The following is a 57,671-nucleotide window of genomic DNA, read 5'->3' as shown; positions in this document are numbered from 1 at the left end:
CATGCACCTGAATGCACAAGACGGCAGTTTGCGGGCTGATCTTCAATTTCACTATGGGGATGAGATGATCAATCCTTTTACCGGAGGAAGACAAGATTCTGAACAACTCATCTCACGAAATATGAAGAAAGAACGCCAGATTATGAACCTGGTAGAACAGGCGAATTTCCATTGGAACGGTTCTGTTCTATCTCTATCCGGAAGCCAAAACTTGGGCCGCTTTTTCTATCGCATTTTACCCGAGTTAGAAAAGCGCGCTGACGTGTATAAAGACCCTGAAGTGGATGAAATGTACAGCAGTCTTCCAGAAGAAGTCCCTGTCTCGCTCGATGTGGATGAGAATTACGGCTGGTTCGAAGTTCGCTTCCCGACCGATGACCTTTCTGATGCTGACATTCAGTCCTTGTTCCAGTCATTAAAAGCAAAAGAAGACTATCATCAGTTGAGCAACGGGAAAATATTATCCCTCGAAGACGACGCATGGGATCAAACCCGGAACCTTTTCGAGGATCTTGACCTCGATGGAAATGATGTGCACGACGGCGTTATGCATTTGCCTAAATACCGTGCACTTCAGGTGGACACTTCCACTGGCGTTAAACAGAGTGAAGCCTTTAAGAAACTAATTGAAGCTGTCAAAAGTCCGGAAACCTTAAGCGAAACACCTCCGGACAAACTACAGGCAAACCTTCGCGACTACCAGATACGAGGCTTCCAGTGGCTTCGAGCGTTATCAAGGCACGGGTTCGGGGGCGTTCTTGCGGATGAAATGGGTCTTGGGAAGACGCTGCAAGGATTGGCTTACATTTTAGCAGGACGAGAAGAGCGCCCTGACGCCCATCCGTTCCTAGTTGTCGCACCGGCTTCTCTCATTTATAACTGGGAGCAAGAGGCGAAGAAGTTCACACCAGAACTGAACATTCGCGTTGTAGCCGGTTCGAAACAAGAGCGAAATGCTGTCATTGAAGACTTGAGCGGCGTAGACTTAATCATTACGTCTTACTCAATGATCCGAAGAGATGTCGAGCAGTATAAGCCGTACTATTTCCAAGGAATGCTTCTCGATGAAGCGCAATCGTTCAAGAACCACACGTCACTAACCTATAAAGCGATACAAGGGGTACGCGCGGAGACGGCGTTCGCCTTAACAGGTACACCTGTTGAGAACCGAGCGGAAGAATTGTGGTCCCTCTTCTCTGTCGTCATGCCAGGATTGCTGTACGACCGCAAGTCGTTCAAGAACCTTCCACAAGGCGTCGTGCAGAAGAAAATCACGCCATTTGTGCTCAGAAGGACGAAGAAGGAAGTTCTGACCGAGCTCCCTGATAAGATCCAGACGGTCCGCTATACCGAATTGACAAAAGAACAACGCCAACTCTATGTAGGCTACTTAAATGAAGTACAACGCCAAACGAAATCCCAGCTCCAGGGCGAAGGGTTCCAGGCGAACCGCATGCAAATCTTGAGTAACTTAACACGGTTGCGCCAGATCTGCTGTCACCCTTCCTTGTTTATGGAAAACTATCAGGGTGATTCCGGGAAGCTCGAAGAACTACGAACGTTCATTCAAGAGGCTCATGCCAATGGTCAGCGCATGCTGATCTTCTCTCAATTCACATCCATGCTTGGTTTAATTGCCAAGGTTGTCGAAGAAGAGAAGCTTACCTACTTTTACCTGGACGGCTCAACCCCGGCTCAGGAGCGTGTTCAAATGGCTACTCGCTTCAATGAAGGTGAACATGATGTCTTCTTAATCTCCTTAAAAGCAGGCGGTACCGGTCTTAACCTGACAGGTGCTGACACGGTTATTCTGTACGACCTATGGTGGAATCCGGCCGTTGAACAACAAGCTGCCGATCGTGCTCACCGCATCGGACAGAAAAATTCTGTTCAGGTTGTAAAAATGATTGCTCAAGGGACGATCGAAGAGAAAATTCAATCCCTTCAAGAAAAGAAACAAGACCTATTCGACACGCTGATCAAATCCGGAGAAGGCAACCTAACCGCCCTCTCCGAAGACGACATCCGCGAAATCCTATCCATCTAGGTCGCTTTATCACTCTAAAGCAACACAAGGTGTCTGACACGCTTCAACACTCTAATGCAACGTAGGGTGTCAGACACCCTTTAGTGCGGTGATATAGAAAAGGCCTGTTCTTCTCAAGGATGAGAGGAACAGGCCTTTTGTTATTTTTTGTAGAAGTATTCGTCTAGCCATTCTTTGAAGTATTGGAAGTCATCTTGGACGCGGTTTTTATAGAACTCTGACCAGATGTTGAGTTCTTTGGCGAAGCCATCAAAGTCTTCTCCAATGGCATCAAGTATGGCTTTTTCACTGTGATAATCTAGTATTCCATGCTCAAGGTCGGTATCTGCCCGGGCATGAATTTTGGCTGAAATTTTGCCCATCATTTTCACGGTTCTTTTCACCTGTTTATGTTCCTGCAAGTGCTTCTCCTTAAGATCCTTCTCATAAGGGGAGCGCTCGCGAACATAAAAGTCATGATTTTGCATCGTGAAGTATCCTAAATAAGGGTCTGACATGTGGTGCATAGCTTGTTGAGTTGTAATCACTCGCTTACCTTGATGCTTATTAGTTTGCCAGAATCCTTCATCGTACGGGAAGAAATAGGCTGGGATCGGTGCACGAGCTTCTTTGGCCTCTAAAATAATATCATCATGGTCTTCCTCATCTTGTTGACCTTCAATAAGGATATAGAAACGTTTCAGACCAGTGGAGCCAATTCCTGCCCCTTTTTTCTTCACAATATCCTTAATCTCATAGTGCTCGTCGGAGTGGAAACTCTCCTCTGCTAAGCTTTCCAAGTACATATCCCAAATCTTCAGGATTTCCTTATATTCGTTATTGGATACAGAAGCAAGCTTCGTTTTCTCACGGTCAAAGACGCGATTCCCTTCGTCATCCACTTTTGTTTGCTTATCTAGTTCGTGAGTAGCCTGGCGCTCTTCTAGTTTCTTCAGCGCCTTTTTAATCGGTCCTTTCGTATCATCAACGGTGAAGCGAGTTGTAACCGGATCTTCTTCACCCTTCACAAACTTTTTCATCTGTTTATAGTAAGCCTTAAGATATTTTTCTACGAAATCATCTTGTGCTTCTTGATCATATCCTTGTTGCTCAGCAAATAAACGAATGCTGACCACCATACGCAATACATCATAGAGGTAAGATCCCAGATAACCTTCATCGAAATCATCCACATCAAACACAATTTCCCCGCTCTCATTTTGGAAAGCACTGAAATTGTCAAAATGTAGATCCCCCATAATCCAAGTAGGCTTGTCATCAGGGGTGTGATAGCTAAACGGTATGTTCGTTACGTCATAGAAGAACAAATACGCACTACCTCTGAAAAAGCTGTAAGGATCCTGTTTCATCTTATTGTACTTCGCCTTACGATCCGTTTTGCTTAAGTTCATTAAATAACCATCAAACTGTTCTAAAATTGTATGCAACGTCTGTTTCCGCAGATACTTCTTCGTATCCTGAATACGTTCACCTGCATTTTGAACCATACCACTACCTCCTTTATAACCTATTCTGAAACATTCCCCGCACCTCTTAAACCAAAACAGCCAAAACCTGGTTCCCTTTACCACTGTTAAGCACAGAAGCGTGTCAGACACCCTTTCATGCTGTGAAGCAACGCAGGGTGCCTGGCACGCTTTCATACTTTAAAGCAACACAGGGTGTCTGGCACGCTTTCGCGCGGTGATGGATAAAAGATAAGGAGTTTGATCTAAACGGAGGTCGTTTTTGTATAATTATGGTACAATATAGTCCGATATTATTATGATTTGGTGGGAAATGTATGAGAAAGAAAATTTTTAAGGGGACTTTTATATTACTTGCATGCTTAATATGTAGTGTGATAGATTCAAGCTTTTTACATGCAGAGGAAGTACAAGTATCTCCGAGTAAGACGTGGAAGGTGTCGTTTCAAACTAGTATCGATCAGAACTCTATCAACCAGGATAGCGTATATATTTTAAATGATCAGTCTCAAAAAATAGACTCCCTTCACTTAGAGCTAGATGAAACAGGGAAAACGTTGGCGATTGAAAACACAGAGGACTATCCCGCCAGCAAGCATTACTCCCTACATATCACAAAGGATATTGAATCAGAAGATGGTGTTGCAGCGGAGGAAGAAGTGGTGCTTCCCTTTGAGGTGACAGTTACCAATTCAACTGCAAAGACACGCACGTTCACTCCAGAATCTAAGCTATTTGTCTATGATTCTTCTCTGGACAGCAACTCGATTATTGGCATTCTCTACAAAGGTCATACCTATACGATCTTGGATGAATCGACGGATTATTATTTTATTCAATACGGAAATGGGCGAGGGAAAATAGAGAAAACAGAAATCCCTGAAACGAAAGAAATAAGCCTGACCCCGCTCCAACAAGCTGCAACCTATACGAACAAGATGATGGTAACAACGAAGCGAGCCAACGTATATACAGCACCAAATGGAGACAGCGACGTTATGGCGTCTATTTCCTACAATATGCGCTACCCTGTTACGTCTCATCAGGGACAATGGTACGAAGTCCATGTAGGCAATCAAACTGGGTATATTAAACAAGATGCTGTCGCCGATGACCCTGGTATACCAATTTTGCTTTACCATCACATTATGGATGAACCTATTGAAGATGGTTATGGCAATAATAAAATGATTGTGCGAACAGATGCGTTTCAGTCTCAGGCAACATACATAAGTGAAGAGAATTATGAGACGATTACGCTCAGGCAGATTGAAGATTACCTTTATCACAAACAGAACCTTCCACGAAAAGTTGTGGCGATTACGTTTGATGATGGAATTGTCTCTACTATGACAAAAGCCTACCCTGCTCTTGAAAACTATGGTCTGAAAGCGACTCAATTTAACATTGCCGGTCGAACGTTTGATGACCTAAGTTCAGCAGGCTTTGGCACAATTGGATTTCAGGAAATGAATGAAATGGATGATGTGTACAACTATCAATCTCACAGCTATAGCGCCCATTATCGTCTGAGCGAAGACCACACTCCGGCTTTAGTAGACATGAATTATTCTGAAGTTCTTAATGACACGATAAAAAGCCGTGAAAAAATAAGCCAAGGATTAAATGAAGAAGACTACAAGGACGTACGCTATTACGCCTACCCCTATGGTCAATACGATGAGGAAGTGCTTCAAGCCTTCCCGAAAACGGGCATTACGCTCGCGGTGACGACACGCCCTGGTTATGTCCATATGGGAGATGACCCTCTTTTACTGAACAGACAGTATGTCTATCCATCCCATACGATGAAGGAATTTGCTCAAAAATTAGAGGCAACATACTAAAAAGAAGGACAGGCCAACATAGGCCTGTCCTTTGTTTTATAAAGGAGCTTTGTACTTCTCTTGCGTGACATATTGTCGATAGGTTAAGTGTGGAGTGTTAAAATATTGGAGCGTTTTCGAAGTGTTAATGTGATAGGGGTTCGACCGGGTAACATAAGCATTGTAGCTACTCCAGCGATAGTCTTCAGGGGACCGTACGAGGTTGGCCTCTACAGGATTCATGTGAATATAGCGACTACAAAACAAAAAATAAAAGATTGAATCGATAAACTCCGCGCCATATCTTCCTTGAAACAAATGTCCGCTTACATCGTGTCGATTGTTAAAATAACGGGCATACCGACTTTGAATCGACTTCATGATCACACTCGGTGAATCATCAATCATTTCAATTAAAAGATGAACATGATTACCCATTAAACAATAAGCATACAAATGAAACGGGTAAACCTGACGTGCAGCCGTTACATATTGCATATATTTCTTAAGGTCCCGCTCATCTCTAAAAATCTCCTGCTTCCGGTTCCCCCTTGCCGTAATATGATACATCCCTCCAGGGAACCAAGAGCGATTGTTACGTCCCATTCCTCTCACCTCCCTTCTCTCATACCTAACTACATTAGCCACCCCCACCCACAAATCCTCCCTCCCACTTAAAATAAACCTACCACCTTATTTCACTAGCGTACTAAAGGGTGTCAGACACCCTTTAGCGCGCTAGTGAAAAGAAGCGTGTCTGACACCCTTTACCGTGATGAAGCATTTGTGACTATTTTGTTAATCATCATCATTTTGTCACATTTTTTATCATTTGATTGGTTGTATTTAATGAAGTTGAGTTCTATTATTTAATGTAGATGTTAAAGAGAGGTGAATCGCTATGCTACCGGTAGACCGAAGGAAAAAGATTCAGGAGTGGCTTGAGAAAGAGGAGTCCCTTCGTGTTAGCGATATTAGCAAGAGACTTGGAGTTTCTGAAATGACGATCTATCGTGATCTAAAACCTTTGCTCAATCGAAAGCTAATTGTAAAAACCTCAAACGGGGTAGCTCTTGCCCCTCATACAAACGGGCATGAGAACCTGAACGAGTGTTCTTTTTGCCATAAACATAACGGTCAGCAAATGGTGGTCCAATTAATTATGAAGGATCACTCTATGGAGAAAGCTTGCTGCATGCATTGTGGACTTCTAAGATATGAACAAACAAAAGGTCATGTCGTACAAATTCTATGTAAGGACACGTTGCTACACACGACCATAAGCGCCATTAAGGCAACTTACATTTTCGATTCTGAGTTACCACTACACTGCTGTAAGCCTCAAGTATTACCATTTGAAACAGAAGAACACGCTTTAAAGTTCCAAAAAGGATTTGGAGGCGAGCTCTATTCATTTGAGGAAGCTCTTCAAGCCATCCAAGTTAAAATGGGCAGTTGCCATTAATCTATCTAATTTAATTAAGGAGTTGTATACACATGAAACGACGTCATTTTGCGTTTATCTTTCTAACCCTCACCCTTATGCTTCTTGCTGCATGTGGCAGTCAAAGCAACGAGAGCGATGATAGCCAATCCGCTTCTAATGAGGAAGAAGAAGTGAAAATGTTAAATGTTGATTTAACATCAAACCCTGAAAGCGAAAGCATCGAACCAGGTGAGCCATTCACGATTCAAGCTGCCGTCACTTATGGTGAGGAAGAAGTAAACGATGCAAACGAAGTGAAATTCGAGTTCTGGAAAAAAGGCGAAGAGCACGAGAAGGTTGATGGGGAATTTACGGAAAACGGCATTTATACACTAGAAAAAACCGTTGAAGAACCCGGTATTTATTACGTGATTTCTCACGTTACCGCTCGTGGCATGCACAACATGCCACAAATCAAATTGGTTGTCGGAGACGTAGATCAAGAAGGAGCAGAGGAAACTTCAGAGGATGAACACTCCCACTCAGAAGATGGGCACGACGAGGATGGTCATGGAGATTCAACAGAACACGCCCATGGCACAAACATCATGGCCCATATCATGCTTCCTGAAAACGTGAAATCAGGCGAAGAAGTAACCTTAACTGGGCATTTACAACATGATGAAGCACCATTCAAAGGTGCCGAGGTTCAATTTGAAATTTGGAAAGACGGAACCGATAAGCACAACTACGTCGAAGCTACAGAACCAAAAGATGGTGAATATCAAGCGACATACACATTTGATGAAGCAGCTAACTATCATGTGAAACTGCATTTCAAAAAAGAAGATCTACACGATCACAAAGAAACAACACTAACCGTACAATAAATGCATCAAAAGGCAAGCCACTCCCGGCTTGCCTTTTAAAATTCCCTTTTTCTTTACCACTGTAAAGCGAAGCAGGGTGTCTGACACCCAGTGTTCCTTTACATCACTAAACGGTGTCTGACACCCTTTCACTCTGTAAAATACTAAAGGAACACGTTTCCATTTGGTACTGTAGTACGCGAAAGGGGTGACAGAAGGGGTTCAAATCACTTATAATGGTGTTTTGGTATGACGGAAATATAGGAAATATTCATCGGAGGTATACATCATGAAAATTAATCGAAATGACCCATGTACGTGTGGAAGTGGGAAAAAATATAAAAAGTGTTGTGGAAATCAAAATGCTACGGAGTTAAATGCGAATTTAATCCGCCAAGAATTAAATACAGTTCAAAACCAAATCATGCAATTCTCTGTGGATCGCTTTTCATCCGAATTGCAGATTCTAATGGCAGACTTCCAAGCTGAAATGGAAGATGTGGAGGACTTAAAAGAAACCCTTACGAACCTTTATTTATCATGGGTAATGGTCTATTCTCCAATCAAAGAGGAAAAGACTGCACTTCAATGGTATGTAGAGAAAAATGGCGGCAAGCTAAAACGTGAGAAAACGCGTGAATTATTGAACACATGGGGGCAAAACCCACCTTCTGTCTTTAAAGTTGGCGAACCTGTTACGAGTGAAGTTAGTTCAGTAACAGACGTCTTCACAAACGAAACGTATAACGTATTATTTGAAGAAGACAGCACACCTGATGAAGGTAGTCTTGTATTAGGCCTTCCGATTCAGACAGGTGATTACTATGAATTCTTCCTTGTGACATTCATTGTCCAACCTCAGCTTGAGGAAAAATTCATGGCAGAAGTAGATGCAGAGAAGTACCAAGCGAATCCTGAATTATTAAAAGAAGCCTTCCCAGAAGTCATTAAACTAACGGCAGGCTTATACAATTCATTCGACGCTTCAGAGCGTATTAGCTGGCAGGATGATAAACAAAAAGAAGTTCTAGACCTTTTCCTTAAATCTGAGGGGATGAAAGAACTTACAGAAGAAGAGGAAGAAACAGCAACGTTCTTCTGGTACCTGTACTGCAAACGCCAAGAACCAACAATCCGTAAACCAGAAATTTATGCAGGGGCACTTGAGTACACATTGCGTTCTCACCTAGACGAGTGGACTCCAATTTCTCAAAAAGACGCAGCAGCACAATACGGTACATCCGGTACAAGCATTTCAGCCAAATACCGTGATATGACGACCACACTCGCAGACGTTATTGACGAAGCCCACGAAACCCTACAACAAGAAGCTTAAATAGTTTTATTGCTTTACAGCGCTAGACGGTGCCAGCCACCCTTTAGCACTGTAAAGACTTACATAGTGTCTGACACCCTTTAGTCTCCTAAAGGGTGTCAGTTTTTTTATTTCACCTGATTTTCTAGTTTTCCGATCCCTTCAATTTCAATGACCATCCGGTCCCCTGATTTAAGGTATTGCGGCGGTTTCATCCCTTTTCCAACACCACTAGGCGATCCGGTCGTAATAACATCACCAGGTTCCAAAGTCATTCCAGCAGAAATAATTTCGATGAGTTCAGCCACTGTAAATATCATATCTTTCGTTGTACCATCTTGACGTTTCTCTCCATTAATATACGTTGTAATAGATAAGTCTTGCGGGTCATCAATCTCTGATTTCGAAACGATAACCGGTCCAAATGGTGCTGTCGTATCAAGCGACTTCCCTTTAAAGAATTGACTGTGTTTCTTCTGCAAATCACGCGCTGTCAGATCATTCAAGATAGAATAACCGAATATGTAGTCGTGTGCTTGTTCACGTGTAATATCGCGGCCACGCTTCCCAATAATTACAGCAAGCTCTCCCTCATAATCAAGCTGACTCGTAATCTCTTCATGAGATTCTACCAACTCCCCATTCGCTATCACAGCGGTCGCTGGCTTTGTAAATAAAACAGGATCTTTCGGGATCGATTCCGAATCTTTCTCCCTCATCTCTAAAGCATGGTCCTCATAGTTCTTCCCTGCACAAATAATATTTTTGAGTGGTAAAAAAGGCGCCTTTACTTGAACATCCTCTTTCTTGACTTCTCCCCACTGTGCAACCTCTTCCTCATCAACTGTCACTTCAGAAGTAATAAGATCTAGTAACTTCGGATACTTCTCTGTCCATTCAACTGAATGATAGAAACGATCCTTCACTTCTACCCCCCAAAACTCTTGATCCCCTGATTGAAACGTAACATACTTCATTCCCATTCCCCTTCCATAATCTAATATTTTATCCATTCTACCATTTCTCACCTAAATATAGGTACCCTTTAAAACGCTAACAAAACAATAGCTAGCGACGCACTGCACCTCGGTAAAGCGCTAAACGGTGTCTGACACCCTTTACTCTACTAAAATAACAAAATTTTAAGAAAAGAAAGAATAAAAGGTTCCGCTTTTAGGTCCTGGGGTGTAGAATTCCCTTAATATCAACTTGTGAGGAGTGAAACGGATGAAAACATTAGAAAAAATCAGTAACTTTATGGGGAGTTCATTTGCGATTTGGGTTTTATTATTTGCGGTCTTATCATTTATTTTTCCTGGAGGATTTACCTGGATTGCTCCTTACATCGTGCCCCTTCTTGGGATCATCATGTTCGGTATGGGTTTAACACTATCAAAATCGGATTTCTCAGAAGTGCTTAAGAGACCAAAAGACGTAGCAGCAGGGGTAGTAGCCCAATTTACGATCATGCCATTACTTGCATTCGCTTTAGCGACACTCTTACCGGTATCACCGGAAGTAGCTGCTGGTGTCATCCTTGTGGGATGCTGTCCCGGAGGCACCTCTTCTAACGTAATGACCTACTTATCTAAAGGGGATACGGCACTATCAGTAGCCATCACAGCGGTTTCCACACTTTTAGCACCGTTGTTAACCCCTGTTCTTGTTCTATTGTTCGCAAGTCAGTGGCTCCCCGTTTCAGCAGGGTCCTTATTCCTATCAATCGTCAAAATTGTAATCGTACCTATCGTGCTCGGCCTCATTGTAAAAGCGGCCCTCGGTCAAAAGAGCGAAGCTGGTATCAAGGCAATGCCGCTTGTGTCAGTGGTCGCGATCGTCGCCATTGTAGCAGCCGTTGTAAGTGTGAATCAGGCGAAAATCGCAGAAACAGGAGCGCTGATCTTCGCAATCGTGGTCTTACATAACCTACTCGGTTACGCTGTCGGCTACGGATTAGCTAAGATGATGGGCATGGATCTTTCCAAGAAACGAGCTGTTTCTATTGAAGTCGGCATGCAAAACTCAGGCTTAGGAGCCTCTCTCGCAGCCGTACACTTTAGCCCACTAGCAGCCGTTCCAAGCGCGATCTTCAGCGTATGGCACAACATCTCTGGACCAATTATCGCCACCCTTTACAGAAAGCAAAAAGAAAAAAGCTCATCCAATCAAAAACTAACAAAATCCGCCTAACCCAAAGCGCCCTCTTTTAAAAAGAGGGCGCTTTTTTACTTCACAGCACTAATGGGTGTCTGACACCCTGCACTCCTTCACCGCACTAACGCGTGTCTGACACCCTGCACTCCTTCACCGCACTGACGCGTGCCTGACACCCTTCACTCCTTTAAAGCATGACCATTTCCTCATTGTTAGTGTTTGCTTGCCTTTTTTGCTAAATATTGATAAAATTATACGAAAATTTATAAAATTCTTAAATCGAAATCACTAGAGGGGGATTACATCTATGAAGCTCTACCTATCTGTTGATATGGAAGGGATCACGGGCTTGCCGAACATTACGTACATTGACTCGGCGAAGCATAATTATGAGCGCGGACGAAAGATTATGACGCAGGAGACCAACTACGTTATTCAATCAGCGTTCAATAACCACGCAAGTGAAGTACTTGTAAATGACAGTCACTCCAAAATGGACAACCTTCTCATTGAAGAACTCCACCCTGAAGCACAGCTCATCACAGGTGATGTGAAGCCTTTTTCGATGATGCAGGGGCTTGATGATTCATATGAAGGAGCAATGTTCGTCGGTTACCATGCAAGGGCTGCGCAAAAGGGCGTTATGTCCCATTCCATGATTTTTGGCGTACGAAATTTCTACATAAACGATGTCGCTGTAGGTGAACTTGGTTTAAACGCTTATCTGGCAGGCTATTACGGGGTCCCTGTACTGATGGTAGCAGGCGATGATCAAGCTGCAAAAGAAGCTGAAGCCCTTATTCCAAACATCACCACAGCCCCAGTGAAAGAAACGATTTCCCGCTCGTCAGTAAAGAGCTTAACACCTAAGAAAGCCGGAGAATTACTTCAACAAAAAACAGCAGAAGCACTTCAAAACCGTCACAACGTCGAACCACTTGTTCCACCAAAACAGCCTACATTCCGAATTGAGTTCACCAATTACGGGGAAGCCGAATGGGCAAACCTTATGCCTGGCACTGAACTCGAACCAAATTCTACGACCGTAAAATTTCAGGCTAAAGATATGCTCGAAGCCTATCAAGCGATGCTTGTTATGACTGAGTTAGCCATGCAAACCAAATTCCGCTAGGAGGAAAAACTATGCTCAAGTACATTGTGAAACGTTTTTTCCTCATGATTCTAACGATCTTTATCATTGCAACTCTAACTTTCTTTCTCATGAATGCCATACCAGGATCACCTTTCAATGAAGAAAAAACAAGCAATGCCGTCGTTCAACAGAACTTAGAGAAACACTTCAACTTAGATAAACCACTTCCAGTTCAATACGTACTCTACTTAAAATCTATCATTACCTTTGATTTCGGACCATCTATTAAACAACCTACTGAAACTGTAAACTCCCTACTCAGCCGGGGCTTTCCGATCTCAGCTGAACTAGGCATCTGGACGATCATTGTAGCGCTAATTTCAGGCATCACGCTCGGTGTCCTTGCAGCACTAAGGCATAACAAACTAATCGATTACACCGCCATGACGATTGCGGTGCTCGGAATATCTATACCGAACTTTGTTCTCGCAACCCTACTTATTCAGGTTATCGCTGTCGATTTTAAACTGCTGCCGGCCGCTACATGGAACAGTCCTCAGCACATGATCTTGCCAATTGTTGCGCTCGCAACTGGCCCTATGGCAATCATTGCAAGGCTAACCCGTTCTAGTATGCTTGAAACGCTCACGCAGGATTACATAAAAACAGCTCGTGCCAAAGGATTATCACCATTTAAAATCGTCGTTAAACACGCCCTACGCAACGCACTTATGCCGGTCGTGACGATTCTTGGAACGCTTCTGGCTGGGATCCTGACTGGTACATTCGTTATTGAAAAAATCTTCGCCATTCCAGGAATGGGAAAATATTTCGTACAGGGCATTAACCAACGAGATTACCCCGTCATTATGGGAACTACCGTCTTTTACAGCACGTTTCTCGTTCTGATGCTGTTCTTAGTTGATATTATGTACGGCATTTTAGACCCACGTATTAAATTGCATAAAGAAGGAGGAGAATAGGGTGCTTACTGAAACGAAAGAAACCAAAGAAGGGCACACTCCCGCTACCTCTTCGGATATACCTGATGATTGGTTTAGACCGAAAGAGAAAGATGCTGAAAGTGCCGAGACTGTTGTACGCCCCTCTCTTTCCTATTGGCAGGACGCTTGGCGACGCCTTAGAGGAAATACACTCGCTATGGGAGGTCTCTTATTTTTAATAGTGCTAGGGCTTATGGCCATATTTGGGCCAGTCCTATCTCCTTATTCCGTAGACCAAGGAGTTTTACAAGATCAAAACCAGCCCCCATCGGCTGACCATTGGTTCGGCACTGATAACCTTGGGCGAGACGTCTTTACAAGAACATGGTACGGGGCCAGAATCTCCCTTTTCGTTGGGTTAATGGCAGCGCTCATTGATTTCTTTATAGGCGTTACATACGGAGGCATCGCAGGTTATAAAGGCGGTCGCACTGATAACGTGATGATGCGTATTATCGAAATCTTATACGGTCTTCCGTACCTACTAGTTGTTATTTTGCTTCTTGTTGTTCTTGGTCCAAGTTTATTCACCATTATCGTTGCCCTTACCGTTACAGGCTGGGTCGGTATGGCCCGGATTGTCCGGGGACAAGTCCTACAAATTAAACAAAATGAATTCGTCCTCGCCTCCCAATCATTTGGGACAAAGACAGGGCGGATTATTCGAAAGAATTTACTCCCTAATACAATGGGACCGATCATCGTTCAAATGACGCTAACCGTCCCCACGGCTATATTCGCAGAAGCATTCCTTAGCTTCTTAGGTCTCGGGATTCAATCTCCATTCGCAAGCTGGGGCGTGATGGCGAACGATGCCCTTGGTGTTATTCTTTCAGGAGATTGGTGGCGCCTCTTCTTCCCGGCGTTCTTTATTTCAGCGACTATGTTCGCATTTAACGTACTAGGCGACGGGCTGCAAGACGCACTTGATCCGAAGTTAAGGAGGTAACCTCAAATGGAAAAAATACTCGATATCAAAGACCTCCACGTCTCGTTCAAAACCTATGGAGGCGAAGTGCAAGCTGTTCGCGGGGTGAACCTCGAGCTTCATAAAGGCGAAACGCTCGCCATAGTAGGAGAATCAGGGTGCGGCAAAAGTGTAACTGCTAATAGCATTATGAAGCTGATCCCCTCTCCTCCAGGCAAAATCACACAAGGATCGATTCATTTTAAAGATCAGAATCTGACGGAGATGTCCAGCAAAGAAATCAGAAAAATTCGCGGAGTCGACATCTCAATGATTTTCCAGGACCCTATGACAGCACTGAACCCGACCCTAACAGTCGGGGATCAGTTAACAGAGGGATTGAAGCAACATAAAAAGATCTCATCACAGGACGCAAATGAACAGGCCATCGAAATGCTAAATCTAGTAGGCATTCCGAATCCGAAAGAACGCATGAAACAGCACCCTCACCAGTTTAGTGGTGGGATGAGACAGCGTATCGTCATTGCCATGGCCCTTATTTGTGAACCAGAACTTTTAATTGCGGATGAACCGACAACCGCTCTCGACGTGACGATTCAAGCCCAGATTCTCCAGTTGTTTAATCGCATTCAGGAGCAAACGGGCGTTTCCATTATATTAATTACCCACGACCTCGGTGTGGTAGCCAAAATTGCGGACCGTATTGCCGTTATGTACGCAGGCAAGGTCATTGAAGTCGGTACAAGAAGAGAAATCTTTTATAACCCGCAACACCCGTACACAAGGGGATTACTCAATTCCGTACCACGTCTGGATCAGCGGGGAGACCAACTGATACCAATTAACGGGACGCCGCCTGACTTGTTCTCTCCACCGAAAGGCTGTCCATTTACAGCCCGGTGTCCAAAAGCAATGGAAGTTTGTGAAAATGTGTATCCCGTTCATACGAAGCTAAGCGACACACAAGAAGTGGATTGCTGGCTGCAGGATGAACGAGCCAAAAAATATATGGCTACATAAAATTTGAAAGGGGAAATTAGTATGAAGAAATGGTTAATGCTTCTTCTCACCGTCTTGTTCGCTTTTAGCCTTGCTGCTTGTACTGCTACAGACAGCTCTGGTGAAGGAGATTCAGACGACACAGAGACCGAAGACAACAGCAACGACACAAATGATGAAGCAAGCGGAGATGATGTTACAACGCTCAACTTAAACAACGGGCAAAACCCAACATCTCTAGACCCTCCAAAAGGGTTCGACTCTGCATCATGGAACGTATTAAACAACTTAATGGAAGGTCTTACTCGTCTTGGAAAGGACCACAGTCCTCAAGCAGCAACAGCTGAAGATTGGAAGGTTTCTGAAGACGGTACAGTTTACACCTTTATGATTCGTGACAATGCAAAATGGTCAAACGGTGACGATGTTACAGCAGGTGATTTCGTGTATGCATGGAAACGCCTATTAGACCCAGAAACAGCCTCTCCTGCAGCCTTCCTGGGCTACTTCATTAAAGGTGGAGAAGCCTTTAATAACGGAGAAGGTTCCAAAGAAGATGTCATGGTTGAAGCAGTGAGTGACAAAGAATTAAAAGTAACCCTTGAAGCACCAACTGGTTTCTTTACTCACGTTATTTCGAACCCGGCCTTCTTCCCTATTAACGAAAGTGTAGCCAAAGAGAATGAAGAATGGTTCGCTGAAGCTGACACGTTCGTAGGAAACGGTCCATTTAATCTTGCTGAGTATAAAAAAGATAATGATATGCTTCTGAAAAAGAACGAAAACTATTGGGACGCTGAAACGGTCACATTAGACCAAGTTCATTTTGCCATGGTTGATGACCCGAACACAGAATATCAAATGTATGACACAGGCGACCTTGATGTCTCTGAAATTCCTTCTGAACTGGCAGACGATCTGATCGATAGTGATGCGGTATCCATTACAGAACAAGCGGGTACGTATTTCTACCGCTTCAACGTAACAGAAGAACCATTCCAGAACGAGAAGATCCGTAAAGCATTCGCACTTGCTGTTGACCAGCAGGAAATCGTGGAATTTATTACGAAGAATAAAGAAAAACCAGCTTATGGATTCGTTTCTTATGGATTCACAGATCCATCTGGTAACGACTTCCGTGAGCAAAATGGAAATCTCCTTGAGCCAGACCCAGAGAAAGCAAAGCAACTACTTGAAGAAGGAATGAAAGAAGAAGGCTATGACCAGCTTCCATCTGTAACCCTTACGTACAATACAAGTGAGTCTCATAAAGCAATCGCCGAAGCGCTTCAACAGAAATTCAAATCTGTTCTAGGCGTTGAAATTGAACTTGAGAACACAGAATGGAACGTATTCCTTCAAGACCAGAAAGACTTAAAGCATCAACTATCTCGTAGTTCATTCCTTGCTGACTACGGCGATCCTATTAACTTCCTAGAGAGCTTCACATCAGACTCTGTCATGAACCGTACAGGCTGGTCTAGTGAAAAATATGACCAACTGATCGCTGATGCAAAAGCAGAGTCAGATGACGAGAAACGTTTTGAGCTTATGTATGAAGCCGAGAAAGTTTTATTTGAAGAAATGCCAATCTTCCCGGTTCACTTCTACAACCACGTGTACCTTAACAAAGACAATGTTTCCGATATTGTCCGCCACCCAGTTGGCTATTTAGAACTGAAGTGGGCTTCGAAAGAATAATGCACATAAACAAGAATATAATTTGATCGAAAAGAGGCTCCCTTTCCGGGCAAGCCTCTTTTCATCCTACATATGGAAGGAAGAACGCCCGTGCTTATCCCAAAACGTTTAAAAAAGGGCGACACGATTGGTGTCATTGCACCAGCAAGCCCTCCCGACTTAGATAACGTCAAGAAAGCCATTCCTTTTTTTGAAAAGAAAGGGCTCCACGTCCGATTAGGTCAACATGTGGCTAACACATACGGACATTTAGCAGGAACAGATGAAGAACGACTACAGGACCTTCATAATTTCTTCAAAGATCCTGAGATAGATGGGATCATCTGCGCAGGCGGCGGATACGGAACAGCTCGTATTGCTGATGCGATTGACTACGACATAATAAAAAACAATCCCAAAATATTTTGGGGATATAGCGACATCACTTTTTTACATACATCGATTCGTCAACAAACCGGACTCGTTACGTTTCACGGTCCTATGCTTGGATCAGATATTGGAAAAGATACGTTCGATGATCAATCAAGAGCCATGTTCGACCAACTCTTCTCACCAGAAACCCTTGTGTACGATGAGAACTTCTCCCCTCTTTCGGTCATTTCAAAAGGAGAAGCTACAGGAGAAATTGTCGGCGGAAACCTTTCTTTACTCGTCACCTCAATCGGGACTCCGTTTGAGATTGATACAAAAGGGAATTTGTTACTTATCGAGGACATTGGAGAAGAACCTTATCGCATTGACTCGTTTTTAAATCAATTACGGCAAGCTGGGAAGTTTGACGATGCAGCCGGGATTATTGTAGGTGATTTCTCAGAATCAGATCCGAAGAAAGAAGCCTCCCTCTCCCTTGAAGAAGTGTTGCGTTTTTATTTCGCCCGTCTCAACAAGCCCGTCTTATCAGGATTTAAAATCGGACACTGCCTCCCCCATTTCGCGATTCCACTTGGGACAAAGGGCAGTCTGTCGGCTTCTGACAAAAAACTTACCATTGAACCAGGAGTCGAATAACACTTCGAGAGGATGAGCCACATGCAGATCCAATCAATTGAAACCTATCCAGTTGCAGAACCACTGAAGAAACCATTCAAGACAGCTCTGCGCACCGTTACAGTTGCTGAGAGTATATATGTAAAAGTCACGTGCGATAACGGGATTACCGGCTGGGGTGAAGCACCTCCAACGCACGTGATTACTGGCGAAAGCATTGCAAGCATCGAATATGCGATCACTTATATACTAAAACCTCTCCTCCTTGAGAAATCACTAACGAACAGGGAGGCCCTGTTTGAGGCGCTCCATAGTGCAATGGTCGGAAATACGAGTGCGAAAGCGGCTGTTGATATGGCCCTGCACGATTGCTTTGCACAAAGCTGCAATCTCCCTCTTTATCAATTACTCGGAGGCTACAAATCAGAGCTTGAAACAGATTATACGGTGAGCGTTAATGACCCAGAAGAAATGGCTAAAGACGCAGCTCAGTATATTCAAGACGGATTTAATGTACTGAAAGTGAAAGTAGGGAAAGATGAAATCGAAACAGATATTGAACGCATTCGCCAAATCCGCGAAAAAGTTGGAGATGAGCCTACGATTCGACTAGATGCGAATCAGGGATGGACCGTTAAAGAAGCCATTAGTGCTATCCGACAAATGGAAGAATTAGATTTAAGAATTGAACTTGTGGAACAACCCGTGAAAGCTCACGATATCGAAGGACTTAAAAACGTGACAGATCAAACCGAAACCCGTATTATGGCTGATGAGAGCGTTTTCTCTCCTCAACAGGCCAAACAAGTATTAGAGACAAGAAGCGCAGATCTTATCAATATAAAACTCATGAAATCAGGCGGCATTCACCAAGCCCTGCAGATTAATAAATTAGCAGAGAGTTACGGCGTTCCTTGTATGGTTGGTAGCATGATCGAAACGAAGATTGGGATTACAGCCGCAGCTCATTTTGCAGCCAGCCAGAAAAATGTCCACTTCGTTGACTTTGATGCACCACTCATGCTTTTGAACGATTCGATTGAAGGCGGCGTCATTTACAACGGCCGTCATATCACATTCTCAGAAGGCGCTGGTCTTGGCATCACATCTGTACACCTTGATCAAGTTCTTTCCTAACCCATAAGGAGGCAAACCCAAATGACTCAAGACACCGTAACGAGTACGACCTGGGTCGTCCAAGTACCTGTAGCAACCGTTTGGACGTCACCAGAATCCCCACGTGAAATTGATGCGCCAGGCATTTCAAATCCGCTAGACTTACAGCAATGGCATACGAGTTTAACGTATGAACCAAGACTTGCTTTAAGCGATGATAACTTAATCCAATCTCAGCTTTTATATGGAGAAGAAGTTCTCTTAGTCGATATCCAAGGGGAATGGGCACACGTCATTGTTCCCACTCAACCATCAAGGAAGGACGAACGCGGCTATCCAGGTTGGGTCCCTCTCACCCAATTAAAAGAACTGCCTAGTGAGGCATGGACAGGAAATGGCGTTGCCGTTGTGAAGACAAAGAAAGCAACTCTTTATGATCCTTACAAAAAACCATTTCTAGAAGTAAGTTATTTAACCACTCTCCCTGTACAAACGAAGGAAGACGACTACGTAGGCGTATTAAGCCCGCATGGTGGAGGCTATTTCTCTACGGATGAAATTGCCGTATACCCTTCCCTTGAAGACATTCCAAAAGGGACAGGTGAAGATATTTTAAAATCTGGCGAAGCGTTTGTGGACCTTCCTTACTTCTGGGGTGGCATGAGCTCGTTTGGCTATGACTGCTCTGGATTCACGTACAACATGCACAAGGCACAAGGGTACGAAATCCCGCGTGATGCTCACGACCAGGCTGAAAGCGGCGAGAAGGTAGACCTTGACCACTTACAGCCAGGTGACTTGTTGTTCTTCGCTTATGAGGAAGGCAAAGGAAAACTTCACCACGTCGGCCTTTACTACGGCAATGGTAAAATGATTCACTCGCCTAACACCGGTAAAAATGTTGAGATTATTGACTTAAAAGACACGATCTATGAAAAAGAACTGTGCAGCGCCAGACGCTATTGGGAGGAGAAAACCGAGTAGATATGAAGAACAATGCACTCTTACAAGTAAAAGATATCAAAAAGCATTTTGAGCTTGGGCGTGGCCAGATCCTGAAAGCGGTAGATGGCATTAGTTTTGAAATCTACAGCGGGGAAACGTTCGGTCTGGTTGGTGAATCGGGCTGTGGAAAATCAACAGCCGGGCGCACGATCATGGGCCTCTACAATCGCACAGGCGGAGAAGTGCTCTACAACGGGGAAAATGTACACGAGTTAGAAGGTAAAGCGCAGTTTGAGTTAAAACGGAATATGCAAATGATTTTCCAAGATCCTTATGCATCGCTCAATCCGAGATCCACCGTTGCAGAAATCATTGCAGAGCCATTAGAGGTACATGGGATCTATAAGAATCAAAAAGAAAAGATGAAAAGAATTTATGAACTCCTTGAAGAAGTGGGCTTAACACGGGATCACGCCAACCGTTACCCCCACGAATTCAGTGGTGGACAAAGACAGCGTATTGGGATTGCCAGAGCCCTGGCCTTAGATCCTGAAATCATCATAGCCGATGAGCCCATCTCGGCCCTTGATGTATCCGTCCAAGCCCAGGTCGTCAATCTATTAGAAAAGCTGCAAAAAGAGAAAGGTCTCACGTACCTTTTCATCGCACACGACCTATCCATGGTTCAGCATATTTCAGACCGTATTGGGGTTATGTATCTTGGCAATATGGTCGAACTAACGGATGCAGAAGAGTTATATAAGAACCCTCTTCACCCTTACACCAAAGCTCTTCTCTCCGCTGTCCCTATTCCAGACCCGGATATTGAGGACGAGCGAGAGCAGATCGTTATTGAAGGGGAACTACCAAGCCCCATTAATCCACCAAGCGGCTGTGTGTTCCGCACACGCTGCCCAATGGCCATGGAAGCTTGCGCAGAAATCGTACCAGAATGGCAGCAAGTGACGAAGAATCACTACGTCGCCTGCCACCTATACAACGAAGACATCGAAGACAAAACCCCAATCAACGACAACAAAGGCGGCATGAAAGTCAACATCCGCTAACCCCAAAAACCGGCTCTCTCAAAAGAGCCGGTTTTTTTGCGCCCTTATACTTTATCGAGATAAAGCGTGTCAGACACCCTCTCTTGCTGTAAAGCAGTGAAGGGTGTCTGACACGCTTTACTTCTTTACTATAGTGACGCACATCTCCTCCCCTTCTATTTCTATGAATTCTAAAATTTTTACTAAAAGTTTCTTTTAATATACCGATAAACAGAAAGTCGGTCATTATTCCTACTCAATTTACTATACTGGCACTTCTCTTCTTGCTCATACTTTACGAAAAACCGCCTTAGATAGTGTGAAGAGGAAGCTTAAACATCCTATATTACATAAACAGGAGGACAACATTGAAGAACACAAAGAAGCGCAAACTATTCAAACTCAATACCGTTAAATCAAAAATGATTCTCGTTATGGCCCTTTTAGCCATCGTACCTTTACTGACATTAGGCCTTGTATCAGTAACAAAGACAGAATCCATCATCAAGAATGAGGTAAAAGAATCTTCATTCCAAGTCGTCAATGAAGTAGACAATGGACTGACCAACCTTTTTGAAGGAATGGAAAGTCAGATGGAGCTACTGGCCAACAACATTAATTTCACAGACTACTACAGCAATGAGAATAATCGTACTTATGCTAGTTATCTATTAAAGGGCACAAGGGATACTCGTGAAAATTATAAGCACGTTTACTTTGCTACGGATCAAGGCGAGTTGCTCATGGCACCTGAAGCCGCTGCATCCTCCCTATCGGATGACTTTGATCCTACAAGTCGCCCCTGGTACAAAGCAGCAGCCAAACAGCAAGGGAAGCTTGTCATCGGTGAACCTTACAAGGATAAATCTTCAGGCAATTCAATCGTAACACTATCCAAATCTGTCGAGAGCAACGGGCAACTTGTTGGGGTAATTGGGGTCGATATGAACCTTAGCGATCTCGCTAATATGACAAATGACATTGTGATAGGAAATGCAGGCTACGTCGTTCTCGTTGATAATAACGGGAATCTAATCACACACCCTGACTCCTCTTTAATCGGATCGGATACATTAAAAGAGGTCGGCGTGTGGGATCACCTCAGCCAGAATGAAGAGGGAACAAAAGAATACACGTATCAAGAGGAAGAGAAAACGTCTGTCTTCACCACGAACGACATGACCGGATGGAAAGTTCTGTCGACTCTTGAAAGCAGTGAATTCGCCGAAAGAACGAGTAGCATAAAAACAATCACCTTAGTGATGTGTATTGCGTTTGTCATCGTTGCACTTCTAACAGCTTGGATCGTTAGTCGAAAAATTTCAGGAAACATTAACAAAGTGCGTCGATCTTTCAAAGAAGCAGCCCAGGGGGATTTAACAACTCGCGTATCCCTGAAAGCAAATGATGAATTCAAAGAACTAGAAAATAGCTTCAATGAGATGATGGAAGACTTATCAGGTGCATTGAGTGCCGTAGAAAACTCAGCCAATACAACGCTTGAGACAGCCACCTATCTTTCTACTATAACCACGGAGACCTCAACATCTATCACTCAAGTAGCTTCAGCTATAGGCGATGTAGCAGAAGGGGCTTCCTCTCAAGCCGAAAACACTCAAAAAGGCTCAGAAGAAATGAGTGACTTATCTAATCAGCTCGACCAAATTGTCGGTGCCACTGAACAAATGAACCAGGTAAGCACACAATCAGCAGATCTTGGCCGTGACGGGTTACAGCAAGTTGAGATCTTAACTCAAAAATCTCAGGAAACAAAAGACTCCTCCCAGCAAGTAGGAACCATTGTTCAAGAGATTAATGACAACATGCAGGAGATCAACGCCTTTGTGACAACCATTTCAAACATTACAGAACAAACCAACTTACTCGCATTAAACGCTTCGATTGAAGCCGCAAGAGCAGGGGAACACGGGAAAGGATTCGCTGTGGTAGCTGAAGAAGTACGCAAACTAGCGGAAGAGTCAAAAGCCTCGGCAAGTCAGGTAACAGGCATCATCGAGAAGATTCAAACGGTAGTCGATCAAGCTGTCCAAGCCGTCGGAGATACAAATGGAACGGTTCAAGAACAAGAAGAAGCCGTTCAGCAGACCAAATCCATATTCTCTGAAATCTTATCTGCCTTAAACGGAGTAGCCGAGCAAGCCCAAACGGTAAAAGAGGCCGTCTCTAGCAGTCAGGAAAATAAGGATGCGGTCCTTGGAGAAATTCAGAATATCTCTGCTCTTTCGGAGCAAACTGCCTCTTCTTCTGAAGAAGTATCGGCCTCCTCAGAAGAAATATCAGCCACAATGGAAGAGTTCGCTAAGCACTCCTCCGGCTTACAAGATATCTCAGAGCAGCTCAACCAAGAAATGAAAAAATTTAAATTCAACTAACCCCAAAAAGGATCGCCTTTACTAAAAGGCGATCCTTTATTGCTGTAAAGAACTCCAGGGTGTCAGACACCCTTCACCTCTCTACCAATTAAAAGCGCCTCTATTAGGTAAATAGTATTAGGATTTTTAGATCTATCCTTTTTCCATAATATGTTCTGTCTAAAAAAACCTTATAAAGAAAGTAAAAACAATTCTTTATAGACCCTCAACAAATTCTTTATATCATCGTAATATATAGATGCATGCAATTAACTCCCTAAAGTTTCTGGAAATACTCACCGTCAAAACAGATCTTTGGTTGAATAGTCAGAGTGCCCTGACTAAAAGAGTTTTAATTGCTAATGCTGTTGCTAAAGCCGACCTTTTATAACTTTAGGTCGGCTTCCTCTTTACTTAATTACTTTATCGCTTTAAAACATAAAAACTCCCTCTTTTTTACAAGAAGGAGTTTTTCAATTACAAATCGCACTACTCAACCTAATCGACGATCCTTAAGCATCAATAGCTTTCCTTATCAACTTCAAGATGCTGTTGTAAGGTTTGGATATGCTCTTGAAGTTCTTGTTCATCAGGGAAGTAATACCATAGGTCACCTACAAAACCTCCATCCCCTTCTTCAAATCTCATCTGATCAATATTATGCCGCATATCTTTATATCGCTTCTGAAGATTTACGATTTCCTCAAACGTTAAGTTTGTTTTAATCGTCTCCCCAACTGCGTTAAACAAGCTATTGTAGTTCCACATGGATTGCACACGGGCTCCTTTATCAATCACAGCTTGTATGATTTGCTTCTGCCGATCTTGGCGCCCAAAGTCACCACGAGGGTCCTCATAACGAATGCGTGTATAAACTAAAGCCTTCTTCCCATCTAGCGTAATTTCCCCTTTTGGAAAATCATAACCGCCATGTGAAAGGGCTAAATCATTCTTGACCGTGACTCCACCCACTGCATTTACAATCTTCTCAAAGCCTTGCATATTAACCTTCACATAATAATCAATAGGAATTTGCAAAAAGTCTTCAACTGTTTCCACAGACATTTGGACACCTCCATACGCATAGGCATGGTTAATTTTCTCTACCGTCCCGTGTCCAATAATATCTGTACGCGTATCGCGGGGGATGCTTAGCATTTTTATAGTTTCTTCTGAAGGGTTCACAGTCAGAACAATCATCGTATCCGACCGTCCTACATCGTCCTCTCTTTCATCTACACCAAGTAGTAAAACCGAAAACGGCGGAGCATCAATTTGGTCTTTCTTCGTGACCATATCCACTCGTTTATCCGTATCCCGTTTGAGTGGTTCATAGACTTGATCCATCGTATTTTGAAAGGATTGATAAACTGAGAAGCCATAAACCAATCCCCCTACAACTAACACAGCCATCACTATGAGACCAATCCGGTAAAATCTACTCTTCTTTTTCCCTTTAAATCTTCTTCTAGCAGCCAATCTCGCTCGCTCCTTTTTCTATCTAACAACCTCTCCTCATTTTATCACCTAACCTCACATTTAAGCGAATCCCATGAGAAATATTTACAGCTAGCAATTTACTACATTAAAGCGATAAATGGTGTCAGACACCCTTTACTCTTATACAGCAATGATGCGTGTCAGACACCCTTCATTGCTGTGCAGTGAAAAAGCGCATCTAAACAAGGTTTGATTACAAAAAAACCGCTGCTACAAGTGTAACAGCGGTTTTCTACAGAAAGATCTAGCGCATTAGAAGTCCCATCTTAGCGTATTCCCACATTACGCCTCGATCTAATGTTCTCACATCCGTCAGATCTATACGCTTGGCTTGAAGCGAGGTGAGGAAAGTTGTCCCTTCTCGGAACTCTTCATCTGGTTCATCAGCTACCCAATCTTCAATGGTTAGCCCTTTTTGAACTTGCTGGAGATTGTATTCATCCATTCCAAGTTCCAATGGACGCTTCTCCACTACACCTAAATCGTTCATTACCCAAGCATATGGCCCTTCTACGTATGCTTTAGCGTCTTCAGGGCTTTCAACTTCTTCATCTGGCCCTTCCTCTTGGACCTCTTCACTTTCTTCTTCGAGCGCTTCTTCTTCCACAACCCGATCGGATACAAAGTCTTCCATGCCATTGATCGGAAGGTGAATCCAGTTTTGATAAACCGTCAGCACGTTTTGTACTTCTTCAACTGTGAGGTACACCGTACTATGGTACCCAGGCAAGGCGCGATCAATATCCTCATTTAACTCAACGACGAACGGATAAGCGCTATCTCCAAGTTCACTCGAACCTTCAATAGGGAAATCATCCGCAGAGCCCACTTGCCCTTCCCATGACTCTTCTAGCTTCTCAACCGTACCTCGAGCCTTCATTCCTTCTTCAACGTCAACACGGTTCTGCTCATCCACATTTCCAGTAACGATTAAACGATCAGACCTGGCAATTGTGACGGCCGGATCTTCAAGGTTGTGGTCCAACTCTTTAATTGTACCGTCAAACAAACTAGAGACTTCTACAACCTGGCCCCTGTCTTCAACTTGATCTAGCTGATCCTCTAGCGCTTCAAGTTGAGCTTCTTTTAGCGCCAACTCTTTCTCAGCTTCTGCTTCAGACTGCTCCTGATTCACTTCAGCCTCAGCAAATGGACGGTCGTCATCTTCTTCAGGTTCTGGGACGTCGATGTCCTCTACATCATCCACATAGTCCTCAAGGGCATCTACCTCTTCTTCAAGGCCTGAGATCTGGCCCTCAAGCTGATTCACCGTCCCCCAGTAATCCCTGACCACATATTCAAAAAGGGGATCCCCTAGCTGCACTTCATCCCCTTCTTCTACAACGAACTGCTGAAAACTACCTAAATCCTTATCAAAATACACGTACTCCTCAGTAGATGGCTGAAACACACCTTCTGCTGCAATCGCATTTTCTAAATCCGCCGTGAAAGGCGTATCCCATTTGGATATGTAGGATTTTCGTTCAACTTCATCTTCTGACAAGACAACCAGAATAATGTTAGCCACCACCAACAACGTCGTGGTCAGAACGACAATCCAACGTTTTCTGTTCTTCTTCATGTCAAAACCTCGCGATTCCTATGTTATAAAAAATATACATCAACGTGCGCTAGTGCGGCTGCGGCTGCCCAGTATAGGATATGTAGTAAAATAACGAGAAGCCACGCTTGCCATCTTTTCCATTCTGTAAAATAATGAACGGTTTTGATCTTAAACCATACGATCCAAAGCTGAACCACTGAAATCGCACCAAAGAAATAAATAATCCATGGGATATCTGTTATGTAAGATGCGATAATCCCAAACGAAATGGGTGACACATACCAATCAAGTCCAGTGTTTACTAAAAGTACAACCCAAAAGATTCGCTCCAACAATAAAATCGTTAGTATAGGAAGATGGAGCGCCATAAGCTTACGATAAGGAATACCCGTAAACATCCAGATTAGAAATGGACTGCCAAACAATATTAAAATAGCAAAAATCAACCCAAACAAGGCTCGACCAAACAAGAAAAATAGTTTTCGAACTTCATAGTCTTCAAATGAAAGAGAAGTCGCCCGGGTTGAGATTGTATCCATTCCTAGCCCAAACCAGGCACTACCTATGTAGACGAATATACTAAGAAACATCAGAAGAAAGACGCGGCGCCAAAGATTGTCTACTTTCTCTGCTTGATACATGCGAGAAAAGGCATTTTCCCGCCTGAAGAATAACGGTGCCACACGAACTTGATACATCAACCTCATCCTTTTTTCGAATTCGATGATACATTTTTTGAAAAATATTATGTAAAAAATGGCATACATCATCATGTACCACATTTTATCATAAATAAAACTCATATTTATATAAGACGTACGAATATATTTTAAGTTTCAACAATTTTCGATATAATCGTTATTTCTTCATAAAAATTTCCTCGGAAATACTCATATTTCCGAGGACCCATTACTCCATAAATCCATCCTTCAAGTTATCAATATGAATTTCATCAGGCAATTCTTTTGAGGCATCTGGAATATCCCGCGGTTTCACATCTACACCGTTTGCAGAATAAATCGCGATCCGAAGCGTTCCTCCCACAACATTCGATCGGATTAAGACAGGCTCATTGTAGTTGTTCTTAAAAGTAAAGTCAGGCCCCCACCAACTGACCGTTGCATCTCTACCAGGCGGAACGTAAGGTACCTGTTTACTATGAGAATAACGCTCTACAATTTTAATTCGAGCATGATCAACTGCATTAAAGAGCGTAGAGGAGACCTGGCATATTCCTCCGCCGATCCCTTCAGTCACTTCCCCTTTCACAATGACAGGGGCAGGCTTATACCCTTTTTCTTTCGTTCGTTTTCCGACTACCTCATTAAACGAAAAGACCTCATTTGGAAACACGACATGGTTATCAATCGCATCAGAGGATAATTGAATGTTATGAGTACGTTCTTCATTCCTTGAGTTAAAGTACGTAACATACTGCCCAATTTGTTGCGTCCGAATATGTGCAATTAACTCACTGTCCACTTTGGGGTGAACAGTCATTAAAGGAACAGTCATCGATTGCTTACTTGGTTCATAAAGCGTCTGAATGAATTTCGTTTGAAATTTCTCTTCGTACACTTTAAACCCCGGCTCACCCGATAGGATCTCTCCCGACTTCCCAATCTTCGCATTCACGGGTTCCTGAACGAGCTGTTCACTAAGTTCTCGACTCAGTTTACCCACACGTTCTAAATCCACAAAAGGCTCACCCACTTCATGCGTGAACGGTATTACCTCAACTTTTTTCACTTCATCCCCGTCGTGAAGTATTGAGATCTGTTCTTTCTCAGCAACTGGCGCAGCTACACCTGCACCTCCAACTAAAATAGATAAACCCAATAAGACCATTTTCATCATCCATACCCTCCTAAACGTAGTATGGATATACAACCAACCTTTCATGTACAAAACGTTTCAAGCAACCCACCCTTTATCACGGTAAAGCACTGCATGGTGCCAGACACCCTTTACCCTACTAAAGCATAAAATCCCAAAAGAAACGAAGAGCCTTTACAGCTCTTCGTTTTTCTGGTTTATCGGATTTCGAATGATAGGGATGCGTCTTTGTTTGCTCCTGCAATTGATAAACTGTAAGTGCCTGGTTGCACACTTTCCCATCCAGGGATCACAATTTTATTTCCATTCACTTTAAGATCAACGGGCACTACATGCCCATTCTCATCTAAAAGCTCTAAGGATTGAGTTTCAATTAGTTTCTTTTTCCCTTTTGATTTGCCATGTTTCTTCGCCCAATTTTTATCATCACCAAAGGCAATTAGAACCGTTTGCTTCGACTTCTTACCTTCTTCATCTGTAAGTGTCACTCTGGTTACTCCATGGCTTCTTGTACCTAATTTACCATTTGAGGATACATGACCAACTGGCTTTTTCATCACGCGCCATTGTTGGGTCATCGTTGCTTCCTCAGCTTCTCTAAGGTCCAACTGCACCAATACTGGATCATGATCACTTACTCGGCCCTGTACTTCTGTAAAGTCAGCATTCAAGTGCACAACATCAACGGCTGTTTGATCTCTCAAATGGTTGGCCACTAAGATATGATCGAGAGCCTGGGAATTCCCCTGGTAATTGTACGTATATCGCTCATTCTCAGGAAGCTCTTTAATCATATTCGACAGAACGTCTCCTTCAAGAGCTTCAAGAGGAGCTGAGTATTCAAAGTCATTCAAGTCACCTAAGACAACAACATTGGCGTCTCCATCTTTCTCTAACACGTCATCGACAAAACCGTTTACCACTTTTGCTTGAGCGATTCGCTGTTGTTCGCTTCCTAATTCAGCAGGTTGAATTCCGCCAAACGGAGCATCATCTCCACCTTTTGAATTAAAGTGGTTGGCTACTACAATAACGTCCTCCCCATTAAACTCAAACTGCGCAGCAAGTGGCTTTCGGGAATCATCAAACGCTTCATTAGTCGGATCGATTCGCCCTGGATTAAGCGTTAGTCCTCCATCTTCAGTAACGTCAACATCTGTCGTTGCATCACCTTTAGGCTGCTCCGCCAACGAAACGCGGTCTGGATTATAAATAAATCCTACACGAATGTTGCCATCAGGTTCCCCGCCGTCTTCATTATTGGCTGGGGCAATGTCCGTATACTGATAGGTCGGGCCTCCGTTTTCTTCGATTGCCTCAATAATGGCCTGATAGTTCTCACTTGCATCTGTCTCGCCTTCACCTGCCCCATTGTTATCCTGCACTTCTACAAGCCCAACAATATCCGGTGCATCTAAGCGGTTCACAATACTTTTTGCAATTTCATCCGTTTTCTCTGGGTTTTCAGTATCTGTGGCGTAGTAATTTTCCATGTTATAACTTGCTACCGATAGTTTCTCTTCGTCCTTTTGAAGAGTTGTCGTTTCCCGTTCAAAATCACTCTCTACCACTTCCGGAAGTCCATCGACTTCAAGCTTATAATTACTGAACTCATATCCAAGGACACCTGTTACTGGCTGTTTAAACGTAGCTCCCACTGTAATCGGCTCCATATCCTGACTATAATCATCAATCAGAATACGTTCAGGATTCAGGCTAGGTTCAACGATAATTCCACCTGCAGGCGTTCGCGTTTTAGAAGAACCATTCGGAACGGTCACGGCTGTTTCGTCGTAATTCGTATACTCCGCTCGTGGCATCACAACGGTCGCAGTTGGCGCTGCCACACGCATTCCCTCTAGACTTTCGTAAAAATCAATCGCGTCCTCTTCAGGATCAAATAGCGAGAATGCATCATTATCAATCACTTTATACGGAATTTGACGCCCATCTTCACCTAAAACCACCGCTTCCGGCAACTCAACGTCACTTTCTTCAACACTAACACTTGCTCCTGCGATTTGCGTTAACGTGAGATCATCTGAGAAATCGAACCAAAGAAAGTTGGATTGAGTATATTCTGTTACTTCGCCGGCTACTTGGACCCGGTCGCCAACCTGCACATCTAATCCATTCTTGTTGTAAACGTAAATCCCTTCTGACGTAGCAGGATCCTCATCCATTTGACCCGAAAGCTCCTGCATATAAAAGCCATTATCACCAGTCGTTCTCGTCACGATTCCTTCTATCCCCGAAACCGTCATACCTTCATATAAAGAAGTATGTGTCGCACCTTGAATGTCGTGAATACGGAGCTCATCATTTGCTTTTAACACCTGATATTCAAACGTTACAACTGAAGACGTCCCCTCGTATCCTGCTTGGATCGCTTTGATTGTGGTGTCTTCTGTTATTGTAATTGGTTCTGTATATTTCAAGCTGTCTACCGTTGGTTCAGACCCATCTGTCGTATAGTAGATGTCCCCTTCTTCAAAAGATGACAACGAGACGGTCGAACCTGCTTGCACCCCACCAGAACCAGGGTTCGCCTGAATCGCATCCGCTGTACCTGTTGAAACAAACTCAATATCCGCTTCACCTCGAGGCATTACTTGATCCGTTCCGTTAAACTCAGTAGAAATCCCCGTGATGTCCACAATCATCCCATCCGTGTATAGGAAATCTTCATACGAAAGCCCTGTCCGATTGTCTACACGAACGGTTACGCTTTCCCCATCTTTCGTCGCAACGAACTCAAACGTCCCGAAATCGTTCACCTTCTCAAGCCCACTTATGGATACCGATTCAAGAGAAACGAGACTCCCTTCATTCTCCTCTGTCACTCCAGATGGCGATACTACAAGTGGTTCAGGCAACTCGCCTGTTCCATTCTTTTCTAGATCGGAGACATTTACAAGCTCAAGGACCCCGTTGTACTCGGTCGTGTCACCTGTCAGCTGAATCACATCACCCTTCTGGATCTCGTCACCATATGTATCTTGATACACATAGATCCCAGCGGTACCATCCTGAAGATAGAACGCTTTGCCGCCAAAAGCGCCCAGATCCGTTGTCACAACACCTTCAACAGCCACATCCGTTTGACCCGCTCCTCCTGCACGAACGTCAGCAATCGATGTAACCTCAACCGGTGTGGTTGTCTCATCATCTGAGTCACCATCGCCAGAATCGACTCCTTCCATCGTGTGACTTCCAAGATACTGAGACGTGTCTTTCGCATACGCCTCCCACTCTTCAGACGGATCAAATGCATCATCTGCATTCACATCTCCTGTTGTAACAGAAGATTGTCGCACAAGCGTTACGTCCTTAGCAAAATCAGATCCTTCTCCGATTTGACCAAACGAATCTACAATATCCCCGTTGTAATAGAGAACATAACCATCATTCCCATTGTGGTTAATGCCTCCGCTCGTTTGATCGGCAAGGTTGATAAATTCACTACTCGCTTGATTATTGACGATTGTATACGTCTCCCCAGGCGCTACTTCACCCGTAAGGCTGACTGATTCTCCCGTGGTATTTCCATTAAAAAATAGCTTTAAGTCAAACTGACTAAGATCAAGCGTTTGACCTGTCCCATTAAACAGTTCAATCGCTTTGTTATAACCGCCGCCTTCTACATATTCAGAAATGATCAGCCCGTCCGTACTACTAACATCAGCACTCACCACAGCTGCCGGTGTCAAACCACCCACAGATAACGCCAAAGCCGATGCCAAACTTAACCCCTTCTTCATACTACGATTCTTCACATCCCCAACTCCCTTGTAAAAAAGTAGATTTCAATTCATATCCTAGCAAATAAACATAAATTTCACGTTAAGATTCCAATAAAATCTCCCTAAACTGACAAAAACAGTCATATATGCATAAGACAAAAGCCACAAAATCCCTTTCACACTCTAAAGCAACAGCGCGTGCCAGACACCCAGCACTACACTAAAGCACTACAGCGTGCCAGACACCCTTCACCTCTCTAAAGCGCAGCCGCGTGTCTGACACCCTTCACTCTTTCACCGCATTAAAAAAACGGACTCGCATTACACGAGTCCGTTTTAAAGTTTAGTAGACGCCTACGCTGTTCCATGCGGAAGCGACGGAATTAGCTGTTGTGGAGCCGTATAAATCTTGTGCAGATTGAACAAGTGCCTGACGAGCGTCAGAGAATGTACTACTTGGTGTTAAGTACACGGTTAAAGCACGGTAGTAAATACCTTCTGCTTTCGATTGTCCAATAGCGTTGATTGTGTTATAAGCAGCTTTGTTCGGGATACCACTATTCGTGTGGACGCCGCCCCAGTCCCCTTGCTCTGTATTAGGCAGATTCTGATAATTGTCCATATGAGCTGGTTGACCATACTGAGTTGGGTTACTCATACTACGTAACGCATCCCCCGGTACTCCCGGTGTATAAACATCTTCACCCATCAACCAATCTTCGTTATCAACGAAATAACCGAATACATCTGAGAAGGATTCATTTAATGCTCCGGACTGATTCTCGTAAACTAGCTCAGCCGTTGTGTCTGTCACAGCGTGCGTTAGTTCGTGCGCTACAATATCATCTGCACCTGATAGATACGTAAACGTAGACCCATCACCATCACCGTAGATCATTTGATTTCCGACCCACGCTGCGTTGTTATAGTTGTTACCAAAGTGTACAGAAGACACAATATCAGATCCATTATCGTCGTAACTTTCGCGACCGAAATTGTCATAATAGAAATCAAACACTTCGCCGGCATAGTAGTGCGCATCAACAGCAGCTTTTTGACGCTCGCTGTAGAACGTGTTGCCAGAATCGGTTACATAATAACCAGGCAAGCTATACTGACCACCATTATTGTTGTCGTAAGTAGCAATAACCCCACTCATCGGCTTCGTTACATCATATAAATAATACGTATTGTTTGCATAATAAGTATTTACTGACTTCTGATCTCCTAAGACGCCTGTTCCTGTACCCGTTGCTTCATGCACTTTGTTCACAGACTTCTCAATAGAACCATCCTCTGCGTTCACCCAGATCTGCCAGTTCCCTGGGGTTGGTTCAGCAAATTGAAGCTGTACATGATAAGCAAGGGTATATTCTCCGTCTTGCGGAAGAACGACAAGCTCTGATTTTTCCGTTAGGTTCTTAACGGTTTTCCCATCAACGGATTGTTTCTTCAAATCCGCTTCTGCTCGTTCTACATCGATCGACGACCACGCAGCATCTAGTGCCTGCTTTTTATTCAGTTCACGCTGCTGTTTAATTTTCTGAGGGGCATCCGGATGGAATTCCCCGTTAATCGATGCAATCTCCCCGTCCTCTTTCACATGTACTAGAACGCGAGATTGGTCAATTGGGACATTGTGAACCACAGGCTGATACACATAGTGCGTCATGCCAAGCTCATCCGTTTGGACATCTTTAAGCTCAAGCTGAGACTTTGGATTTTTCTTAAATACATCTATATTTTCCTTAAAGAATTTATCAACATCTTGCTTACTATTAATTTTTTGGGATGATAGTTTACCAGAAATAAAAGACGGCCCGGTTACTTGATCCTTTTGAATGCTTGCTTCAGGCTTTAATTTCCACGCCGTATCGGCTGCTGCACTCACTGAAGCACCGCTTCCAAGTAACAATCCAGCACTTAATGTAACCGCCCCGGCAACCGTTTTCCAATTTTGTTTCTTCATTGTTTCCCTCATCTCCCTTTTCTATAAAATCTACCTTTATTGTATCGGATGATTCTATTAAAATCTTTGAGAAAACAAGAAAGGGAAAGAGGGATTCAGTTGACTTATACGGAACATATTTTCGCAAAAAGGACGAAAGTCCCAGACAATAATCGACCATTTTCAATCTTGAGGAAAACAGTTGGGTTTATTCATCAAAAAAGCTTAAGAGAAATCCTTTTATTTCGAAATAAAAAAAGCGAGCCCCCTTTACTGGACTCGCTTCTGATTATTATTCTCTTCCTTCTTTAATAAAAGCCGGCACGCGCAAGGAATCCAGAACATTCATTTTCGGATCCCAGGACTGGAACTGACCAATGACGTGCCCCTTTTGCACAACTTTGCACTCTAATATGTATAAGGACTGATCCCCTTTGGTTTCCAACAAAAGATCCGTATCCCCAAGGCGCAGGTGGTAATCATGCAGGACAACTCCAATGTATTCATGGCGCATGTGAGATGTCCCTTCATGGTTAAGCACCATTTTCGCAAGGTCCTCCACTTTCATCTTGCTGTAAGCCGCGTGATCTTCAAGCCTTTGTTTCACTTTACCAGCTGTATCTTTTGCCCAATTCTTTATACTATCCGTAAATGCGTTCATCCGCTTCATCTCCTTCCCATTTGGTATCTATCTTTCCCCATTCCTAAGATTTTTACCCCCATCTCCTGCTTTATACAGAAAATGGATTCACTGTCCATACTTTTTTCACAATTTCTCGTGTCGATTTATGTTATGGTTAAAAGAAGTCGTACAAAAATATAAAAAATTTATAAAAATAAATCATTATACAATTTAAAGATAAACAGCAAAGGAGCCCAAACAACATGAATATCTTATTAACCGGAGCGACTGGATTCTTAGGAAAGCAGCTTACGCTTCGATTACTCCATGAAGGCCATCACGTCTATGCCATTGCACGAAACAGGCGTAAAGCTGAGAACCTCTTAGAGTCCGTTTCAGAAGATATACAAGCTCGCCTCTCTATTGTCGAAGGAGATCTGATGGAAGAAAAAGCAGGCATCTCATCAAATGACCTGGCCATGTTAACCGATCAAATCGATACCATCTATCACAGCGCAGCCTACCTATCCTTTGATGAGAGCGAGAGGGATAAAACATTTCATATAAATGTAAGCGGAACCAAAAATATGCTCGAATTGGCAAAAGTCATTAACGCGAGACACTTCTACTATATTAGCACCGCCTATACACTAGGCACGAAACGATATGCAGAAGAAAAGCTTCACCCCGTAGATCAGGAATTCGTAAACCCGTACGAGGAAAGCAAATGCCATGCTGAACACCTGGTGTGGGCGTATAAAGATACACTTGATGTGAACATTTTCCGCCCATCGATTATTATAGGTGACTCAAAAACAGGCGAAGCCGACACAAGTTTTGCCTTATACGGTGTCATTCGTGGACTTGAGATCTTGAAAAAGCGAACCGATCGGAAGCAAGAACTTCAGGATAAAGTCTATAAATTCCTGTGCACCGAAGAGACATCCCAGAACTTTATCCCTGTCGATTACGTCCTCGATGTACTAACCGCCGCGTTGGCTACACATGAACCAAATCGAATTTACCATATTACGAATCCAAATCCGCCAACCAATCGATTGCTCTTTGACATGGTAAAAGAAAAGCTCGATTTCCCGAATATTGAAATGGTGCCATCCGATTACGCGGGAGAACTTTCGAAGGAAGAGCAAAAGTTTAACGAACCGATGAAAGTGTTCCGCCCTTATTGGAATAAGAAATTAACATTTGATGATACGAATACGAAACAATTGTTGCGTAAAAACGGGATGGACCACCTAGATATGAACATCGACATGATTGAACGCATCCTTTACGGAAATAGATCCTAGAAACGAGGACCTTATGAAAAGTATTCACCATTCGAGTTTACACTATAAAATGTACTTCTCAGACCCTTCAAAGGAATGGGTCGTGTTCCTGCACGGCTTAGGCGGGAATTGGAACATCTTCCACAAACAAATCGACTACTTTAAAGAAAACTTCAATCTACTCTTTATCGACCTGCCCGGACACGGAAAAAGCCCTTTTATAAGACAGAAACAAAACCTATTAACACATACGGGCCAGCAAGTAATTGACCTTTTAAATAAGCTATCCATTTCTTCTGCGCACTTCCTCGGTGTGTCCCTTGGAACAATCGTGATGCAATCGATCGCAATGGAACACCCCCACCGAATGAAGTCGATGACCTTAGCAGGAGCAGCAGGCAAATGGCTGAAATGGGGTGAACTATTAGGGAAACTCACCATTTCATTCCCTATGAGTCACATACTCCCCTACATGGTCCCGTTTAAAGCTTTTGCATATATCGTCTTGCCAAAGCCTAATCACAGCAAGTCTCGAAACATTTTCATACGGGAGGCCACCAAGCTTGGTCGATACGCCTACCTCGGTTGGGCCAACATCATTCGGGACTCTTATAAGATCTATGAACAACTTGATAAGAAAACCAACCACATCCCTAAACTCTATATAACAGGATCAGAAGACCATATGTTCATAAAAGGCATTAAAAATCACGTGCAAACAGAAGCCAGATCCAAAATGCACATCATTCAAAAGTGCGGCCATGTCTGTAACTTAGAGAAAGCAGCTGAATTTAACAGAATTGCCTTTGAGTTCATCAGCCACCACTCCCTTCTAAACAAGTCCATTTCAGATATTTCATAAGAAAAGGTAGAGGTGCACCTTAGCATCTCTACCCTTCTTATACATAAGTATGTATTGATCAAACGTTTGATCAATCACCTTACTCCGTTACAACAGAAGACTGTAAACGCTGTTTCATCAGGTCAATAATGTCCTGAGCACTCGTTTCAGCGGACCCTTCCGTGTGCTGAATCACTTCTCTCATTAATTCAACCCATTGTTTTTGCTCATCCACTTGAAAAACTCCTCACGCACTTACATAATATGTATAATATAACACAGTTTTCGACGAAAACGCTAGAAAATAGTAATGCTGAAGCACATTGTCTTCTATTTTGTCGAACCCTTGAAAACCCACTTTCCGATTGAACTCCTAGATCATGAAAAATCATCTAAATTCCCCATTTCTCCCCTTCCCTAAATTTGCTCATAGATTTTTGCAGTTGGAATCTATACACTAGAGGGAAAGAAAACACTAGAATAAATCATAGATTGGATTTGAATAGCAATGCGTAACAAAAAGATTCTATCCATCTCTTTTATCCGGATGTTTGCCATGCTCTGTGTTGTCCTTGTCCACGTATCCGGGACCTACTACAGCACGCTACCGGCCGGTGGAGATGCTTTTCAGAAATACCATTTCCTTAATCGAATTGTACGTATTGAAGCGAGCTTATTTATCTTCATGACAGGCCTTGTCTTTTTCTACCGCTATTATGCACAGGAAATGACAAAGTCCTTACTAAAACGCTTCTATAAAAAACGTGTCACCTATATCCTTGTCCCTTACCTCGTATGGGCTGTATTTTACGAAGGTTATGCTGTCTTTACAGGATTCCGATCGTTCGAACCTGCCGAGGCCATCATTCGCATATTAGAAGGGGACTCCTATTACCAGCTTCATTTTATCTTTCTTATCGTCCAATTTTATCTGATCCTCCCTCTCATCGTGTGGGGATCCCAGAAGCTAGATTGGTTTAGAAAGTATATGTGGGTGTTTGGAATTGTGCTTGATCTAGCGTTCTTTATGCTACGAATTAGCGTCGATTGGGTAACCTACCCTGTATTCTTAAGCATGATTGGACCATTCCTTCTCGGAGGTTGGGTCGGGATCCATTACTCACAGGAGAAAGAGCGTTCAACAAGTAAATGGACGTTCCCGCTTGGGGCACTTGCTCTAATCGTTGGTGCCATTGCGGTACGCGTCCACTATCATTTATATATTGCGAACACATGGTACGTCTCGCCGTGGCTTGAGAAGTTACCGAACTTCTTTTATATGATGGTTGGTGCCTACATTGTCTTCCGCATAGCCGAACGTCTAAGCGAACGATTATCACAACGGAAGCTCCGTTTCGTTGAACATGTTGCGAGTTACTCATTTGGATTTTATTTAATTCATCCCTTTGTTCTGAAGGAAGTCGCCAGATGGGTCCCCGTCCACTCCAACTACCTGTTCCACGTGGACGTGGTGCTCCGCTATACCCTAACGGTTGCTTTCTGTTACTTGATCATTCGCGCTTTCCATCAATTTGTTCCATTTGCGCAAATTGTATTCGGGAAACTACCCCCTCTTCAAAAGAAGTCAAAAGACGAAAACATGAGTTCAACATCCGTTTCATCCTAACACTAGAGTCCGTCAAAATTGGCGGGCTCTTTTATATACCTTTCGTTTTAACCTAATACAACCATTTCCAGTTGCTGAGCAACTTACAGTTCGATATAGTAGATACGTCCAATTCAAGGAAAAATCGTAAATGCCTAGAATTATATAGTAGAATAGACCAAAAAAGGGAAGTGAGTACATATGACTATAAAGAAAGCCATCATACCAGCGGCCGGACTAGGAACCCGTTTCCTGCCAGCCACCAAGGCGATGCCAAAAGAAATGCTTCCGATTGTAGATAAACCAACGATCCAGTACATAGTTGAAGAAGCGATTGCGTCAGGGATTGAAGACATTATTATTGTAACCGGTAAAGGAAAACGAGCGATTGAGGACCACTTCGATCACGCTGTGGAGCTTGAAGATAACCTGATGAACAAAGGCAAACTTGACCTCTTAGAAGAAGTGAAGCAATCCTCTAAAGTAGAAATTCACTACATTCGACAAAAAGAACCAAAAGGACTCGGACATGCCATTTGGTGCGCACGTAAGTTTATTGGAGATGAACCATTTGCTGTGCTGCTCGGGGATGATATTGTTCGCTCCGAAACACCATGCTTAAAGCAGATGATCGATCAATATGAACAAACTCGTTCCTCCATTGTCGGTGTGCAATCCGTACCAGATGACGAAACGCACCGATACGGCATTATTGATCCAGATGGACAGAATCCTCATAACCTTCATCACGTGCGCCAGTTTGTAGAGAAACCTTCTCCTGGAGAAGCTCCATCGAACCTGGCCATTATGGGTCGTTACATTCTGACACCTGAGATTATGCGCTTTTTAGAAAAGCAAGAACTTGGCGCTGGAAACGAAATTCAGCTAACCGATGCGATTCAAAACCTCAATCAAATTCACCGCGTCTTTGCTTATGAATTTGAAGGTCGCCGCTATGATGTCGGTGAGAAATTAGGCTTTATTAAGACGACCATTGAACTTGCCCTAGAACGGGAAGAGCTTCAACCCGAACTATTAACATTTATGGAAGAACTTATTCATAACAGAAGTGTAAAATCTTAAATAAGTCTTTCACACTATCCCCGGAACCTCCGGGGATATTATTATAACTGCCTCCCCCAAATGAAGGATTTAAAAACTCCCGCCTCCCTCAGGCATGATTCATCCGTTCTTTGGGTAACATTCATTAATAACAGTAGATTTCATACTTCTTTTTCGACCAAAAAACAGATAAGAGGTGATGCTATGGAGAGAATTGCCGTCCTTCTCCCCTGCTATAATGAAGAACAAACCATCGGAAAAGTGATTGATGATTTCAAAAAAGAACTTCCCCACGCGTCCATCTATGTGTACGATAACAATTCCTCAGACCGGACATCAGAAGTTGCCTCCTCTCACGGCGCAATCGTTCGTAAAGAATGGAGGCAAGGAAAAGGGAACGTCGTCCGTTCTATGTTCCGGGAGATCGAAGCTGACATCTACGTAATGTCAGACGGAGACGACACCTACCCACCTGAATATGTACACGATCTTATTCAACCTATCCGAGACAAAGAAGCCAACATGACGATCGGGGACCGCCTTAGTAATGGTACATATTATAGCGAGAATAAAAGGCAGTTCCACGGGTTTGGGAACCAACTTGTTAAAGGATTAATTAATCGCTTATATAAAAGCAATATCACAGATATCATGACAGGTTACCGTGCCTTCGATCAATTATTCGTGAAATCCATGCCCGTCATGAGTTCTGGATTTGCGATTGAAACAGAAATGAGCATTCATTCCTTAGATAAGAAATTCTTAATTAAAGAAGTACCGATTGATTACCGCGACCGCCCTGAAGGAAGCGAATCTAAGCTGAACACCTTCTCTGACGGGATAAAAGTTTTGCGCATGATCTTTACGTTATTTAAAGAGTACAAGCCTTTCATCTTTTTTTCTCTATGGTCACTTCTAGCTGTTCTTTTAGGCTTAGCCGTCGGGATTCCTGTTATTACTGAATTTATCAATACCGGTTTTGTATCAAAGGTCCCCTCAGCCATCCTTGCCACAGGATTGATGATTCTCGGAGTCCTCACATTTGCCTGTGGTCTCATACTAGATGTCATGACAGCTACTTACAGAAAACAATACGAACTCGAACTGAACCACCTTTATGACCGAATAAGGAGGACCAAACATGAGCAAGACTAATGCTCTGTTGAAATGGACCGGCGCTGCAGCAGCGAGCGGAATTGCGACTGTAGCCCTCATTTCCTTCTACGAGCCCTTATACTCTCTTACATTCAAAATCGGATTCTTTCTATTTATTCTTTTGACCCTTCTTTTCTATCAAAAGCTCGGGCGTACAAAACGTTTTCCCATCACGTTGCAAAAAGCGAACAGGAAGTGGACGTTACCATTTGTATTATTGTTTCCGATGATTCTTATGGCTAGCTCCGCTGCTGATCAATCTCATATTGAAACAAACATAATGGTGGGCGTCATCTATCTTCTGGCTTACGGAACATACGTCTTCCTAACATTATCCCTGATGGAATATATAGCAGGAATCGATCCAAAAGGAAGAACGTCCCGGTTTAGCTTACTCTTCTATATCGGAATTCCTTTTGCGGCTTGGATGTTGTACTTTATCGCTTTCTTCCCTGCCACCATGACCCCTGACTCTTTATCCCAATGGGGACAAGCTCACTCTTTCGAATGGAGCAATTGGCACCCCCTCGTACATACTTGGGTCATGACCGTCCTTGTTCAAATCTGGGATTCACCTGGTGTCATGTCCCTCTTTCAAATTGCGGTCTTATCCGTCGTGTGGGGTTCAGGGATGAAAGCCATCGAAAAACGGGGCGTCTCGTATATCGGGCTTACTCTGTTCACCATTATCGTAGCCGCCTGGCCGGTACTCGGCATTTATTCGATTAGCTTATGGAAAGACGTGCTCTACAGCACAGTGCTGTTCCTTTTCTCTATATTAATGTTCAAAATCGTCTTCTCAAAAGGAACCTGGTTACACCGAAAACGGAATCTTTTTCTCTTATTCTTAACTTCCCTGGCCGTTGCGTTCTTCCGTCATAACGGTTTTCCTGTCTTTCTGTTCATGGGAGTCGTGCTTCTGATCGTCTTCCGAAAAGAATGGAAGCCGCTTCTTCTTAATTTCCTGGCAGTCGTAGGGATCTACCTGATAGTAACTGGACCGATCTTCTCAAGCTTAGATGTCCGTTCAACAGAAACAAAAGAAGCCGTCGGAATCCCAACTCAGCAGATAGCAAATATAGTCATCAACGGAGACCTGACAGCAGAGCAAGAAGATTACGTAGCAAGCATTATGCCACTTGAGGATTGGGAAAAATTCTATCATCCTTACAAAGTAGATCCTATTAAATTCTCTGGTTATTTCAACGATACAGTGATTGGGGATGACATAGGAAAGTTCTTAAGTATGTGGGCAGGTATGGTGATCAGGAATCCGGGCTTAGCGATTGAAGCCTACTTACGCGAAGCTTCAATCGTATGGCAAATGCACGAACCGGAACCTCCTGGCTACACATCAAACTTCGTTACTTACATTTATAAGAACAACGATTACGGACTAGTGAACAAAACCATTGCACCAGACCTTAAAACGGAAATGAAAGAGTACTTGGACAATAGCGAAACCTATTTTCTCACCACCATCTGGAGGCCTGCGAGTTACTTTCTCGCCATTCTATTCCTGACCTATACCGCCTTTATCAAGTACGGAAGGCGCGGAACCGTCTGGCTTATCGCCCTCCCCGTTCTTTTAAGCGTCGGCTCAGTTGCTGCCACACTCCCGGCTCAAGATTTTCGTTACTTGTTCTCAAACGTACCACTAGCTCTTTTTCTAATGGTCATGGTGTGGATTCCGCGAGAGGAGAAAACTGAAATACATGAATAGATTCAAACAATCCATACAAGAAAACCTAACAGGTATCCTTTTAATGACCCTTGCCGCCTTCCTGACATCTCTAGGACAAATGTTCTGGAAACTGTCAGGCGCAGGGATCAACGCGTCGCTCATAGGAGGGTTCCTCTTTTACTTCCTTGGCGCGGTACTCATGATTGTTTCCTTTCGCTTTGGAAGCCTGTCCGTACTTCATCCCCTACTGAGCTTAGGCTATGTGTTCGCTCTTTTCCTGGGTGTCTTTCTCGTAGGTGAAACAATTGAGCCCGTTCACATTCTCGGGGTAATCCTTATTATTGGCGGGGTTGTACTCATTGGGGGTGGCGATCATTAAACTGTTACTCATCTTATTTATGACATTCTTCGGATCCCTCGGTGGCTTCTTCTTCAAGAAAGCGAGCGATCATCCATTTGGAATCAATAAGCCCTTTATATTGAAGCTCGGTACCGGGGGCGCCTTTTACTTAGCAGGCGCTATTTTGAACATCTACCTACTTACCCTTCTGCCTTATACTGTGGTTTATCCGATCACTTCTGTCACTTATATTTGGACGATGATTCTGTCTAGTATGTTTTTAAATGAAACGATTACGGTTAAGAAGGGGATTGGGATTTTGCTTATTTCAGGGGGATCGGTGTTGTTGGTGGTTTAATGCGCAGTCGAGGGCTTCTGGACGTCGGAGCGGGGGTTCTCGACGTGCGGGAGCTTTTTCTCGACGTCGGCGGGGGATTTCTCGATGTGCGGGAGCGTTTTCTCGACGTCGGAGTAGGCTTTCTCGATGTGCGGGAGCTTTTTCTCGACGTACGGGAGCGTTTTCTCGACGTCGGAATGAGCTTTCTCGACGTACGGGAGCGTTTTCTCGACGTCGGAATGAGCTTTCTCGACGTACGGGAGCGTTTTCTCGACGTCGGAATGAGCTTTCTCGACGTACGGGAGCGTTTTCTCGACGTCGGAGCAGGATTTCTCGGCGTGCGGGAGCGTTTTCTCGACGTCGCAGTGGGCTTTCTCGACGTGCGGGGGCTTTTTCTCGACGTCGGAATGAGCTTTCTCGACATACGGGAGCGTTTTCTCGATGTTAGTAGAGTCAACAAGGAAAAATCTATCGTTCTTAGCCTCGAATCCACTTTTCCATATCATCTGGTCGATGATATTTTCGTCCCTTTGTCGACCCCTCATAAGATAACCTCATTCTCTTTAACAATTTTGATACTAATTGCTGTGACTCGGGATAAGGTAATAGTAGCTGTTCGCAGCATTTTCGATTTGTTAAAGCAGAGTTGAATAATAAAAAATAGTCAACGATAGCTTGTCGATGCGCGGTGGAAGAACGTTTTTGGCAGAATGGGCATTCCCATAACCTATTAATTCTCATCATTGAATATTGTTGGCATTGAGGACATTGAATCCCTTTAAGAATTTCCTCGTGAGCGATGGAGTAAGCGGAGGTAATATTAGAGTGAAAAGGGGTATGTTCTTGATTCAGTAGTCGAGAAAGAGTGGTTAAGTCGTAAGACCTGCGATTCTCATATTCAGTGTGTAGCGCTTTAATTTGTTCGAGGGTTTCCTCCAGGTGAGTAACTCTTACAGAGGTATTTCTAATATCCAAGCGAGAGGTTGCATTTGAAATAGCTACTATTGGAACTATAGGGTAGGAATAAATTTTGTGAAAATGAAGCCAGTTTTCAAATTTAGATTGTTGAGCCTTAACCTGTGCCAGCGGACTAGGCAAACGCTCTTCTCTTCCATTTACTAATCGAGTAAACTGCCCACCATCTCCATTAAGAGAAAGGGTTCCTGCAATATTTTTAACTTCTATGAGGAAAGCAACTTGCGGAGTTAATACGAGGGTATCTATTTGAAAGGAACTTCCAAATACACGTAATCGAAGATCATGGAAGATGAAGTATTTTCTAAAAGGGAGCGTTTTAAGTTCATAATCAAGTGCCTGTTCTCCTCTATAACCAGCCCATCTTTTACTTAATGAACCTTCTAAAATACTTCGTTTACCATGACGGTCTGGCAAACGGCGCAATAATGCTTCCTCTTGTAGTAGAACAGGAGGAAGTTTTCTTTCTTTCATATTCACTGATTTCACCTCTTTTTTATTTTAATCCTTCTTTGTTTTCTTTTCAGTTACAGAGATATCCTGCAAAATAATCAAATCATTTTCTAGAAAGACCTTTATCTTTTTTGTCTTGGATTTTTCTAGACGTCAACCCATCCTTTCTCGTCGTGCTCGGCACCTTTCTAGACACCCCTCCTCTCTTTCTCGCCGTGCTCAGCTTCTTTCTAGACATCCGCTCCTTCTTTCTCGCCATGACCCTCTTCTTTCTAGACATCCGTGCTCTCTTTCTCGCCATGCTCCTCTTCTTTCTAGACATCCGCTCCTTCTTTCTCGCCATGACCCTCTTCTTTCTAGACATTCGTTCTCTCTTTCTCGCCGTGCTCAACTTCATTCTAGACATCCCAGCTCCCTTTCTCGCCGTGCCCGCCCCTCTTTCCCTAGACCCCAATCCCAAAGCGAGCCCTTAACACATGTACATCCCCCAAAACCAATCCCTTGCAAATAATTAACAGAATATTCATACTTGACCATATACATATCACACAAAAGGAAGTGTTCAAGCATGACCAGTTCAACTCAGACGTTGAAACAAGAAATCATTCATTCAGAAACACTATATGACTTACAATTTGTCGGAGATCCGCAAATCTCGCCGGACGGGAATAAGATTGCTTATGTGACGACAAGTATTAATGATAAGAAGAAATATGATTCTCATTTATTTGTGTACGACCGGGAAACGAAAGAAATCAATCAGTGGACTCATGGGGAGTCTCGTAATCATTCTCCGAGATGGTCAGCTGATGGGGAAGCGATTGCGTTTATTTCGAATCGTTCTGGTAAGAATCAGCTTTACGTCATGCCAGCAGGTGGCGGTGAGGCGTACCAGGCGACGAAGTTGAAAACCGGGGCGGCCAATCCGGTCTGGCACCCGAGCGAGGACAAGCTTCTTTTCCAGACGTCGCTTGAAGAGGGTGAAGACCTTCATGCTAAAGAAGAAGAGGACAAGGACGAAGAATTGAAGCCTTATATTGTGGACCAGCTTCACTATAAAGCCGATGGCAAAGGCCTTCTTGATCAGAAGCGTTCCCATATCGCTCTTTATGATCTGCAAACAGAAAGAATCGAACAGCTGACTTCTGGCCCTTATGACCACTCTGATCCAAGCTGGTCACCAGATGGTTCGACAATCGCTTACGTGCGTCCTCAAGATGATCAGCCGGGAAGCTATATGCTCTCAGACCTTTACATTCAGAAGCTTGGGCAGCAGCCTTACCGCCTAAATGAAAAAAGCGGCGGGTTCGGTAAGCCAGTCTTCTCACCAGATGGGAAGTCGCTCTCTTACTTCGGTCACCATTATGAATACGATGGTGCGACGCTAACGAAAGTATGGGTGACTGATCTTAACCAGAATACGACAACCTGTCTTACAGAATCCGTTGACCTGGAGTGTAGTGATGTTTTAATTAGCGACCTGCACTGGGGTAATCCAACTCCAGGCGCGGTATGGACTGAAGATGGGAAAGGCGTCTATTTCCAGGCGAGTGAACACGGCAATACGGGAATTTACCACGCTACTCTAGCTGGTGAGGTGACTCAGGTGATTGGCGGAGATCGTCATATTTACGGCTTCTCCTATCATCGAGCTACAAATGAAGCGGTCTTCGGGATCAGTGATCCGACTCATATCGGAGACTTATTTGCGGTTTCCTTAGAAGACAAACAGGAAACACAACTCACTCATAGCAACGCTTCATTTGAGGAGCAGCACGAAATTGTCGCTCCGGAACAGTTCACCTACCAGAGTAAAGACGGACTAGAAGTTGAAGGATGGCTCATTAAGCCTGTCCATTTTGACCCGACGAAGACGTATCCACTTGTCCTTGAGATCCATGGCGGGCCTCATATGATGTACGGAAATTCCTTTATGCATGAATTTCAATTATTGGCATCACTTGGATATGCCGTCCTTTATACAAACCCTCGCGGGAGCCAAGGGTATGGTCAAACATTTGTCGATGCGTGTCGCGGAGACTATGGTGGTGGCGACTATGAAGACGTGATGGCGGGAGTGGATGCAGCGCTTCAGAATTTCTCATTCCTTGATGAAGATCAGCTTTTCGTTACAGGTGGAAGTTATGGTGGGTTTATGACGAACTGGATCGTTGGCAAGACCAACCGCTTCAAAGCAGCCGTTACCCAGCGCTCTATTTCAAACTGGCATAGCTTTTACGGTGTAAGTGATATCGGTCACTTCTTTACAAAATGGGAGATTGGCAACCATTTCACAGAAGATCCTGAGAAGCTATGGAACCATTCACCGATTAAGTACGTCGATCAGATTGAAACGCCCCTTTTAATTATTCATAGCGAAAACGACTACCGTTGCCCGATCGAACAAGGAGAGCAGCTATTTGTCGCTTTGAAAAATCAAAACAAAACCACCCGTTTTGTACGCTTCCCAGAATCGGATCATAACCTGTCTCGCACAGGCTTACCGAATCTGAGAGTCGAGCGTCTGAATCAAATAACTAATTGGTTCAAAGAGTATAAGTAATTTTACCAAAAGCCATCCTTCCTCCAAAAGGATGGCTTTTCCCTTTGTGGGACTACCAATTATTGAATGTTTTTACAGTTAAGGATAAACTGATAGTAATAGAATTAGGAACGAAAGGGGTATGACTTATTCGAAAAATAGTAGGTACCGGAATCCTTGCAACGATTCTTATGCTTTTATTTCAACTGCCGACGAATGTATCAGCAGCAGAAAGTGATTGGGCACACAAGGACGATGTCGATTTAGGAAAGACTTGGACAATTACATTTAACACCTCTATCCAAGACACTCACGAAAATAAGAATGCCGTTTATGTAACAGATGGAGAAGGAAATCTATTAGAAAATGAAATTGTGATTGAGGGCAAGAAAGTCAACGTCTCCGCCCCAGACAATCAATACGCACCAGCTACCACTTACACATTACATATCACAGAAGGACTTACTTCTACCTCAGGCGTTCCAACAGAGAAAGCCATAACGATGGAATTCACTACAGAAAACAGCCAATTTGAGCCTGGAAGTTGGACAAGAGACCTTCAATACAACGGTGCGATCCTAAAAATTCAAAACGTAACCGACCAGTCGTTTGACTTTTATTTAAATGCGGTATCAGGAGCTAACGCTGGTACGATTAAGAGAAGCGCAACCATCCAGGGAGATAAAGCGACATTTTCAGACGATCAAGGATGTACCTTAACCTTTAAACCATCAGAGGATAAGATCACCGTAAATCAATCCAATGAATGTTCAATGTACGGAGGCATGGGGGTCATGTTCTCAGGTGACTACACGGCTAAAGACACATCCGATAAAACACCTCGATTTGTCGAACTTGGTCTCTTTTCAGAATCAGAGAATAACACTTTCCAGTCCCTTGTCGGTGACCATTACAATCTTTTCACGGAGAGCTTCCAAATGACTTCAGAGTTAAATATAGAAGATGATTTTGGAGGAAAAGCTTACAGCGGCTTCGTTCGCGGTCTTGCTAATACAATGACCGGAATCGTTGTAAATGGAGACAATGGAGAGATCTATGCCGCGACGTTAGGGAGTGTGGACTCTAGCAATGCTGACAGCCAGTTTGGCCTTCTCTACTATACAACAGACGAAGATTTTGAGGGTCAGCTGCCACAGACGATCTTAAAGTGGAAAAATAACCTGGCCAATGACCAAGATGTCTATTATAGGAGTCAGCCCGATTCGGCTACTTATTTTGACGATGAATTTGCCGAAAAAATTCGTACAGGAAAAGTGAAAGGAATGCCATTTGAGATCGGCGATTCCATCCAGGAGCCACGCGACCTTTTCGGTTCCACAGCTAATGATGAAGTAGGATACAAAGGGACAAGTCTATTATTCTATGACAACTTAGGCTTTGGGTATGGTCATGACTTGGAGAGAGACAACATCCGCGTCTTGATTAAAGCTTTTGAAAACCAAAACTATGGGGCCGACGATGTAACGAACGCTCTAGGAGAACCATCATCTGAAGGATACTCGCAATTAGATCATGTGTACTTTTTGAGATATGATTTTAACGGGCCACAACATGACTACAAATTCTTTATCTACCTTGATAAAGAAACTCGTGACGGTTCTGTAGCGGAAATGAATTTAGTCCAAAAATATTAAGATCAAATAGCGGTATAGTCACAAGGCTGTACCGCTATTTAGATCAGTTAAGATAGGAGCAAAGACATGCGCACTCTTATTAAAATCTCTCTATTAGTAAGTATCTTAATGGTGATAACGCTCCTCCCTACCTCATCAAAAGCTGAAGAGAAAAAATGGGAAGAAGCAAACCATGTAGCCATAGACAAAACGTGGACCATTCAATTCAACACACGTGTCGAATCAAATAGTACGAATCATTCGAAAGTCTATGTAACCGGACCAGATGGTTCACGGCTAGACAACAACATTGTGATAGAGGGGAAAACAATTACAATCGATGCGCCTCAAGGCAACTACAAACCAGAGTCTACCTACACGATCCAAATAAACGAAGGAATCACATCAACATCAGGTGTAGCGTCTACCCAATCTCACACAATGAATTTTACTACTAAGAAAGCTACTCCTTACATAAACAACACCTTCAAAACCCAGCTAGAAAACAAAACACTTAAAGGAATGAAGGCCGGCCTTGGAACATCCAAAGAAGACGTCATCGAAAAAGAAGGAACGGACTACACGTCTCGCGATGCTGGTGAAAGAACAATTCTTTCTTACTCGTCAGAAATAGAAGAAGATTATTCCTACACCCTTCAAAATAATAAGGTTATAGGCGCTTCTTTGAATGTAGAGGAAGAGAAAATCCATGCAACGGACCTGGAGGAATTATTAGGGGCTGCAGATGGGGAGAACACGTTTGATTTAGGAGGACACTATACACTCACTTACCTCCTCCCATCCAATCATCTATTAGTCGCAGTCTTCCAAACTTCCGAACGATCTTCTACCATTCAATACTTATTTATTATGGAATAAGCAAAGCCCAGCATCTAACTGATTAGGTGCTGGGCCTTTTCATGATGTCCCATGGCTAGAACCTTACGAACAACAAGCAACCACCTGATCCATTTCCTCTTCATCCACCCAGATCTCATCTCCCCTGATTTCAAAATCGATATCCGCTTCCTCGAGGCGTTCAAGCTGATTATCTGTTTTATCAGTCCAATAGGTATACGTCACTTTTTGATTACACGCTGTAAGAGTGAGGAGTAGCGCACATCCAGTAAGAGCTATTTTCTTCAAACAAAACCATCCCCCTTTCTTATTAAGATTAATCGTACCATAAAATCCCATTAAAAAAGGACGAGATCTCAATGATCTCGCCTCCTATTTTCTTGATCAAACGTTTGATCAAGAAGGGATTATGCCCCTACAGAATTCGTTCCGACGTTGACAATCCCTTGACTTTGCAACTTCTGTGCATCTTCTTCCGTTGCGGCACGGTAGCCTTTTTCTAACAGTTCTTTTATAAAGATTTTGTTATACACAAAGGAGAAAATTATCCCTGGGATCCATGCCCCTAAACCAAATGTAAACGCACCTGCCACGGCAGCGAGAACAAACATGATTACCGCCCATTTCAGGTCCCCACGAATTAAAGCCGGAATGAATCCAAAGAAGAACGTTGTCCAGCTGAACCCCACTTTGACTTCTTTCACCACACCGGCTTCATTTTTTAACATGACATGCACGCCTACCGCCTCCTATATAGGAAAATAAATACCCCTTATTATATGGAGGCTCGCTCTCCTATATGACTCTATAAAAAAACCAGACCCCACCGTTTCAGCAGGTTCTGGTTTCAACCAATTATGCGGCTTCTCCTTGTTCTCTTTCCAATTCATCCATATGCATAAGCCTCTGGATTGGTTTGGTCAGAATGAGGAGAAGAATTCCAAGGCCAATCGCAAAAATACCAAGGTAGGCATAGATCTCTAAGTAACCAGATTTGGTTGTCCATGAAGCCACAACACCAGCTAGTTTGTTAGCAGCTGCGTTACTCAAGAACCATACACCCATCAGGGCAGAAGCGAACTTGGCAGGAGACATTTTCGTTACCATTGATAGACCGATCGGAGATAAACAAAGCTCTCCTAGCGTATTAAGAAGATACGTTACAACCATAAAGGCAGCACTTGCTTTCATGGTGATATCTGCCTCATCGCTACCTGTCATCATCACAGCTGGCACAAGAACCATAAATCCGAGCCCAAGAAGCATGAGTCCGAAGGCCATCTTGGTCGGCACACTAAAGTCTCCTCGCTTCGTCTTCGCCATTTTAAGCCAAAATGCGGACACAACTGGCGCAAGCAGCAGGATAAACAATGGGTTCAGAGATTGGAACCAAGCGACCGGGACTTCGTAACCAAACAAGGTTCGATCAATAAAGTCACGTGTATAAAGGGTAAAGGATGCCCCTGCTTGCTCAAATCCAACCCAGAACATCACTACAAACACCGCTAAAATGAAGATAACGATCGTACGATGCTTTTCCACCTTTGTTAAAGGCTTTTTCTTATCTCCTTCCCCGCTTGTAGTGGTTTGGATTTTGTATTTCTTCGTTCCCACATCGCCAAGGTACTTCTTCGCAAGAGCGTTAAATAGAACCTGGCCAATAATCATACCAATAGAAGACGCTAAGAAAGCGAATTTAAAACCAAAATGCTCTACTCCATTAACGGTAGAATAGAAGAAATCTTCATACAACAAGCCAGCAACAATAGGCGCGAAGAAACCTCCAAGGTTAATTCCCATATAAAAGATTGTAAACGCCGAATCTTTTCGCTTATCGTTCTTCTCATACAATTCCCCTAGCAAGGTGGAAATGTTCGGCTTGAAGAACCCGTTCCCAATAATGAGTAAGCCCAGTCCCAGGTACAGTCCCCACTTCTCTTGTACTAAGAATAAAGAGAAGTCACCAAGAGCCATAATGATGCCTCCAAGCGTAACCCCGGTTCTAAGACTCATCAGCTTATCCGTAATCCACCCGCCAATCATCGGGCTTAAATAAACCAAACCAATATAATTTCCGTATAAAAGGAGTGCCTGGCTATCACTCATACCCAGGCCTCCGCTAATCAATTCAGCAGTTAAGTATAAAACTAGAAATGAACGTATTCCATAATAACTGTAACGTTCCCACATCTCTGTAATAAAGAGTAGGAATAATCCAGGTGGGTGTTTCCCTTTTCCTTGTTTCGGTGGGTTGTCTAAGGTGGTTTGCACAATATTCCCTCCATGTCGAACTTTGTCAGTTGTTAGAATATTAAACAATTATAAAGTAAAATTGACAGAAATAAAGGACAAAGGGAAAAGTCTTTATTTTAGAATGATTAGGAATTTTAGAAAATATAACCACAAAAAACTCCACAAGACCTTGCAACATACAAATTGCGTCTTGTGGAGTATTCCAGCCTATTACATCGTATTTACAATCAACCCAATATGTGTGAAGTAGTTCATAACCCCAAATCCGATAAAAATAATCCCAGCTATTCGCCATAACAGAAACATCGCTCGATCCAAACTATGATTCCGCTTCTCTTTCATTAAAAATGGGAACATTGCCGCTCCGAGGCCTGTAATCGCATAGAGGGCTGAGATAAAGGTTGCTTCTACCATTGGATATTCCGCAAATGCACCAGAGATCGGCTCTTGTGGCGGTGCCGCAAATAACTGATAGGTCACACCCGCAATCCCGATCGCAATTAACGCGTAGCCCATAGCCGCACCAAAGTAAGACATCGGCTTAAATAAATGAGGCATATCAGAGAGAAGACGCTCTGAAATAACCCGGGGATCCTTCAAATCTAACCCTTCCATGCGATACTGGCTTGACTTTCGCCATAACAAAACAGCAACACCTAACAACAATACCCCAAACGCAAGACTCGGTTCCCCGAAGATAATATCGTCAAAAGGGAAGCCAATTTCAGCCAGAGGCCAGGTTAATGTCATATGAGCACCCGTTAACGTCAAAATAAACCCAAGCACCCCAAATCCCATTGACCATCCCTCAAGCTCACGTACTTTCCCTCTCCGAAGACTCGTCAACAACTTCAAGATCAGCAAAATTCCGACTCCCGTTGCGATACACATGATCGTATTGTACACCTGTGTCGATGCCCAATTAATCGTCATGGACTCCCTCCTCGCTAGTAGATCATTCGAACTACAGACTTTCTTCCCTTCCAACATTACCCTAAACTTCTTTCGGGTCACGAAGGAGGCGTTTATGTTTATTGAGAGCTAGGGAGGTCGGGAGATTGCTCGCTTTCCTCGGGATAGAATCGTGGCTAGTGGACATCCCCCCTCCATCTTCCTACAGTGGCAAATTTCCGTTCCCACTATATATGGCAAAGGTGGTTCGGGAAATTGCGAGACTCCTGCGGCAGAAGGAGCCTAGGGGAGACCCCACAGAGAGCGAAGCGAACGAGGAGGCTCCCCAGCTCGCCGCGGAAAGCGAGTGATTTCCCGAACCACCTTTCGCTCTGACTAACGCTAACGGAAACATTCTCTCAAACGTACAATAAAAAAAAGACATATCCAGGGAAATATACCTAAACATGCCTTAAAAACAAGCTGAGACAGAAAGGAATGTCCCTTGATCAAACGTTTGATCAATAGACTATCCCCCCTGTCTCAACCTCGCTGCAATCTCTTCCATAAAGATAAAGAAGATCGTTCGCGTCTTTTCAAACGGAAGCAATTCATCGCTTTGATTAAATTTGGATAAATGAAAAACGTAGTCAGCTAATGAGTGCTGCGTGTTCACATACTCCTCAAGGATCAGCATAATTTCAGCATTTTTCTCCTTCGTCTTCTGAAACAGTGTTTCAAATGATGAGAACTTCCCAGTTACCGATAGAACGATCAGCAACGTATCCTCATCCACCATCTGCTCCGCGTAATCCTCACTATGAGTGACTTTAATCTTTTTATCGGACACAATATCAAGCTTGTAGGCAAAATACTCCGCACTTATAAAAGAAGGACCTAATCCGTAGATGATAATTTTATTAAATTTATGATAGATCGAAACAAAATCATCAACAATTTGCTTATCAAAATTCTCAAGGAAAAGCATCAATCGCTCGATTTCTTCCGTCCTCTTCTCACTTTCCCACTCCACCTGCTGGCCGCTAAAATAAAGCTTGTACTGCTTAAAATTACTAAACCCAAGCTTCCGAACAAGCGTAGACACCTTAGAAGGCGAAACCTCACAAATCTCAGCCGCTTCAATAATCTTCAACCGATCATTCTCCGCCACAAGCCCAGACACCTTCCCGTGCACTTCCTTCTCAAGCTTCGTCAACTTATCCGTATCCAACCTCAACATCACAACTCCCCCTTTCCTTCCTTTATATATAAAAATCATTTTTATTAAGAATTACCACACAAAATCTCTCTATGCAAGAGAACGCGCACCCTAAAACAGGTGCACGATGTTTTAATCTCTTTCATATTTTTATCTCTTTGACATTTTACCAATGGGCCGTTTGGACTCTGTTCGGTCAGGGGGGGGCTGAGGAACTGCGAGACTCCTACGGGAAGAAGAGGTCGACGAGACCCCACAGTGAGCGAAGCGAGCGAGGAGGCTCGACAGCTCGCCCGTGGAAAGCGAGTAGTTCCTCAGCCACCCCCAGCTCTCATACCGCAACGGCCATTAGCAAATTTAATTAAATATCGAATAGATGAGCTTGTTCACCTCATCCGTATGAGGCCGAATCTCCTTCACCACTTCCTCGTTCACCTTCTTATAGAACGCATGGTTCTCCTCATCAGGCGTGAACGTCGTTTCCGTCCGAACAAGATCCTCCGTAGCTGAATGAAAATCTTCATACAACCCAAGATAACGAACCGTACAGATTGCAGCTCCGAGGCAGGCGCTGCTGCTTCCCACGCGGCGGCGGGTCGGCAAGCCAAATACATCAGCGAGGATTTGCATCATCACATCGCTCTTAGAGCCACCACCGATGACAACAAGTTCCTCGAGCTCTATCCCAATCTCCCTCACCATGTCATCAATATTGTTCTTCATATTAAAAGCAATCGCTTCTAAGATTGAACGATAGATATGATAACGAGTATGGCGCTGGTCAAACCCGATCATCATACCTTTCCGATAAGGTCTGTCAGGAGAAGCAAGCCAGTCCAGGATTGTGAAGAGCCCTTCGCTTCCAGGAGGAATCTCCTCGGCTTTTTCGTTTAAGAAAGCTTCTTCAGAAAGGCCGCGTTTCTTTGCTTCCGTTGTAAGCTCTTCTCCGATCAGGCGTTTGAACCAACTTACTGTCCATAATCCTCTGCGAATCCCGTTTGATTCATAAGCATATTTAAACGGAATCGAAGCGAAGGTTGGAAAGAAGTTCTCAGCGTTTTCAACGTATTCATCACGAACTAACATCGAGGAAATAAACGTTCCAAGAGAGATCATGATGGATCGATTTTGGTCAATTCCTGATCCAAGCGCTTCAACCGCCTTATCATTTGCCGTCGCGACAACAGGGACCCCCTCGCTTAGACCGAAGTCCTTCGCGAGTTCTCCCCGAATCGTACCTAACGCATCACCTGGCTTGACTAGATTGAATAACATTTCTCTACTCAGGCCGTCTGCTTTAATATCTTCATCGTCTTCAGACCAGTCTAACGTATGGCGATCAACAGGCCAGAACACCTCACAGTTGGCAGCCGTATCGTTATACTCACCCGTTAACCGTAAACCAAGATAGCCTGAGGTTGTCGTTACATACTGAACCTCGTCGTCTTTATGCTCATACGGCTTCGACATTCGACCATCCATCCAGCTGATAACCGGGTGAGCCAGGTTGCCGTGTTCGTCTAACAGAACACGGCAACACCGGATGGTACAAAGTCCGATGCCTACAATGGCTTTTCGGTCCCCGTCAAAATTGGCGAGGCAATCTTGCACAGCTTCATATAAGCTATCCCATAAATCATCGTCTGGGTGGACGACCACGTCTGGTTCAGGAGAGAGTGTTTCTTTAAGAGCGCATGAACCGTAAGCTTTTTCGTTCCCCTTTGTATCGAAAATCACGACTTTTGTACTTTGGGATCCGCTGTCGATCCCCATAATATACTGTGCGCTCATCGTCATTACCCTCTGATATACTTCTTCACTTCATTGTCTTGAGGGAAGATCGTACCGTGGTTCATGATGCCATTTGGATCAAAGGCTTCTTTTAACTTCTCTAGCATGTAGTAAGCAGAACCATGTTCTTCTTTCGTCCACTCTGAACGATACTTTCCAATGCCGTGGTGGTGACACATGGATCCACCTAGCTTAAGCGTTTCTTCAATAATTATTTGGTGAATCGGGTGGTGGTACACCATCAATTCGTCTTCTGGATCACAGTTAATCTCATAATTGTAAACAAAGTACATGTTCGTCCCATTCAGATAGCTATGAGAAGAGTGACCTCCAAGCATCGTTAGATCTTCTGCGCGGTCAAATTCATTTCGTACACGTGCTATAACATTGTTATAAATCTTAATTACATTTTCCCAATCCGCAGAAATTTCTGTTGTGAAACCATCATGCGTATTATGCTTTACCATTTCCTCAATCTCTGCATCAATTCTGCTCTGATCCCAGTTTAAATTGTTAAACCAGTCTTCGATTAAAGAAGAGTCCACTCTCTTCGTAATACCAGAGCGGAATTTCTCAACCGCTTCATCAATCGCTTCACTTGTTGCCTTTACAATGCCTTTCGCACCTTCAGCCATGAAGATCAGCACACATTTTCCTTCATAGAAATGACCAAAGTGGTTTCTTGCATCTTCTTCTGAATAACAGCGAGCAACAGATGGACGGTATCCATTTACCATTACTTCTCTTAAAATACTAATGCCCGTTTCCATATCTTCGATTAAATAGCCGTGGAATTCATTGTTTTCTGGCGTGTATTTGAAGATTTTTACCGTTACTTCTGTAATGTAGCAAAGGGCTCCTTCGTTACCAAGCGCGATATGACGAATGTCCGGTCCACCAGATCTTCTTGGTACATTTTTAATCTTCGAAATGTTCCCTTCCGGAAAGACGCATTCTAAACCAACAAGCATATCTTCCATAGCTCCGTAAAGCGTCGAGAACTGACCAATACTTCTTGTCGCTACAAGTCCGCCAAGCTGCGCTACTGGTTTTGATTGAGGCGAGTGACCTGTTGTATAACCGATCTTACGCAGTTCATCTTCAAGCGTTTGAAGTTTCACACCAGACTGAACCGTCGCCTGCATGTTGTATGGATCAATGTTAATAATTTTGTTCATCGTAGACCCATCAATAACAACTGTTTTCTCTTTCCAGTTCTCAAGTCCACCTTCTGTACCTGTCTTCCCGCTTCTCGGAATCACGTTAATCTGATGTTCATTACAGTACACCAGGAGTGATTTTACCTCTTCAGGTGAATGGGGATAAACAATCGCAAGTGGCTTAGGTACATCTAGAACATTTTTCGACTTTGCATATTTCTTATATCGATCAGCGGAAGCATCATATAACGCTTCGTCGTCTGTTACTATTTGGTCCTCAGATAATAAATCTTTTAATTCTTCTACGGTTTGGTTTTTTGTCATTGTCATACACTCTTCTCCTTTATATGAATCTAGTATTTTTTATCGAACTAAGTATCCACCATCAACATTCAGAAGCGTCCCGTTTACATAGTTGGAAGCATCTGATGCGAGGAAGACAATAGCGCCCATTAAATCCACAACATTTCCCCATCGGTTCGCGGGGATATGATCAAGTACTCTTTTGTTCTTCTCCTCATCCGCTCCGGTTGCTTTTGTAACATCCGTTGCGAAATAACCTGGAGCAATGCCATTCACCTGAATATTGTATTGAGCTAACTCATCGCAATACGCCTTCGTAAATCCGGCTAATCCGTGCTTTGTAGCCGCATAAGCCGGTGACCATTGACCCCCAAGGTAAGAAAATAACGAACACGTATTGATGATCTTACCGCTTTGCTGTGGAATCATATGTTTTGAGACTTCATGAGCCAGATCAAATGGAGCAGTCAGATTCACTGAAACCATTTTGTCCCACTGAAGCCGGGTAAAATTCGTCACATCCGGTTCATTTAAACCGATTCCTGCATTATTAAGCAGGATATCAATGCGACCGTATACCCGGAGACACTCGTCAACGATTCGCTTACAAGCTCCGTCCTCTGTCAGATCAGCCATCATTAAGTGATAGCGAACGCCTTCTGCTTCGATTAGCTGTTTCGTTTCTTCATCTTCTACCATGCTCACGACGAAGATGTCCGCCCCAGCTTTAGCGAGCGCAAGAGCAAACCCTTGCCCTAATCCGGAATTGCC

General features: G+C 43.5%; 49 protein-coding genes (2 of these 49 only partly in view). 27 read left to right on the top strand and 22 right to left on the bottom strand.

The genetic code is table 11. The features are described from left to right. Positions 1-2,047: the 3' portion of a DEAD/DEAH box helicase gene (locus LQ226_RS11070; RefSeq protein WP_231417959.1), read on the top strand. The gene continues 1,229 nt to the left of window position 1, outside the view; 2,047 of the gene's 3,276 nt are visible here — the last part of the coding sequence; the start codon falls outside the window, past its left edge; its stop codon occupies positions 2,045-2,047. 140 nt (positions 2,048-2,187) lie between these two features. Here the strand turns inward: LQ226_RS11070 and LQ226_RS11065 are convergent, their stop codons facing one another. Further along, on the bottom strand, positions 2,188-3,534 hold the full coding sequence (locus LQ226_RS11065) for a DUF2252 domain-containing protein (RefSeq protein ID WP_231417958.1): 1,347 nt from the start codon (positions 3,532-3,534) through the stop codon (positions 2,188-2,190). 296 nt (positions 3,535-3,830) lie between these two features. Between LQ226_RS11065 and LQ226_RS11060 the strand changes: the two genes are divergently transcribed. Next, entirely contained in the window at positions 3,831-5,360 is a 1,530-nt protein-coding gene (locus LQ226_RS11060) for a polysaccharide deacetylase family protein (protein WP_231417957.1), read from the top strand. A gap of 36 nt (positions 5,361-5,396) precedes the next feature. Here the strand turns inward: LQ226_RS11060 and LQ226_RS11055 are convergent, their stop codons facing one another. Continuing rightward, positions 5,397-5,945, bottom strand: a complete 549-nt coding sequence (locus LQ226_RS11055) for an REP-associated tyrosine transposase (RefSeq protein WP_231417956.1) — start codon at positions 5,943-5,945, stop codon at positions 5,397-5,399. A gap of 295 nt (positions 5,946-6,240) precedes the next feature. Here LQ226_RS11055 and LQ226_RS11050 point away from each other — a divergent pair, with 295 nt between their 5' ends. From LQ226_RS11050 to LQ226_RS11040, 3 genes are all read left to right on the top strand, one after another. Next, positions 6,241-6,804 (top strand): DeoR family transcriptional regulator, encoded by a 564-nt coding sequence (locus tag LQ226_RS11050; protein WP_231417955.1) that lies wholly within the window; start codon positions 6,241-6,243, stop codon positions 6,802-6,804. Between the two features lie 32 nt (positions 6,805-6,836). Further along, complete coding sequence (locus LQ226_RS11045) at positions 6,837-7,655, top strand: FixH family protein (protein WP_231417954.1); 819 nt, start codon at positions 6,837-6,839, stop codon at positions 7,653-7,655. A 268-nt stretch (positions 7,656-7,923) separates the two neighbouring features. Next, positions 7,924-8,970, top strand: coding sequence for a YecA family protein (locus LQ226_RS11040; RefSeq protein WP_231417953.1), 1,047 nt, complete (start codon positions 7,924-7,926; stop codon positions 8,968-8,970). Positions 8,971-9,077: 107 nt separating this feature from the next. Here the strand turns inward: LQ226_RS11040 and LQ226_RS11035 are convergent, their stop codons facing one another. Then, the gene (locus tag LQ226_RS11035; protein WP_284526583.1) at positions 9,078-9,926 is read right to left on the bottom strand and encodes a fumarylacetoacetate hydrolase family protein; all 849 of its coding nucleotides are present in this window, start codon (positions 9,924-9,926) and stop codon (positions 9,078-9,080) included. 250 nt (positions 9,927-10,176) lie between these two features. Between LQ226_RS11035 and LQ226_RS11030 the strand changes: the two genes are divergently transcribed. From LQ226_RS11030 to LQ226_RS10980, 11 genes are all read left to right on the top strand, one after another. Then, positions 10,177-11,139, top strand: a complete 963-nt coding sequence (locus tag LQ226_RS11030) for a bile acid:sodium symporter family protein (protein WP_231417951.1) — start codon at positions 10,177-10,179, stop codon at positions 11,137-11,139. A gap of 271 nt (positions 11,140-11,410) precedes the next feature. Then, positions 11,411-12,235, top strand: a complete 825-nt coding sequence (locus tag LQ226_RS11025) for a M55 family metallopeptidase (RefSeq protein ID WP_231417950.1) — start codon at positions 11,411-11,413, stop codon at positions 12,233-12,235. Positions 12,236-12,246: 11 nt separating this feature from the next. Further along, positions 12,247-13,179, top strand: a complete 933-nt coding sequence (locus LQ226_RS11020) for an ABC transporter permease (RefSeq protein WP_231417949.1) — start codon at positions 12,247-12,249, stop codon at positions 13,177-13,179. Position 13,180: 1 nt separating this feature from the next. Further along, positions 13,181-14,149: an ABC transporter permease gene (locus LQ226_RS11015; protein ID WP_231417948.1), complete on the top strand. Its 969-nt coding sequence runs from the start codon at positions 13,181-13,183 to the stop codon at positions 14,147-14,149. Positions 14,150-14,155: 6 nt separating this feature from the next. After that, positions 14,156-15,148: an ABC transporter ATP-binding protein gene (locus tag LQ226_RS11010; RefSeq protein ID WP_231417947.1), complete on the top strand. Its 993-nt coding sequence runs from the start codon at positions 14,156-14,158 to the stop codon at positions 15,146-15,148. A gap of 21 nt (positions 15,149-15,169) precedes the next feature. Further along, positions 15,170-16,828 carry a peptide ABC transporter substrate-binding protein gene (locus LQ226_RS11005; RefSeq protein ID WP_231417946.1) on the top strand — a complete coding sequence of 553 codons (1,659 nt, stop codon included), beginning with the start codon at positions 15,170-15,172 and terminating at the stop codon, positions 16,826-16,828. A 90-nt stretch (positions 16,829-16,918) separates the two neighbouring features. Continuing rightward, positions 16,919-17,836: a S66 peptidase family protein gene (locus LQ226_RS11000; RefSeq protein ID WP_370635486.1), complete on the top strand. Its 918-nt coding sequence runs from the start codon at positions 16,919-16,921 to the stop codon at positions 17,834-17,836. A 21-nt stretch (positions 17,837-17,857) separates the two neighbouring features. Beyond that, on the top strand, positions 17,858-18,952 hold the full coding sequence (locus tag LQ226_RS10995; RefSeq protein ID WP_231417944.1) for a mandelate racemase/muconate lactonizing enzyme family protein: 1,095 nt from the start codon (positions 17,858-17,860) through the stop codon (positions 18,950-18,952). Positions 18,953-18,973: 21 nt separating this feature from the next. Then, on the top strand, positions 18,974-19,915 hold the full coding sequence (locus LQ226_RS10990) for a C40 family peptidase (RefSeq protein ID WP_231417943.1): 942 nt from the start codon (positions 18,974-18,976) through the stop codon (positions 19,913-19,915). Between the two features lie 2 nt (positions 19,916-19,917). Next, positions 19,918-20,943 (top strand): ABC transporter ATP-binding protein, encoded by a 1,026-nt coding sequence (locus LQ226_RS10985; RefSeq protein WP_231417942.1) that lies wholly within the window; start codon positions 19,918-19,920, stop codon positions 20,941-20,943. A gap of 347 nt (positions 20,944-21,290) precedes the next feature. Further along, on the top strand, positions 21,291-23,315 hold the full coding sequence (locus LQ226_RS10980) for a methyl-accepting chemotaxis protein (protein ID WP_231417941.1): 2,025 nt from the start codon (positions 21,291-21,293) through the stop codon (positions 23,313-23,315). Positions 23,316-23,813: 498 nt separating this feature from the next. Here the strand turns inward: LQ226_RS10980 and LQ226_RS10975 are convergent, their stop codons facing one another. From LQ226_RS10975 to LQ226_RS10945, 7 genes are all read right to left on the bottom strand, one after another. Then, a complete protein-coding gene (locus LQ226_RS10975) occupies positions 23,814-24,707 on the bottom strand; it encodes an LCP family glycopolymer transferase (RefSeq protein ID WP_231417940.1) in 894 nt (297 codons plus the stop codon). A gap of 331 nt (positions 24,708-25,038) precedes the next feature. Then, the gene (locus LQ226_RS10970) at positions 25,039-26,376 is read right to left on the bottom strand and encodes an efflux RND transporter periplasmic adaptor subunit (protein WP_231417939.1); all 1,338 of its coding nucleotides are present in this window, start codon (positions 26,374-26,376) and stop codon (positions 25,039-25,041) included. A gap of 23 nt (positions 26,377-26,399) precedes the next feature. Beyond that, a complete protein-coding gene (locus tag LQ226_RS10965) occupies positions 26,400-27,056 on the bottom strand; it encodes a hypothetical protein (protein WP_231417938.1) in 657 nt (218 codons plus the stop codon). Between the two features lie 211 nt (positions 27,057-27,267). Further along, on the bottom strand, positions 27,268-28,215 hold the full coding sequence (locus LQ226_RS10960; protein ID WP_231417937.1) for a VanW family protein: 948 nt from the start codon (positions 28,213-28,215) through the stop codon (positions 27,268-27,270). 176 nt (positions 28,216-28,391) lie between these two features. Further along, a complete protein-coding gene (locus tag LQ226_RS10955; protein ID WP_231417936.1) occupies positions 28,392-31,970 on the bottom strand; it encodes a chitobiase/beta-hexosaminidase C-terminal domain-containing protein in 3,579 nt (1,192 codons plus the stop codon). A 310-nt stretch (positions 31,971-32,280) separates the two neighbouring features. After that, positions 32,281-33,906: a M4 family metallopeptidase gene (locus LQ226_RS10950; RefSeq protein WP_231417935.1), complete on the bottom strand. Its 1,626-nt coding sequence runs from the start codon at positions 33,904-33,906 to the stop codon at positions 32,281-32,283. Between the two features lie 271 nt (positions 33,907-34,177). After that, complete coding sequence (locus LQ226_RS10945) at positions 34,178-34,546, bottom strand: hypothetical protein (protein WP_231417934.1); 369 nt, start codon at positions 34,544-34,546, stop codon at positions 34,178-34,180. Between the two features lie 224 nt (positions 34,547-34,770). Here LQ226_RS10945 and LQ226_RS10940 point away from each other — a divergent pair, with 224 nt between their 5' ends. After that, positions 34,771-35,817 (top strand): SDR family oxidoreductase, encoded by a 1,047-nt coding sequence (locus LQ226_RS10940; protein ID WP_231417933.1) that lies wholly within the window; start codon positions 34,771-34,773, stop codon positions 35,815-35,817. Between the two features lie 13 nt (positions 35,818-35,830). Continuing rightward, positions 35,831-36,658 carry an alpha/beta fold hydrolase gene (locus tag LQ226_RS10935; RefSeq protein WP_231417932.1) on the top strand — a complete coding sequence of 276 codons (828 nt, stop codon included), beginning with the start codon at positions 35,831-35,833 and terminating at the stop codon, positions 36,656-36,658. Positions 36,659-36,737: 79 nt separating this feature from the next. Here LQ226_RS10935 and LQ226_RS20950 read toward each other — a convergent pair whose 3' ends face one another. Beyond that, entirely contained in the window at positions 36,738-36,872 is a 135-nt protein-coding gene (locus tag LQ226_RS20950) for a hypothetical protein (protein ID WP_255688501.1), read from the bottom strand. A gap of 273 nt (positions 36,873-37,145) precedes the next feature. Between LQ226_RS20950 and LQ226_RS10930 the strand changes: the two genes are divergently transcribed. The 6 genes from LQ226_RS10930 (at position 37,146) to LQ226_RS10905 (ending at position 42,842) form a co-directional block, all read left to right on the top strand. Continuing rightward, on the top strand, positions 37,146-38,264 hold the full coding sequence (locus LQ226_RS10930; RefSeq protein WP_231417931.1) for an acyltransferase: 1,119 nt from the start codon (positions 37,146-37,148) through the stop codon (positions 38,262-38,264). A gap of 180 nt (positions 38,265-38,444) precedes the next feature. Beyond that, the gene (gene galU, locus LQ226_RS10925; protein WP_231417930.1) at positions 38,445-39,326 is read left to right on the top strand and encodes a UTP--glucose-1-phosphate uridylyltransferase GalU; all 882 of its coding nucleotides are present in this window, start codon (positions 38,445-38,447) and stop codon (positions 39,324-39,326) included. Between the two features lie 183 nt (positions 39,327-39,509). Next, on the top strand, positions 39,510-40,460 hold the full coding sequence (locus LQ226_RS10920; RefSeq protein WP_231417929.1) for a glycosyltransferase family 2 protein: 951 nt from the start codon (positions 39,510-39,512) through the stop codon (positions 40,458-40,460). Continuing rightward, positions 40,447-42,183 carry a DUF6020 family protein gene (locus LQ226_RS10915; RefSeq protein WP_231417928.1) on the top strand — a complete coding sequence of 579 codons (1,737 nt, stop codon included), beginning with the start codon at positions 40,447-40,449 and terminating at the stop codon, positions 42,181-42,183. Before LQ226_RS10920 ends, LQ226_RS10915 begins: the two co-directional genes overlap by 14 nt. Continuing rightward, entirely contained in the window at positions 42,176-42,523 is a 348-nt protein-coding gene (locus LQ226_RS10910) for an EamA family transporter (RefSeq protein WP_231417927.1), read from the top strand. The genes LQ226_RS10915 and LQ226_RS10910 overlap by 8 nt, the downstream gene beginning before the upstream one ends. Beyond that, positions 42,510-42,842 carry an EamA family transporter gene (locus LQ226_RS10905; RefSeq protein WP_231417926.1) on the top strand — a complete coding sequence of 111 codons (333 nt, stop codon included), beginning with the start codon at positions 42,510-42,512 and terminating at the stop codon, positions 42,840-42,842. The genes LQ226_RS10910 and LQ226_RS10905 overlap by 14 nt, the downstream gene beginning before the upstream one ends. Here the strand turns inward: LQ226_RS10905 and LQ226_RS10900 are convergent. The 3 genes from LQ226_RS10900 to LQ226_RS10890 form a co-directional block, all read right to left on the bottom strand. Then, positions 42,839-43,366, bottom strand: coding sequence for a hypothetical protein (locus LQ226_RS10900; protein ID WP_231417925.1), 528 nt, complete (start codon positions 43,364-43,366; stop codon positions 42,839-42,841). The genes LQ226_RS10905 and LQ226_RS10900 overlap by 4 nt on opposite strands. After that, on the bottom strand, positions 43,299-44,270 hold the full coding sequence (locus LQ226_RS10895) for a nuclease-related domain-containing protein (RefSeq protein WP_231417924.1): 972 nt from the start codon (positions 44,268-44,270) through the stop codon (positions 43,299-43,301). Before LQ226_RS10895 ends, LQ226_RS10900 begins: the two co-directional genes overlap by 68 nt. An 82-nt stretch (positions 44,271-44,352) precedes the next feature. After that, positions 44,353-44,655, bottom strand: a complete 303-nt coding sequence (locus tag LQ226_RS10890; RefSeq protein WP_231417923.1) for a hypothetical protein — start codon at positions 44,653-44,655, stop codon at positions 44,353-44,355. Positions 44,656-44,817: 162 nt separating this feature from the next. On the opposite strand from LQ226_RS10890, the gene LQ226_RS10885 reads away from it, so the two are divergent. The 3 genes from LQ226_RS10885 to LQ226_RS10875 all read left to right on the top strand — a co-directional run bounded on the left by LQ226_RS10885 (position 44,818) and on the right by LQ226_RS10875 (position 49,304). Next, positions 44,818-46,812: a S9 family peptidase gene (locus LQ226_RS10885; RefSeq protein WP_231417922.1), complete on the top strand. Its 1,995-nt coding sequence runs from the start codon at positions 44,818-44,820 to the stop codon at positions 46,810-46,812. A 170-nt stretch (positions 46,813-46,982) separates the two neighbouring features. After that, positions 46,983-48,446: an Ig-like domain-containing domain gene (locus LQ226_RS10880; protein WP_231417921.1), complete on the top strand. Its 1,464-nt coding sequence runs from the start codon at positions 46,983-46,985 to the stop codon at positions 48,444-48,446. Between the two features lie 66 nt (positions 48,447-48,512). Continuing rightward, positions 48,513-49,304 (top strand): Ig-like domain-containing domain, encoded by a 792-nt coding sequence (locus tag LQ226_RS10875; protein WP_231417920.1) that lies wholly within the window; start codon positions 48,513-48,515, stop codon positions 49,302-49,304. A 63-nt stretch (positions 49,305-49,367) separates the two neighbouring features. Here LQ226_RS10875 and LQ226_RS10870 read toward each other — a convergent pair whose 3' ends face one another. The 8 genes from LQ226_RS10870 to LQ226_RS10835 all read right to left on the bottom strand — a co-directional run. Next, entirely contained in the window at positions 49,368-49,643 is a 276-nt protein-coding gene (locus LQ226_RS10870; RefSeq protein ID WP_231417919.1) for a hypothetical protein, read from the bottom strand. 47 nt (positions 49,644-49,690) lie between these two features. Next, a complete protein-coding gene (locus tag LQ226_RS10865) occupies positions 49,691-50,011 on the bottom strand; it encodes a DUF2628 domain-containing protein (protein WP_231417981.1) in 321 nt (106 codons plus the stop codon). A gap of 127 nt (positions 50,012-50,138) precedes the next feature. Continuing rightward, positions 50,139-51,554, bottom strand: a complete 1,416-nt coding sequence (locus LQ226_RS10860) for a peptide MFS transporter (RefSeq protein ID WP_231417918.1) — start codon at positions 51,552-51,554, stop codon at positions 50,139-50,141. Between the two features lie 192 nt (positions 51,555-51,746). Then, entirely contained in the window at positions 51,747-52,469 is a 723-nt protein-coding gene (locus tag LQ226_RS10855) for a DUF981 family protein (RefSeq protein WP_231417917.1), read from the bottom strand. Positions 52,470-52,956: 487 nt separating this feature from the next. Next, positions 52,957-53,667: a MurR/RpiR family transcriptional regulator gene (locus tag LQ226_RS10850; RefSeq protein WP_231417916.1), complete on the bottom strand. Its 711-nt coding sequence runs from the start codon at positions 53,665-53,667 to the stop codon at positions 52,957-52,959. Positions 53,668-54,003: 336 nt separating this feature from the next. After that, on the bottom strand, positions 54,004-55,437 hold the full coding sequence (locus LQ226_RS10845) for an FGGY-family carbohydrate kinase (protein WP_231417915.1): 1,434 nt from the start codon (positions 55,435-55,437) through the stop codon (positions 54,004-54,006). A 5-nt stretch (positions 55,438-55,442) separates the two neighbouring features. Then, positions 55,443-56,927, bottom strand: a complete 1,485-nt coding sequence (locus LQ226_RS10840; protein WP_231417914.1) for an FAD-binding oxidoreductase — start codon at positions 56,925-56,927, stop codon at positions 55,443-55,445. 33 nt (positions 56,928-56,960) lie between these two features. Beyond that, positions 56,961-57,671, bottom strand: the 3' portion of a protein-coding gene (locus tag LQ226_RS10835) for an SDR family oxidoreductase (protein WP_231417913.1). Its footprint extends 81 nt past the window's final position; 711 of the gene's 792 nt are visible here — the last part of the coding sequence; its start codon lies off the right edge, out of view — the gene reads right to left on this strand; its stop codon occupies positions 56,961-56,963.

Source organism: Pontibacillus sp. HN14 (assembly GCF_021129245.1).
GTDB lineage: Bacteria > Bacillota > Bacilli > Bacillales > BH030062 > Pontibacillus.
This window is presented reverse-complemented; position numbering and strand designations above follow the sequence as displayed.

What these genes read in the sequence shown, in the direction of transcription:
- LQ226_RS11065 (WP_231417958.1), bottom strand. Translation starts at nt 3,534, where the DNA reads ATGGTTCAAAATGCAGGTGAACGTATTCAGGATACGAAGAAGTATCTG.
- LQ226_RS11060 (WP_231417957.1), top strand. Translation starts at nt 3,831, where the DNA reads ATGAGAAAGAAAATTTTTAAGGGGACTTTTATATTACTTGCATGCTTA.
- LQ226_RS11055 (WP_231417956.1), bottom strand. Translation starts at nt 5,945, where the DNA reads ATGGGACGTAACAATCGCTCTTGGTTCCCTGGAGGGATGTATCATATT.
- LQ226_RS11050 (WP_231417955.1), top strand. Translation starts at nt 6,241, where the DNA reads ATGCTACCGGTAGACCGAAGGAAAAAGATTCAGGAGTGGCTTGAGAAA.
- LQ226_RS11045 (WP_231417954.1), top strand. Translation starts at nt 6,837, where the DNA reads ATGAAACGACGTCATTTTGCGTTTATCTTTCTAACCCTCACCCTTATG.
- LQ226_RS11040 (WP_231417953.1), top strand. Translation starts at nt 7,924, where the DNA reads ATGAAAATTAATCGAAATGACCCATGTACGTGTGGAAGTGGGAAAAAA.
- LQ226_RS11035 (WP_284526583.1), bottom strand. Translation starts at nt 9,926, where the DNA reads ATGAAGTATGTTACGTTTCAATCAGGGGATCAAGAGTTTTGGGGGGTA.
- LQ226_RS11030 (WP_231417951.1), top strand. Translation starts at nt 10,177, where the DNA reads ATGAAAACATTAGAAAAAATCAGTAACTTTATGGGGAGTTCATTTGCG.
- LQ226_RS11025 (WP_231417950.1), top strand. Translation starts at nt 11,411, where the DNA reads ATGAAGCTCTACCTATCTGTTGATATGGAAGGGATCACGGGCTTGCCG.
- LQ226_RS11020 (WP_231417949.1), top strand. Translation starts at nt 12,247, where the DNA reads ATGCTCAAGTACATTGTGAAACGTTTTTTCCTCATGATTCTAACGATC.
- LQ226_RS11010 (WP_231417947.1), top strand. Translation starts at nt 14,156, where the DNA reads ATGGAAAAAATACTCGATATCAAAGACCTCCACGTCTCGTTCAAAACC.
- LQ226_RS11005 (WP_231417946.1), top strand. Translation starts at nt 15,170, where the DNA reads ATGAAGAAATGGTTAATGCTTCTTCTCACCGTCTTGTTCGCTTTTAGC.
- LQ226_RS10995 (WP_231417944.1), top strand. Translation starts at nt 17,858, where the DNA reads ATGCAGATCCAATCAATTGAAACCTATCCAGTTGCAGAACCACTGAAG.
- LQ226_RS10990 (WP_231417943.1), top strand. Translation starts at nt 18,974, where the DNA reads ATGACTCAAGACACCGTAACGAGTACGACCTGGGTCGTCCAAGTACCT.
- LQ226_RS10985 (WP_231417942.1), top strand. Translation starts at nt 19,918, where the DNA reads ATGAAGAACAATGCACTCTTACAAGTAAAAGATATCAAAAAGCATTTT.
- LQ226_RS10975 (WP_231417940.1), bottom strand. Translation starts at nt 24,707, where the DNA reads ATGGCTGTGTTAGTTGTAGGGGGATTGGTTTATGGCTTCTCAGTTTAT.
- LQ226_RS10970 (WP_231417939.1), bottom strand. Translation starts at nt 26,376, where the DNA reads ATGAAGAAGAACAGAAAACGTTGGATTGTCGTTCTGACCACGACGTTG.
- LQ226_RS10965 (WP_231417938.1), bottom strand. Translation starts at nt 27,056, where the DNA reads ATGTATCAAGTTCGTGTGGCACCGTTATTCTTCAGGCGGGAAAATGCC.
- LQ226_RS10960 (WP_231417937.1), bottom strand. Translation starts at nt 28,215, where the DNA reads ATGATGAAAATGGTCTTATTGGGTTTATCTATTTTAGTTGGAGGTGCA.
- LQ226_RS10950 (WP_231417935.1), bottom strand. Translation starts at nt 33,906, where the DNA reads ATGAAGAAACAAAATTGGAAAACGGTTGCCGGGGCGGTTACATTAAGT.
- LQ226_RS10945 (WP_231417934.1), bottom strand. Translation starts at nt 34,546, where the DNA reads ATGAACGCATTTACGGATAGTATAAAGAATTGGGCAAAAGATACAGCT.
- LQ226_RS10940 (WP_231417933.1), top strand. Translation starts at nt 34,771, where the DNA reads ATGAATATCTTATTAACCGGAGCGACTGGATTCTTAGGAAAGCAGCTT.
- LQ226_RS10935 (WP_231417932.1), top strand. Translation starts at nt 35,831, where the DNA reads ATGAAAAGTATTCACCATTCGAGTTTACACTATAAAATGTACTTCTCA.
- LQ226_RS10930 (WP_231417931.1), top strand. Translation starts at nt 37,146, where the DNA reads ATGCGTAACAAAAAGATTCTATCCATCTCTTTTATCCGGATGTTTGCC.
- galU (WP_231417930.1), top strand. Translation starts at nt 38,445, where the DNA reads ATGACTATAAAGAAAGCCATCATACCAGCGGCCGGACTAGGAACCCGT.
- LQ226_RS10920 (WP_231417929.1), top strand. Translation starts at nt 39,510, where the DNA reads ATGGAGAGAATTGCCGTCCTTCTCCCCTGCTATAATGAAGAACAAACC.
- LQ226_RS10915 (WP_231417928.1), top strand. Translation starts at nt 40,447, where the DNA reads ATGAGCAAGACTAATGCTCTGTTGAAATGGACCGGCGCTGCAGCAGCG.
- LQ226_RS10910 (WP_231417927.1), top strand. Translation starts at nt 42,176, where the DNA reads ATGAATAGATTCAAACAATCCATACAAGAAAACCTAACAGGTATCCTT.
- LQ226_RS10900 (WP_231417925.1), bottom strand. Translation starts at nt 43,366, where the DNA reads ATGAGGGGTCGACAAAGGGACGAAAATATCATCGACCAGATGATATGG.
- LQ226_RS10895 (WP_231417924.1), bottom strand. Translation starts at nt 44,270, where the DNA reads ATGAAAGAAAGAAAACTTCCTCCTGTTCTACTACAAGAGGAAGCATTA.
- LQ226_RS10890 (WP_231417923.1), bottom strand. Translation starts at nt 44,655, where the DNA reads ATGTCTAGAATGAAGTTGAGCACGGCGAGAAAGAGAGAACGAATGTCT.
- LQ226_RS10885 (WP_231417922.1), top strand. Translation starts at nt 44,818, where the DNA reads ATGACCAGTTCAACTCAGACGTTGAAACAAGAAATCATTCATTCAGAA.
- LQ226_RS10880 (WP_231417921.1), top strand. Translation starts at nt 46,983, where the DNA reads ATGCTTTTATTTCAACTGCCGACGAATGTATCAGCAGCAGAAAGTGAT.
- LQ226_RS10875 (WP_231417920.1), top strand. Translation starts at nt 48,513, where the DNA reads ATGCGCACTCTTATTAAAATCTCTCTATTAGTAAGTATCTTAATGGTG.
- LQ226_RS10865 (WP_231417981.1), bottom strand. Translation starts at nt 50,011, where the DNA reads ATGTTAAAAAATGAAGCCGGTGTGGTGAAAGAAGTCAAAGTGGGGTTC.
- LQ226_RS10855 (WP_231417917.1), bottom strand. Translation starts at nt 52,469, where the DNA reads ATGACGATTAATTGGGCATCGACACAGGTGTACAATACGATCATGTGT.
- LQ226_RS10850 (WP_231417916.1), bottom strand. Translation starts at nt 53,667, where the DNA reads ATGTTGAGGTTGGATACGGATAAGTTGACGAAGCTTGAGAAGGAAGTG.
- LQ226_RS10845 (WP_231417915.1), bottom strand. Translation starts at nt 55,437, where the DNA reads ATGAGCGCACAGTATATTATGGGGATCGACAGCGGATCCCAAAGTACA.
- LQ226_RS10840 (WP_231417914.1), bottom strand. Translation starts at nt 56,927, where the DNA reads ATGACAATGACAAAAAACCAAACCGTAGAAGAATTAAAAGATTTATTA.